Source organism: Nocardiopsis sp. NRRL B-16309 (genome assembly GCF_001279585.1).
GTDB lineage: Bacteria > Actinomycetota > Actinomycetes > Streptosporangiales > Streptosporangiaceae > Nocardiopsis.
This window is the reverse complement of record NZ_LGEC01000137.1, coordinates 56713-114383: the sequence shown is the minus strand read 5'-3', so window position 1 is coordinate 114383 and position 57671 is coordinate 56713. Positions and strand designations below refer to the sequence as shown.

Sequence of the window (57671 nt, the reverse complement as noted above, 5' to 3'; positions counted from 1 at the left end):
CCTCGCCCGCGGGGGACGCCCACCCTCCCCTGCTCGCCACCGACGCCGTGATCGAACTGGCCTCGGTCCGCGGCCGCCGGCGGGTCCCCGCCCGGGAGTTCTACCTCTCCCTGCGCACGACCGCCCGCCAGGACGACGAGCTGATCACGGCCGTCCTGCTGCCCGAGCCCAAGGGCCCGCAGCAGTTCGCCAAGATCGGCACCCGCAACGCCATGGTCATCTCCGTGGCCGCCTTCAGCCTGGCCCTGGACGCGGAGAAGCGCACCGTGGGCACGGGTCTGGGCTCGGTGGCCCCGACCCCCATCCGCGCCGAGGAGGCCGAGGAGTTCCTGGCCGCCGAGTTCGACTGGGAGGGCGCGACCCTGCCGTCGGAGAGCCTCGTGCGGCGCTTCGGCGAGCTGGTGGCCTCGGTCACCCGCCCCATCGACGACCAGCGCGGCACCGCGCAGTACCGCACCCACTCCATGGCCGTGATGGCGCGTCGCGCGCTGACCTGGTCGGCCACCGAGTACCGGAAGGGAGTCACGCGATGCGCGTGAACGTCAACGTCAACGGCGAGGACATGACCGCCGAGAACGTGTGGCCGGGCGAGAGCCTGCTGTACGTGCTGCGCGAGCGCCTGGGCCTGCCGGGCAGCAAGAACGCCTGCGAGCAGGGCGAGTGCGGCTCGTGCACCGTCTACTTCGACGGTGTGACGGCGTGTTCGTGCATGATCGCCGCCGGGCAGGCCGAGGGCCGCGCGGTACGCACGGTCGAGGGTCTGGCCGAGGAGCCCGGCAAGGGTTCGGACCGCACCCTGGGCACCGTCCAGGACGCGTTCGTCGAGGCCGGCGCCGTCCAGTGCGGCTTCTGCACGCCGGGGCTGCTCGTGCAGACCGACGACCTGCTGGAGCGCACCGTGGGCGCGGGCAAGGGCGCCCCCGACGACGCCGAGATCCGCGAGGCTCTGGCCGGGAACCTGTGCCGCTGCACCGGCTACGAGAAGATCCTGGACGCCGTGCGCCTGGCCGCCGGCCGCCGGGCCGAGAGCGGAGCCGCACATGAGTGACGTGACCGTCATCGAGGGCGCCCACGTCGTGACCGTGGACGGCGGGGAGTACCCCCAGGGCCACATCGTGGTGCGCGACGGCCGCATCGGGGCCGTCGGGCCCGGCCCGGCCCCCGAGATCCCGGGCGCCCGCAAGGTCGACGGCCGCGGCTGCCTGGCCACGCCTGGCCTGGTCAACACGCACAACCACCTCTACCAGTGGGCCACCCAGGGGCTGTTCGCCGATGGGACCCTCTTCGAGTGGCTGGTGGGTTCGTACGAGATCTGGCACCGCCTGGACGCGGAGGTCGTGGGGAACACGACGTCGGCGGGGATGAGCCACCTGGCGCTGTCGGGGTGCACCACCGCCTCCGACCACCACTACATCTTCCCCTCGGGCCGGGGCGACATCGTCGCCGCCGAGGTGGCCGCCGCCCGCGAGGTCGGCATCCGCCTGGACCTGGCCCGCGGGTCGATGGACCGGGGCCACAGCTCCGGCGGCCTGCCGCCGGACAGCGTCGTGGAGAGCCTGGACGAGGCGCTGGGGGCCACCGGCGCCGCCATCGACGCCCACCACGACGCCGCCTCCGACGCGATGACGCGCGTGTCCGTGGCGCCCTGCTCGCCGTTCTCGGTGAGCCGGGAGCTGATGGTCGGCGCGGCCGAACTGGCCCGCGCCAAGGGCGTGCGCCTGCACACCCACCTCGCCGAGACGCTCGACGAGGAGGAGAAGTGCCTGGCCGAGTTCGGGTGCACCCCGGTCGAGTACGCCGAGAAGCTCGGCTGGCTGGGCGCGGACGTGTGGTTCGCGCACGCGGTGCACCTGTCCGACGCCGCCATCGCACGGATCGCGGCCACCGGAACCGGTATCGCACACTGCCCCACCTCCAACGCCCGTCTGGGCGCGGGCATCTGCCGCACCACGGAACTGCTGGAGGCGGGCGCGCACGTGGGCCTGGGCGTGGACGGCCCGGCCTCCAGCGAGCTGACCCCGCTGGCCGGGGAGATGCACCAGGCGCTGCTGATGGCGCGCGCCCGCAGGGGCCCGCAGGCGCTCAGCGCCCGCCAGGCCCTGCACATGGCCACCCTGGGCGGCGCCCGGGTGCTGGGCCGTGACGCCGAACTCGGCTCGCTCACCGTCGGCAAGCTCGCCGACATCGCCCTGTGGCGGGTGGACGGGTTCGGCTACGACGTGATCGACGACCCGGTGGTGGCGACGGTCTTCGGCCCCACGCCGCCCCTGGAGCGCCTGCTGGTCGGCGGCCGTACCGTCGTCGACCGCGGGGAGCTTCGCACTCTGTCCGCCGACACCGCCGCCGCGCGCGGCCGGGCCGCGCACCGCGCCCTGCTCCAGGAGGTGAACCGCTGATGGCCACGACGACCGCCCCGACCGTCACGGACCTGTCCAGTACCACCAGGGACGGCCTGGGGTCGAGCCCGCGCCGCCCCGACGGCACGCTCAAGGTGACCGGGGAGTTCGCCTACTCCTCGGACATGTGGATGGAGGACATGCTGTGGGGGATGACCCTGCGCAGCCCCCACCCGCACGCGAGGATCCTGGGCATCGACATCACCGAGGCGCTCAAGGTCCCGGGCGTGGAGACCGTGCTCACGCACGAGGACGTCCCGGGCGCCAAGCGCTACGGCCTGGAGTACAAGGACCAGCCCGTGCTGGCCTTCGGCAAGGTGCGCTACAAGGGCGAGCCGGTGGCCCTGGTGGCCGCCGACCACCCCGAGACCGCGCGCCGCGCCCTGGAGCGGATCAAGGTCGACTACGAGGTCCTGCCCCCGGTCAGCGACTCGCGCCGGGCCGCCCTGGACCCCGAGTACCCGCTGGTCCACGAGGAGGGCACCCTCAAGATCCACGAGGAGTACCACCAGTCCGGCAACCGGGTGCGCTACCAGCCCATCCGCACCGGCGGGTTCCGGGACGTGGCCGGGGAGAAGGAGCGCGAGCGCGAGGTGCTGGACGCCCTGCGCGCGCGGGCCGACGCGGTCGTGGAGACCGAGTACGAGGTCGGCATGCAGGACCAGGCGTTCCTGGGTCCCGAGTCCGGCCTGGCCGTGCCCGAGGAGGACGGCGGCGTGCACCTGTACGTCGCCACCCAGTGGCTGCACAGCGACCTCTGGCAGATCGTGCCCTGCCTGGGCCTGCCCGAGGACAAGGTGCGCATGACCATGGCGGGGGTCGGCGGGGCCTTCGGCGGCCGCGAGGACCTGTCGATGCAGATCCACGGCGCCATGCTCGCGCTGCGCACCGGCAAGCCCGTCAAGATCGTGTACAACCGCGAGGAGTCCTTCTACGGCCACGTGCACCGGCACCCGGCCAAGATGCGGTTCGAGCACGGCGCCAAGGCCGACGGCACCCTGCTGTACGCCACGCTGGAGATCATCGTGGACGGCGGCGCCTACGCCTCGGCGACGCCCGCCGTGGTGGGTGTGGCCTCCTCGCTGGGCATCGGCCCCTACGAGGTGCCCCACGTGCTGGTGGACGCCTACGGGGTGTACACCACGAACCCGCCGTGCGGGGCGATGCGCGGGTTCGGCGCGGTCCAGGCGTGCTTCGGCTACGAGTCGCAGATGGACAAGCTCGCCGAGAAGCTGGGCATGCACCCGGTGGACCTGCGGATCAAGAACGCCATGTCGCAGGGTTCGCGGATCATCACGGGCCAGGAGCTGCACAGCCCGCTGCCGATGGCGGACATGCTCCAGCGCGCCCGGGACCTGCCGATGCCCGTCGACCGCTCGGAGCTGCCCGACCCCTCCGACCTGCGCACCCTGCCGGGCGGCGTGGCCGGGACCACGCACGGCGAGGGCGTCGTGCGCGGTGTGGGCTACGGCGTGGGCCTGAAGAACCTGTGCTTCTCGGAGGGCTTCGACGACTACTCCACGGCGCGGGTGCGGCTGGAGATCGTGGCCGGCGAGCCGAACGTGCTCGTGCACACCGCCGCCGCCGAGGTCGGCCAGGGCCTGGTCACCGTCAAGGGCCAGATCGCCCGCACCGAACTCGGTGTGGAGAACGTGGCCATCAACCCGTCCGACACCCGGGTGGGCTCGGCCGGGTCCTCCTCCGCCTCCCGCCAGTCGTACATGACCGGCGGCGCGGTGAAGATGGCCTGCGAGGCCGTGCGCGCGTCGGTGTTCGCGATCGCCCGTGAACGCGGTGTGGTCCCGGCCGACCGCGACGACGCGGACCTGTCCCTGGCGGGCGGCAAGCTGGTCTCGGCGGCCGACGGCGTGCTGACGTCGCTGGCCGACCTGCTGGGCGAGTCCGCGAGCGGCGGCACGGTCGTGGAGGAGACCCGCGAGCACCACCACCGCCCCACGGAGATGATCGACCCGGTCCTGGGCCAGGGGTCCTCGCACACCCAGTTCGGGATGTGCGTCCACCGCGCGGTGGTGGACGTGGACGTGGAGCTGGGCCTGGTCAAGGTCGTGGCCCTGGACGCGGTCCAGGACGTGGGCAAGGTGCTGCACCCGCAGCAGCTGGCCGGCCAGATCCAGGGCGCCTCGACCCAGGGCCTGGGCCTGGCGCTGATGGAGGAGATCCAGGTCAAGGACAGCGAGATCCGCAACCCGTCCTTCACCGACTACCTGATCCCGACGATCCTGGACACCCCGCCGATGCGCATCGAGGTGCTGGAGCACCCCGACCCGCACGCGCCCTACGGGCTGCGCGGCGCGGGTGAGCCGCCGACCCTGTCGTCGACCCCGGCGATCGTGGCGGCGGTCCGCGACGCCACCGGACGCGCGCTGACGCACGCGCCGGTGCGCCCGGAGGACATCGTCGGTATCGACCTGTAGGGCGCCTCCACCGGACGCGCCCCGGGTGGGGGCGGCGGACCGCTCCGCCGCCCCCGCCACACCTGAACCGCCCGCCCCGGCTCCGCCGGCGCCCTCGGCACCGGGGCGGGTGCCCGGCAGGACAGCGTGGTCCTGCGCCTATGCATACGTGGCTACGTTCCGTAGTCATCCCCCCACACATGGCGAGCTTCGCCATGCTCATCTCCCTCCAGGAGGGGACATGACCAGTACCAAGGACGGTGTGGCGCCCGAGGCGCCCACCGCACCGGCTCGATCCTGGCTCGACCGCTTCTTCTTCATCAGTGAGCGCGGATCCACCGTCGGCCGCGAGATCCGCGGCGGCCTCACCACCTTCATGGCGATGGCGTACATCATCGTCCTGAACCCGATCATCCTCGGCGGCGTCCCCGACGCCAACGGGGACTTCCTCTCCCCCGCACAGCTGACCACCATGACCGCGCTGGCCGCCGGGCTCGTCACGATCATGATGGGCGTGGTGGGGCGCGCGCCGATCGCCTGCGCCGCCGCCCTGGGCGTCATGGCGGTGGTCGCCTACCAGGCGGCGCCCGTGATGAGCTGGCCCGAGGTGATGGGCCTGGTGGTCTGGCAGGGCATCGCCATCATCCTGATGGTGGTGACCGGTGTGCGCACCGCGGTGATGAACGCGCTCCCCCACAACCTCAAGATGGCGATCGGCGTGGGCATCGGCCTGTTCGTGTCGCTGATCGGCCTGTCCAACGCCGGGTTCGTCAGCGCCGGCGAGGGCGGCCTGCTCCAGCTCGGCGCCGCGGGCGGCGGAGGCCACCTCGACGGCTGGCCGATCCTGGTGTTCGTGGCGGGCCTGGTACTGGCCAGCGTCCTGCTGGTCCGCCGGGTGCCGGGCGCGATCTTCTACGGGATCGTGGGCGCCACCGTGTTCGCGATCGTCGTCCACTACGCCGCGGGGCTCGACGACCAGGCGTGGGGCAGCGGCAGCCCGAGCCTGCCCGGCAACCCTGTCGCGGCCCCCGACTTCGGCCTGCTGTTCCAGGTGGACATGTTCGGGGCCTGGACCTCGGCGGGCGTGACGACGGCCGGGGTCATCCTGTTCACGCTCGTGCTGGCCGGGTTCTTCGACGCGCTGGGCACGATCCTGGCCATCGGCACCAAGGCCAACATCGCGGGCGAGAACGGGCAGATGCCGCGGGTGAACCAGATCCTGGTCACCGACGGCGCGGGCGCCGTGACGGGCGGCCTGACCAGCTCCTCGGCCACCCTGGTGTTCGTGGAGTCCACCGCGGGAGTGAGCGAGGGCGCCCGGACGGGTCTGGCGAGCGTGGTGACGGGGCTGTTCTTCCTCGCCGCGATCTTCTTCGCGCCGGTGTTCGGCATCGTGCCCGCGCAGGCGGCGTCGGTGGCGATGGTGCTGGTGGGCGCCATGATGATGATGCACATCCGCGAGATCGACTGGTCGGACATCTCCATCGCGATCCCGGCGTTCCTGACCATCGCGATGATGCCGTTCACCTATGACATCGCCAGCGGTATCGGGATCGGGATCATCGCCTACACGCTGGTCAAGTCCGCCCAGGGCCGCTTCGCCGAGGTCGGCTGGCTGATGTGGCTGCTCTCGGCCGTGTTCGCCTTCCACTTCGCGATGCACGCCCTGGGGCTCTGACCGCGCCCTCCCCCAGGGGCGCGACGGGCAGGGGACCCGGAGGCCGGTTCGCACACATGTGTGGACCGGCCTCCCCTTGTGTCCGGAAAAAGTAAGGGGACTGTTACCTCCCAGCAAGGATCTCCGGCGCCGCGGGCCACGTCACAGTGACAGAGGAAGAACCCGACCAGCGATACCCCGCAGACAGGGCGCACGCCATGACCACTCCCCTGACCCCTTCCGACCCGACCGCCATCGGCCCCTACGCCCTGGCCGCCCGCATCGACGCCGGCGGGCAGGGCACCGTGTACCTGGGGCACGCCGAGGACGGCTCACCCGCCGCGGTCAAGGTGCTGACCGGGCTGTGGGGCGAGGACGGGCGCCAGCGGGCGCGCTTCGCCCGGGAGCTGGCCGCGGCGCGCACGGTCGCCCCGTTCTGCACCGCGGCGGTGCTGGACGCCGACATGGACGCGGACGTGCCCTACATCGCGAGCGAGTACGTGCCCGGACCGACCCTGCGCTCGGCGGTGATGGACGAGGGCCCGCGCACGGGGGCGGCCCTGGACCGGCTGGCGATCGCGACCGTCACGGCGCTGGCCGCCGTGCACGAGGCGGGGGTCGTGCACCGCGACCTCAAGCCCGGCAACGTCATCCTGGGGCCGGACGGGCCCCGGGTGATCGACTTCGGCATCGCGCGCTTCACCGACGCCACGCAGCAGACCACGACGGTCGCCGGCACGCCCGCCTACATGGCGCCCGAGCAGATCCAGGGCCTGCCCGCGGCCTCGGCCGGCGACATGTTCTCGTGGGCGGCCGTCATGGTCTTCGCCGCCACCGGACGGCACGCCTTCCCGGGTGAGAACACCATGGCGGTCATCGACCGGGTGCTGACCAGCGAGCCGGACCTGGAGGGCGTGCCCGAGCGGCTGCTGCCGGTGCTGGGCCGCTGCCTGGACAAGGACCCGGCGGCGCGGCCGAGCGCTGTGGAGGTGCTGGACCGGCTGATCGGGCGCGCGTCGGCGGTGGCCGCTCCGGTGGAGCGGACGGCGGTGCTGGAGCAGGCGTCCACGGCCGTGGACCAGGGCACCGCGCGCATCCGGGTGGGGCCCTGGGTCCCGTTCGCGGACGCGGCGGGCACGAAGGGGACGATGGACTCGGCGTCCGGGGGCGGCGCGGGGGCCGGTCCGGCGGCGGGGCCCGGGATGCCGGGCGACGCGGGCGCCACGCCCCAGGGGACCTGGGGTTCGGGCGCGGCCGGGCCCGAGGGGTCGGGGGCGTCGGGCGCCGGAGCCGGGCCCGCCGGGACGGCGGAACACCCCACCGGAGGGCACGCGCACACCGCCTTCGGAAGTGAGCGCTCGGGGTCGGAAGGGCCCGCGCACACGGGGTTCGGGAGCGAGGGTTCGGGGTCGGAAGGACATGCGCACACCCCCTTCGGGAGCGAGGGTTCCGGGACAGGAGGGCCCGCGAACACGGGGTTCGGGAGTGAGGGTTCCGGCACGGCTGGACCCGCGGGACACGGTTCCGGCGGCGCCGGCTCCGGCGGGCACGGCCCGGGTTCCGGCGGCCCGGGAACCGGGGGGCACGGGTCCGACGGCCCCGGCTCCGGCGGCCCGGAGGCGCCCGGTGCGGGCTCCGGCGACCGCTGGAGCCCCGACGAGGTCCCGACCGAGCACGGCGGCTTCCCCGCCCCGGGCGGTGTGGCGCCCACGGCCCGGATCGGGGTCCCGACGACGCGGACGCTGAGGCCGCGGCCCGGGCCGCCCGCGGGGGGCCGCCGCTCGGACCGGCGGCGCACGAGGCCCGCGCTCGTGACCGCGGGCATGGTGGCCGTGCTGGGGGTCCTGGCGGCGGTGCTGCTGTGGTCCTACGAGCGGGGCACGCCCGGTTCGGTGGTGCCGACCGGTTCGACCCCCTCCGGCTCTCCCGTGGACACCGTCACCGACGAGCCCAGCGGATCGCCGGAGCCGGGGGTTCCGGTGGACACCGTGGAGGACCCGTCGGACACACCGGTCGTGGAGGAGGAGACCCACGAACCGGAGTGGACCCCGCCCGTGACGGACTGCGCCACCGATCCGCACGCCGAGGGGTGCGCCGAGACCGAACCGGACGTGTGCGAGTACGACCCCGAGTCCTGCGACGATCCCACCGGCGACCCCGGCACGGGCGACGGCACGGGTGACGGCACCGGCGATGACGGCCAGGGCACCGACGACGATGACGGCACCGGCGGCGGAGAGGACGACGGAGCGAACGGCGACGGCGCCGGGACCCAGGGCACGACCGCCCCCGAGGGCGGCGAGGTCACCACGACCCACGGCGGCGAGTTCTAGCGCGCGTTCTCGGCGGAGCGCGGCCGACGGGCGAACCGCTCCGGGTCCCCGTTGCGGGGGATGGCACGGCGGGCGCCGCGTGGCAGGGTGGTCGGCAGTCGGGGCGGTCCCTGCCCGGGGCCCGCCCGCCCCCACCGGTGGAGGACCCCCGTGCACCACTCCCCCCGCCGCCGAGCCGTGCTGGGCTCGGCGCTCACCGCCGCGTTCGCCCTCGTGAGCGCTCCCCCGCCCGCCTCGGCCTCGGCCGTCTCCGTCGATCGCGCGGCGTGGATGGCGCCGCTCCCGGACTCCACCGCGCTGACGTCGCTGTCCCTGCCCGGCACCCACGACAGCGGGGCCTGGACCGGCAGCGTGTGGTCGCGGACCCAGGACCTGACCCTGACCGGCCAGCTGGCCTCGGGCGTGCGCTTCCTGGACGTGCGCACGCGCCACTTCCAGGACGCGTTCACCATCCACCACGGCGCGGAGTACCTGCACCTGAACTTCACCGACGTGGTGCGCGACGTGGCCGCCTTCCTCGCCGGCCACCCCGGCGAGACCGTGCTGATGCGCATGAAGAAGGAGCACACCGAGGAGGGCAACACCCGCACCTACGAGCAGACCCTGGACCACTACATCGAGCACGACCCCGACACCCGCGACCTGCTCGCCGACCACCTGTGGGTGCCGCCCGAGCAGGGCGGGAACCGCGTGCCCGCCCTGGGCGAGGTCCGGGGGCGCGTGGTGGTCGTGCAGGACTTCGCGGCCGGCCGGGACTACGGCGTGCGCTGGAACGCCGGTGCGCTCGACGTCCAGGACGACTACCGGGTGCCCACGCTCTTCGACATCCCGGCCAAGTGGGAGAGCGCGCGGTCGCACTTCGGGGCCGCCGCCTCGGGGCCCGCCGACACGCTCTACGTCAACCACCTGAGCGGCAGCGGGGCGCCGTGGGCCAACCCCCGCGAGGTGGCCTGGGGCGCCCTGGGACTGCGGGGCGTCAACGACCGCGCCGTGGAGTTCCTGCGCTCGTCCGACGCCCACCGCACGGGCGTGGTGGTGATGGACTTCCCCAGCGAGGAGCTGACCGATCTCGTGCTGGACCACAATCCCGGAGCGTGAGCGCCACCTTGACGATGTAGATCTTCACCTCGCGTGGGACGAGTCCGTGCGGCGGTGCGCGCCGCCCGTGGGGGGCGGCACCGCGGCACGGATCCTCCCAAGCGTCCGCCCCCGGTACGGAGATACGCACAGAACCCCCGTGGAGCGGTGGTCCGGCGCCCGAAGATCCGGCACGCTCGTTGACAGCACCCGCGGCCGCCCATAAGTTGTCAGTGTCAACTTCGCAGCAATGGGACGGACCCACATGGACGTGGAAGTCAACGGCTCCTCCTGCCCGGCACCCGACGGACCCGGCGGCACGGCCGCCGAGCACCTGCGCGACCGGCTCGGCCTGACCGGCACGAAGGTCGCCTGCGGGACGGGCGTGTGCGGCGCCTGCACCATCCTGGTCGACGGCTCCCCCACCGTCTCCTGCCTCCTGCCCGCCGACGGCCTCGCCGGGCGCTCGGTCACCACCGTCGAAGGGCTCGGCGGCGACCACCCGGCCCAGCGGGCGTTCGCCGCCCACGACGCCATGCAGTGCGGCTACTGCACCCCCGGCTTCGTCGTGGAGGCCTCCGCCTTCGTCGACACCTGGCGCGCCGAGCACGGTGACACCCGGCCCGACCGCGACGCCATCGCCGACGCCATGGCCGGGCACCTGTGCCGGTGCGGCGCCTACGAGGGCATCTTCGCCGCCGTGGCCGACGCCTGCGCGGGCGCCTTCGACGAGCCCTCCGACGAGGACCCGCCCCGGATCGACGCCTTCGACAAGGTCACCGGCCGCGCCGAGTTCACCGCCGACCGGATCCCCGAGGGCACCTGGGAGGGCGTGGTCGTGCGCTCGGCGCACGCGCACGCACGCGTGCTCTCGGTCGACCCCGGCGGCGCACGCGCCTCCGACGCGCACACGTCCGGCACCGGCCGGTCCGCGCCCGCCGGGGACGCCGGGGAGGCCGTGCCGGTCCTGATCGACCTGCTCGGCTCCGACCGCACCGTCCGCTACGTCGGCCAGCCGATCGCCGCGGTGGCCGCGCCCACCGCGGACGGGGCCCGCGCGGCGGCGGCCGCGGTCTCGGTCGGCTACGACCCGCTGCCCGCCGTGCTGGACACCGACGCCGCCCAGGCCCCCGGCGCGCCCGTCGTCTATCCCACGCGGGCCGAGCAGCGTGCCGCCCCCAGCTACTCCGAGGGGCCCACACCGCCCGGGCGCTGGAACGGCAACACACGCGGCCCCAGCACCGTGAGCTGGCGCGGGGGCACCGCCGTCCGCCGCCTGCGCACCGCCACCGACCGCGAGGACCCGCTCCTGGTGGCCCAGGAGTACACCACCGCCACCCAGGTGCACAGCCCGCTGGAGCCGCACGTGTGCGTGGCCTCGTGGGAGGACGGCGACCTGCGCCTGCGCGTGTCCACCCAGGCGGTGGTCCAGGTGGCCGACCGCGCCGCCGCGCGGTGGGAACTGCCCCGCGAACGAGTGCACGTGGTCACCGAGTTCGTCGGCGGCGGCTTCGGCGGCAAGAACGGCCTGAGCACGGACGTGGTGGCCGCGGTGGAGCTCTCCCGTGCCGCGGGCGCCCCGGTGCGCGTATCCCTGGACCGCGCCGAGGAGCTGACCGACGCCGGGCACCGGCCCGGCACCCGCACCCGGGTGGCCCTGCTGGCCGACGGCGAGGGCCGCCTGTCCGCGATGACCGTGGACTCCTACGGCGACGGCGGCGTGTCGACCGGGTCCAACGCGGCCACGCTCGCGTTCCTGATGTACGGGCGCTCGCCCCGCCGGGTGCGCGACTTCGACGTGGTCACCCACCGGCCGCCGGGCAAGCCGATGCGCGGCCCCGGCGGGCCGCCGATGGCCTGGGCCCTGGAACAGGCCGTGGACGAGATGGCGCTGCGCCTGGGCGAGGACCCCCTGGCCCTGCGCGCCCGCTGGGACGGCAACCCCAAGCGCCGGGCCCTGTACGAGAAGGCCGCCCGGATCGACCTGTGGCGCTCCCGGCCGCGCGGCGGGCGCACCGGCCGGTTCCGCCGAGGCGTGGGGGTGGCCGCCGCCAACTGGATGTACCTGCTCGCGCCCCGGGCCAAGGTGGAGCTGTCCGTGGAGGACGGCGCGCTGGTGGCGCGCTCGGCCACGCAGGACCTGGGCACCGGCATCCGCTCCGTGCTCAGCGACGTGGTCGCCGACCGGCTCGGCGTGCCCGCCTCGGCGCTGCGCGTGGAGATCGGGCACAGCTCCTCGGTGCACGGCACGGGCTCCTACGGCAGCCGCACCACCACCTCGATGGGCCCGGCCGCCGCCGAGGCCGCCGACCGGATGCGCGCCGCCCTGCGCGAGCACGCCCCGGACGTGCCCGCCGCCGGGCCGATCCCCGAACGCGCCCTGAAGGAGGCGCTGACCGGCGCCGAGGGCGTGCGGGTGGTCGGCGAGCGCCGGGCGGACCGCTGGGGGCACCTGAGCCCGGACATGGACGACCTCGCGCTGGGCCGCGGGCTCACCGGCGCCGTCCACGTCATGGAGGTCGAGGTCGACACCCTGCTCGGACGGGTGCGGCCCACCCGCTGCTGGGCGGGGATCGCCGCCGGACGCGTCTACTCCGAGCGGCTGGCGCGCAACCAGTGCGAGGGCGCGGTGGTCCAGGGGGTCGGCTACGCCCTGTTCGAGGAACGCCGCGACGACCCGGCCACCGGTGTCGTGCTCACCGACAACATGGAGGACTACCGGATCCCCGGGATGGGCGACGTGCCCGAGACCGAGGTGTACTTCCACCAGGAGGGGTTCGAGCACGCCCGGGGCGGCGGCGTCGGCCTGGGCGAGGTGTCGGTCGTGGGCGTGGCCGCCGCACTCGGCAACGCCGTCCGCGACGCCACCGGCGTGCGCCCGCACGAGCTGCCCATCCGACCGGACCGACTGATCAGGGGCCTGCGATGACCATCACCCGACCGACGGACCTGGGGGCCGCCCTGGCCCGGCTCGACGGCACGGGCGCCCGCCCGCGCGCCGGGGGCACCGATCTGACCGCGTGCCTGGCCGCCGGGGTGGTCGGGCCCGCCCCGGTGGTGGACCTGACGGGTGTGGCCGACCTGCGGGGGGTGGCGTGGGCCGCCGACGGGTCGGCGCGCGTGGGCGCGCTGACCAGGATCGCCGAGCTCGGCGGCGACCCGCTGCTGGCCGACGCCTATCCCGCCCTGGCCATGACCGCCGCCGCGCTGGCCACACCGCAGGTGCGGGGCACCGCCACCGTGGGCGGCAACCTGCTCCAGCGCAACCGCTGCTGGTACCTGCGCAACCCGGCCTTCGACTGCTTCCAGACGGGCGGGGACTCGTGTCCGGCCCGGTCCGGGGACCACCTCTACGGGGTGGTCGTGGACCAGGGGCCGTGCGCGGCCCCGCACCCGTCCTCCCTGGCGGTGGCGCTGCTGGCGTACGGCGCCTCGGTACGGGTCGCCGGCGGGCGGGAGCGGGACGTTCCGGTGGCCTCGCTCTACGACGGCGCGGACCCGACCCGCGACCACGTCCTGGGCTCGCGGGAGGTGCTGGTGTCGGTGGCGCTGCCGGTCCCCGCCCCCGGGGAGCGCGCCGCCTACCTGCGCGCGACGGGGCGCTCCCGCGCCGAGTGGCCGCTGGTCGAGGTGGCCGTGCGGTTGGTGTGCGAGGACGAGGGCACGGGCCCGGTCTCCTCGGCCTCGGTGGCCGTGGGCGGGGTGGCCCGCACGCCGCTGCTCCTGCCGGGAGTGGCGCAGGCACTGGTCGGCGCGGTGCCCGGGACGGCGCCGGACGAGGGCGTGGACGCCGCGCTGGCGGCGCTGGCCGACCTGTGCGACCCGCTGCCCGCCACCGGCTACAAGGTGGACCTGCTCTCGGCGACCGTGCGCGCCGGGGTGGAGCGGGCCCTGGGTCTGCCCGAGGAGTGAACCGTGCCGCCCGGCGGACGGCACACCGTGCGCCTGCGCGTCGGTGACGGTCGTCGGGAACGGGAACGGGGACGACCGGTGCTCTTCCGGGGCCGTGGCACGGATCCTGCAGGAGCGGGGGCGAGGGCCCTCGCCCCGGCAGGGCGGGCCCGCGCCGACGGACCCGGGAGGCGACGATGGAGGACCTGGACCGATCGACGGCCGCGGGCGCGGCTCCGGGCGGTACGCCCCTGGGGCCGCCCTTCGACCTGCTGGAGTCGGAGGCCGCGTCCCTGCTGGACCGGGTCGCGCTCGTGCGGCCCTTCGCCCTGCACGAGACCATGGTCCCCGCCGCGGCCCCGCCGGCCGGCGCCCTGCTGGAGATCGAGCGCTTCCTGGCCCGCGGCCGGCGGCTGCTGCTGCGGCGCGTCGGGCTCTTCCTGCACCGGTTGCGGTCCGCCGCCGACGGGGCCGATCCCGCCCGTGCCCAGCGGGCCTTCGTCCTGCTGCGGCTGGAGTTCAACGACCTGCTGTCGCAGTTCGACCTGTTCGCCGACGTCGTCACCCAGCGCAGCGAGCACGGGACGGGGGTGTGGCTGGCCGGGCTCGACGCCGCCGCGGCGGACGGGCTGCGCGCCGCCGCTCCCCTGGCGGAGGGCCGGGCCGGGCGCGTGCCCGAGGTCGTGTGCTACCTGGACCGGGGGCCGGGTGCGGCGATCCGCCGGGCCCGCACCCGTCTGCCGGGAGGGCCGCCCAACCCGGTGGCGATCGTCCGCGTGCCGCGCGAGCGCATGGTCGGCACCGGGATCGCGTCGTCGCTGATGCACGAGGTCGGCCACCAGGGCGCCGCCCTGCTCGACCTGCGCGCGTCCGTGGGCGACGAGGTGGCGCGGCGGCGGGCGCGGGCCCCGGTGCGGGACCGCGCGGCCTGGGATCTGTGGCAGCGCTGGCTGGGCGAGGTCGTCCCCGACTTCTGGGCGGTGGCGAACGTGGGCGTGTGCGCCACCCTGGGCCTGATCCAGGTCGTGAGCCTGCCGCGGGCGTTCGTGTACCGGGTGTCCCCGGACGGTCCCCACCCGGCACCGTGGGTGCGGGTCCTGTTGAGCGCCTCCATCGGCGCGCGCCTGTACCCGCACCCGCAGTGGCGGCGGCTGGGCCGCGCCTGGACCGCGCTCTACCCCGCCGACCCGGGCCGGGCCGGCTTCGACCGCCTGCTGGCGACCCTGCCGGAGCTGGTGGAGCTCCTGGTCGAGCACCGCTCCCCCGCTCTGGGCGGGCGCAGCCTGGCGGAGTCCATGCCGCTGGACGAGCGCGCTCCGGCCCGGCTGCGCGGGACGGCGCTGCGGTGGCGGCGCGATCCGCGCACGGCGTCGGCTCTGACGCCCTCGGCGGCCTTCGCCGTGCTCGGCCAGGCCCGCGCCGACGGCCTGATCCGCACCTCCGACGAGTGCCGCCTGGTCCGGGGCCTGTTGGAGGCGTGGGCGCTGGACCGCGCGCTGGGCGGTGCCCCGCCCACCGCACCGCGCGAGCGCGCCGGACCGGCGGCCGGACCGGCGCCGCGCGTGAGATGCTCGATACCGGACCGGGGTTGAGACGGGGAGGCCGTCATGCACCCTGTACTGGGGCAGGTGCCCCTGCCGCGCCTGGAGCCGCGCTGCACGCCGGAGCAGGTCGCCTACGCGCGCCTGCTGTCCCTGGACGGCGCGGCGTTCGAGTCGGCCGTGGCCGCCGAGCTCGACGCCAACCCGGCGCTCGACCGCCAGGACGCCGCGTGCCCGCTGTGCGGCGGCGTCGTCCGGGGCCCGTGCTGCGCGCCGGCCCGGCGGCGCGGGGACGGCGGCGACCTCCCCGCCCGCTCCACCGGCTCGTGCGAACTCGTGCCCGCCGCCCCCACGCTCGCCGAGGCCCTGCTGCGCGACCTGGCGCCGCTGGTGCCCGGCGCGGACCTGCCGGTGGCGCGCTACGTCCTGGCCGCGCTGGACGGGCACGGCCTCCTGGACGGCACTCCCGCGCAGGCCGCCCGTGCGCTGGGGGTGGACGTGCGGCGGGTGGAGGGCGTCATCGGCGCCCTGCGCGAGGTGACCTGCCCCGGGGCGGCGGCGTCGAGCCTGCGCGAACACCTGCTGCTGGACCTGGCCGCCCTGGACGACACGCCCCCGGTCCGGCTGGCGCGGGCCCTGGTCGGGGAGGCGGCCGACGCCCTGGCGCGCGGCGGGGCGGCCGCCGCGGCACGGGCCCTGGGCCGCTCGCGCGACGAGGTCGCCGCCGCCTGCGACTTCCTGCGGTCGCACCTGCACCCCTACCCCGTGCTCGACGCCGGCCGCGACCACGCGGCGCCGGTGGTGTACACCGTGCCCGACGTGGTGCTGAGCGCGGACGGGGGCGTCCTCGCCGCCCGCGTCGTCGAGGCCGACCGCGTGCTCCTGCGGGTGGACGAGCGCTTCGACCGGCTCGCCCGTGCGTCCGAAGCGGCGAGCGGGGCCGTGCGGGCCCGCGAGGCCGTGGACCGGGCGCGGCTGTTCCTGGACCGGGTCGCCCGCCGCTGGTGGACGATGCGGGCCGTGGCCGAGGCCGTCGCCGCGCACCAGAGCGACTTCGTCCTGTCCGGCGGCCCGATGCGCCCCCTGACGCGCAGCGCGCTCGCCGAACGCCTGGGTCTGCACGAGTCCACCGTGGGACGGGCGGTGCGCGACCGCTCGGTCCGGCTGCCCTCGGGCCGGACGGTCCCCTTCGCCCTGTTCTTCGCGACCGCCCCGGGTGTGCGCGAGGAGCTGGCGGCCATCGTCGCCGGTGAGGACCGCCCGCTGACCGACGCCGAACTGGCGCTGGAGCTGGAGCGGCGCGGCCACCGGGTCGCGCGGCGCACGGTGGTCAAGTACCGGGCCCAGCTCGACATCGCCCGCGCGGCCGACCGGGGCTGAACGCCCGGGCCCGGCGGACTCCGCGAGCAGCTCCCCGCGGTCCCCCGCCCGAGGCGGTCTCCGGCTCCCGCGCAACCGGCTGCGCGCTTCGGGCCGCTCCGCGCCCGCCTCGCGCAGTGCGTTGCGCGTCGGACGCGGCTCCGCCGGGGGGACGGGCGTGGCACGCCTCCTGCTGTGTGGTGGACGAGGGCATTGGCAGCACGGACCCGAGGGGGGAGACCGATGCACGATCTCGATCTGATCCTGCAGCACGACGACGACACCTCGTACGGTGACGGGGCGACGGAGGAGACCGAACTGGCCTACGAGCTCGTGGACGCGGACGGACCGGAGGAACTCGACCGGTTCATCGGCGGGCTGGTCCGCAAGGCGGCCCGGTCGGTGGGGCGGACCCTGCGCTCGGACGTGGGCCGGGCGGTCGGCACGGTGGTGCGGGACGCGGTCTCCGGCGCCGCCGACACCGGCGTCTCCGCGCTGGCCGGTTCCGTGGGCGGAGCGGTGGGCCGGCGGGTCGGCTCCCGTGAGGCCGGCGAGCGCATCGGCCGCCGGATCGCCGCGGGCGCCCTGAAGCGCTTCGGCCAGGGCGAGCTGGAGTCCGACTCCGGCGAGGCCGACCTGGAGGTGGCCCGCGACCTGGTCCGCTTCGCCGAGGAGACCGCGCGCAGGGCCGCCCGCTCCCGTGTGGGCGCCAACCCGTGGCGGGCGGCGGTGGACGCGGCGCTGGCGGCCGCGAACGAGGTGGGCGTCGACATCGGCGGCCGCGGACGGGCCGACGGCGACCGGGACGGCGCGTCGCGGGACGAGGGCGACGGGGACACCGACGAGTTCGGCTTCCCCCAGGAGTCGGAGGACGACCCCGGGGACGGGTTCGCGGACACCGGGGACGCGGACGAGGGCGAGGAGATGGAGCTGGCGGCCGAACTGCTGTCGGTGACCGACGACGCGGAGCTCGACGAGTTCCTCGGCAAGGTGTTCCGCCGCGCCCGCAAGTCGGTCAAGCGCGCGGTGCGCGGTCCGGTGGGCCGCAGGCTCGGCCGCGCGCTGAAGGGCGTCGCGAAGAAGGCGCTGCCGATCGCGGGAGGCGCCGCGGGCACGGCTCTGGGCGGCCCCATGGGCGGCACGGTCGGCGCGGCGCTCGGCTCGGCCGCTGGGCGCATGTTCGAGCTGGAACTGGAGGGGCTCTCACCCGAGGACCAGGAGTTCGAGGTCGCCCGCCGGTTCGTGCGGTTGGCCGACGAGGCCGCCCGACAGGCAGCCCTGGCTCCGCCGGACCTGGAGCCGCAGGTCGCGGCCAGGCAGGCGCTGGCCGGCGCCGCCCAGCGCTACGCCCCGGGCCTGGTGCGCACGGAGTCGGAGGTCGGCGCGCCGCGCTCGGGCCGCTGGGTGCGCCGGGGCCGGAGCATCGTCATCACCGGCGTCTGAGACCCGGACGCGGAAGGAGGACACACGATGTCCGACACGACCGAGGGCCTGCTCCGGCTCATCCGTGATGAGCCCGGGCTGGCCGAGAAGCTGACGGCGGACATGCTGGTCGAGATCGCGAGGGAGCACGCCGACCAGCCCCCCGCCGACACCAAGGCGGAGCTGGTCCCGCAGGTGCGGGCCCTGGCCGAGCGCTCCGAGCCGGTCCGGGGGGCTGATGAGCTGGGGGAGCCCGTGCGGGTGCGCGTCGAGGGGCCCGTGACGACGCAGCGGGACGCGCGGGCGGAGACGTCCAACGAGCTGCTGTTCGCCAAGATCCGCGAGCGCAGCGCGGCGATCTCCTACGGCGCCTACGCCGACTTCCTGTCCAAGGCGTTCTGCTCCGAGTACGGCGGTGAGGAGGCCGACCACTCGCCCTACTTCGGCGCGGACGCCTATGCCCACCTGCGCGAGGCGACCGAGAAGTTCCTCATGTGCGAGGTGGGGACGGACGACCGGGGCGAGCACACCCGCGAGCGCAACGAGGAGAGCCTGGCGCGCCTGGCGCACCACGGCTTCGAGGACTACGCGCAGCTGAGCAGGGAGTTCCGGCGCCAGTACCTGATCGACCTGGCCAAGGAGGGCGAGCGCGAGGCGCGCGTGCTGCCCTACACCAGGCGGATCATCGAGGCCCTGGGCGATCTCCCGCTCAAGACGACGCTGGGATCGGAGTGCTACGGCATCGTCCGCTCCAGGGTCTCGCCGCCGTGCCTGCTGGAACTGATCTGGTCGTACTGGCAGGAGCAGGGCATGCTCGTGCAGACGATGCAGTCGGTGAGCCTGCGCTTCCAGAACCGGGAGGTGGGTCCCGGCCACCCGCTCGCGCACCTGGAGATCGACCCGCTCCGGCCGCTGAACAACCTGATCTGGGGCTACATCCAGGACGAGCCGCGGCGGCTGAGCGTGCTGCGCCGGACCTACGAGTACGACCACCAGTACGGGCTCCGGCTGCGCGGCAAGGCCGTGCCCGCGCTGAACCCGGCCGACAGCCGCCGCCGGTTCCTGGAGGCCTTCCACGACCTCCTGCACCTGGCGACGATCTTCTTCAAGGAGGACGACGACACCAACTACCGGGCGGACGGCTTCCCGATCCTGAACGCGCTCAAGGAGCTGCACCTGATCCTGGCGCAGGGCGCCCACAACCAGTTCGGCGACCTGCCCTGGCAGGCCCGCCAGGAGATGCTGATCATGCAGTGGCTGCTGGCCCGCCCGGAGATGCGCGACTTCCTGGGCGGACGCGCCATGGTGCCCTACGCCGAGCCCTGGATGGGCCGGGTGGAGACGATGGCGGCCCTGCGCGGCTGGCACCCCGCGGCCGGGGTGACCCACTTCCGCGACCTGGCGGTGTTCGGCGAGCAGATCCTGCTCTCGGCGCGCCAGGACGACTGGGTGGGCGCCTCCGACGTCGAGCGGGCCTCGAACTGGGCGCGCTTCTGGCGGCCGGAGATCCAGGGCTACATCCACGCCTACCGCGCCGCCACGGGGGTCGACCTGTCGGCCGACGCCATCGACTCGGCGCAGACGCGCATGCGCTACACCGAGCCGTCCAGGCTGCTCGCCCAGCGCGGGAACCGCTCCAAGCAGGCCCTGACCTGACAGGGTCCCGGACAGCTCCGCCGCGGCCGGTGACACGGCCGGGGCGGAGCGGGGAGGCCATGATGACGCACAGCACCGATCGGCCGCTGCCGCTCGACGCACTGTGGAACGACCCGGACGACGGCGCGGAGGAGGCGTTCCTGCCCTGGTGGCCGTTCCCCTCCGAGGTCGTGGTCGAGGACCGGACCGACACGCCGTTCCCGCACTCCGAGCACAAGCGGGACAGGCCGCGGCCCGCCGACTCGGTCTACGCGCTGGTCCTGCACCAGATGGCGTTCAGACGGAGCAGGAGCCGCGGCCCCGGCCGCTACGACGGGGTGACCGCCCACTACATCATCACCGAGAGCGGGAGGCTCGCCCAGCTCCATCCGGTCACCACCTACCTCTTCGCCTCCAACGGGTTCAACTCCGGGAGCGTGGCGGTCGAGTTCTCCGGCAACCTGCCCAGCGTGCGCGGCAGGTGCTGGAGCCCGGACACGCACGGCTGCCATGAGCTGACCAGGGCCCAGGTCGACGCGGGCCGGGGCCTGCTGCGCCACCTCGTCCGGGAGATCGGGCTGACGCACGTGCTGGCCCACCGGCAGGCCAGCGGTTCCAGGACCAACTGCCCGGGACCGGACATCTGGTACAACGTCGGCCAGTGGGGGGTGGACGAGCTGGGCCTGAAGGACGGCGGACCCGGCTTCCACCTCAAGGGGGCGAACCCGATCCCGGACCAGTGGCGCACCTGGGGCCGCTCGCCCGCCCGGTGAGCGGTTCACCCGGCGTGCGGGGAGGCGTCGTCGGAGGCCGCGACGTGGTCGTGCTGCCACATCTGGAGGGTGCGCACGCTGACCCCGAGGCGTTCGGCCGCCCGGCGCAGCGCCCCGGTGCGGCCCCGGCGGGCCTCCTCGGCCAGGACCAGGCCGATCAGCTCGTCGCGGACCGCGTCCTTGACCTGGGGCAGCGTCGCACCGCGCGCCAGGGCCGCGCGCAGGGGGCCGGACAGGGAGCGGGCCAGCGGCTCGGGCCCGCGGTCCGGGCGTTCGTCGGGCGGCACGTCGCCCACGGTGACCAGGCCCGGGCCGGCGTGCCGTGCGGCCATCCGGTACACGAGCTGGCGCAGTTCGCGGACGTTGCCGGGGTAGTCGAGGGCGACGAGCATGTCCTGGACCGCCCGGTCGAAGCACGGCCGCTCGTGCTCGGGCATGGCGTGGCGCAGGAAGTGCTCGGCCAGCGGCAGGATGTCGTCGGGGCGCTCCCGCAGGGGCGGCAGGTGGAAGCGGGACACGGCGATGCGGTAGTAGAGGTCGCCGCGGAAGCTCCCCTGGCGGATGTGCTCGCGCAGGTCGCGGTTGGTGGCGCAGACCAGCCGGAAGCGCGTGGTGCGCCAGGCGTTGCCGCCGACCCGCTTGTAGGTGCCCTCCTGGATGACCCGCAGTAGTTCCGCCTGCAGTTCCAGGGGGAGTTCACCCACCTCGTCCAGGAACAGGGTGCCCTGGTCGGCCAGGGCGAAGGCACCGTCGCGCGCGCCGACCGCGCCGGTGAAGCTGCCCTTCTCGTGCCCGAAGAACTCGCTGCCGGCCAGGGTCGGGGTGATGGTGGTGCAGTCCACCAGGACGAGGGACGAGCGCCCCGACCGCCGGTCGAGGGCGTTGACGAGTCGGGCGACGAGTTCCTTGCCGGTCCCGGTCTCGCCGGTGACGAGCACGGGGTTGTCGGTGAAGGCGGCGGTCTCGGCCAGGTCGGACAGGACCGAGCGCCAGACGGCGCTGCGGCCGACGAGGTGGTCGCGGACCACGGCCGAGTCCAGGATCTCCTCCAGTCGGCGCCACCGCCGCAGCCGGGCGGCCACGGCGCGCACCGCGCGGTCCCCTCCCCCGGCCCAGGGCAGGACGTCGGCGGCCCCGTGGCGCAGCAGCGGCCAGGCGTCGAGCGGCGGCGTCTCCTCGTGTCCGAGGCAGAGCACGAGGACGCGGCCGGCCCGGCCCATCTCGTGGACGAGGTCGTGGACCCGGCCGTCGGGCGCCGCGCAGGCGAGCACCCCGTCGCCGTGCGCGCCCGGCCGCCACGGGACGAGGTGGAGCCCGGTCGCGGCCAGGCGCTCGCGCGCCTGGTCCGCCGCGGTGTGGGCGCCGTCGCCCACGGCGTGGAACCAGCACGGGCCGATCGCGGGATCCTCGGACACGGTACTTCCCATCCATGGCACCGCCGGAGCGGTGCCAGGGCGCGTTCGCGGACGGGTCGGCGCGGAGCGGGAGCGCGACAGGGCGCCCCGGCGGGCGCGGCTCCACCGGCCGACACCACGGGTTCGCCACGGCGCGACCACCCTACGGCCGTGCCGAGCGGCCGTTCCAGGAGACACGCGGGGCGCTCCGGCGCGGGTCGGCGCGGACCCGGCCCGGTCTGCCCCGATGCGAGGGCCCGACGGGAGGGTCAGTCCCGGGGCAGCACCGCGACGGGGACGCCGTTGAGGACCGCGGTGCCCGAGAGCGGGTCCACCACCGAGGGGTCGGTGACGGCGTTGACGTTGACACCCGGGTTGCGCGCGGCCACCGCCATACGGGTGCCGGGCAGGCCGTGCCCCCAGCCGTGCGGCAGGCTCACCACCCCGGGAGCGACGGTGTCGGTGCGCTCCACGGGAGCGCTGACCTCGCCGGAGGCGCTGCGCACGGTGGCCTCGGCTCCCTCGGCCAGGCCCAGTCGGTCGGCGTCGTCGGGGTGGACGTGCAGGGTGCAGGTGTTGCTGCCGCCGGTGAGCCGGGGGACGTTGTGCGACCAGCTGTTGTTGGAGCGCAGGTGGCGGCGGCCCACGAGCACCAGGGAGTCGCGGCGCGCGGCCAGGCCCTCGCTCAGGCGGGCCACGTCCGCGGCCACGGGCGCGGGGCAGGCCTCGATCCGGCCGGAGGCGGTGGACAGGATCTCGGGGACGCGGGAGTCCAGTGGCCCCAGGTCCACGCCGTGCGGGGCGTCCAGCAGGCTCTGGAGCGTGAGGCCGTCGGGGCGGGCGCCGAAGGCGTCGCCGTAGGAGCCCAGGCGCAGGAGCAGGTCGACCCGGCGCTCGAACCAGGTGCCCGGGTACAGGGCGGCGGCCAGTTCGGCGGGGTCGCGTCCGTGCACGGAGGAGTCGGGATCGGCGACGGCGCGGCCGAGGATCCGGACGGTCTCGGCCTCGTCCACCGCGTCGGGGTCGGCGTCGGGACCCTGGCCCGCGGCGATCTGCACGAGGCGGCGCAGGATCAGCGACTCGTCGGCCCCGCCCTCCTCCACGGGCAGGGGCGCGGGCGAGTAGCGGACGGTGTTGCGCACCGCCAGCTCGCTGAAGGCGAGGTCGAAGTGGGCGGTGCGGCTCGGCGGCGCGGGCGGGAGGATCACGTGCGCGTGCCGTGTGGTCTCGTTGAGGTAGGGGTCCACGCTCACCATGAACTCCAGGCCCGCCAGCTCCCGGTCCAGGCGGTCGCCGCCGGGGGTGGACAGCACCGGGTTCCCGGCCACGGTGACCAGGGCCCGCACCTGCCCGGCGCCGGGGGTGGCGATCTCGTCGACCAGGGTGGCCACGGGCAGTTCGCCCTTGGCCTCGGGCAGGCCGCGCACGCGGCTGCGCCAGCGTCCGAGCTGGAAGGGGCGGCTGCGGCCGGCCCCGGCCGGGCGGTGGGCGGGGCGGGGGAAGAGGGCGCCGCCGGGGCGGTCGAGGTTGCCGGTGATCAGGTTGAGCACGTCCACCAGCCAGCTGGTGAGGGTGCCGAACTCGGCGGTCGTGGTGCCCACGCGGGCGTAGACGGCGGCGGTGGGCGCGGCGGCCAGGTCGCGGGCCATCGCGCGGATGCGGTCGGCGTCGATCCCGCAGACGGGCGCGACGGCCTCGGGGGTGAACTCCTTGGCCAGGGCGCGGACCTCCGCCAGGCCCTCGACGTGTTCGGCCAGCGCTCCGGGGTCGGCCAGGCCCTCGGCGAAGAGGGTCTGTGCCATGGCGAAGAGCAGGTAGGCGTCGGTTCCGGGCCGGACGGGGACGTGTTCGTCGGCGAGGTCGGCGGTGCGGGTGCGCCGGGGGTCGACCACGACCAGGCGTCCCCCGCGGGCGCGCAGCGCCTTGAGCCGTCCGGGGAAGTCGGGGGCGGTGCACAGGCTGCCGTTGGACTCGACCGGGTTGGCGCCGAGCATGAGCAGGTGGTCGGTGCGGTCCAGGTCGGGGACGGGGATGGCCAGGGGGTCGCCGAACATCAGGCCGCAGGAGACGTGCTTGGGCATCTGGTCGACGGTGCTGGCGCTGTAGATGTTGGGGGTGCCCAGGGTGCGCGCGAGCAGGCTCGTGTAGAGCTGTCCGGCCAGGGTGTGCACGTTGGGGTTGCCGAGGTAGGCGGCGACCGCCTCGCGGCCGTGGCGGCGCACGACCCCGGAGAGCCCGGCGTCGACGGCGGCGAAGGCCTCGGGCCAGCCGACCTCGCGCCAGTGCCCGCCCTCGCGCACCATGGGGCGGCGCAGGCGGTCGGGGTCGTTGTCGAGGGCGGGCAGGGTGGCGCCCTTGGGGCAGACGAATCCCGCGCTGAAGACGTCCTGGCGGTCGCCGCGGGCGGCGGTGACCCGCCCGGTGTCGATGGTGAGGGTGAGGCCGCAGGTGGCTTCGCACAGCGGGCAGATCCGAAGTGCCGTTTCCATGGGGGCTCCCGTTGACATACCGGACGGTCGGTTTGGAACGACACTACCGCCGCCCGCACCAGGTGTACAGGTCGGGGGCGCTCTCGCGGGGCCCGTGACGTGGGCGGCGCGCCCGACCGTGCGGACAGCGGACGCACGAGCGGGCCCGCGGACGAACGGGGCCGGACGGGACCGGGCCGAACGACCCGCGGGCCCCTGCGTACGTCGGCGCGCGGACGCGGCGCCCGGCACGTACCGGGCGCCGCGTTCGACGGCTCAGCCGCGCAGGTAGGCCTGGTGGGCCAGCTCCCGGCAGACCACCGCGAAGTCGAGTCCGGCCGCGCCCGCCGCCATGGGGAACGTGGAGGTCTCCGTCAGCCCGGGGGCGACGTTGGTCTCCAGGAAGGTGACCTGGCCGTCCCGGCCCACGATGACGTCGGTGCGCGACAGGTCGCGCAGGCCCAGCGTCTCGTGGGCGGTGAGCGCGACCCGCGTGGCCGCCTCCAGGGCGTCGTCGTCCAGGCGCGCCGGGCAGAAGAACTCGGTACGCCCGGCGGTGTAGCGCGCCGCGTAGTCGTAGACGCCGCCGTCGGGGACGATCTCCACCGGCGGCAGGGCCATCGGGCCGTCCCCGGTGTCCACCACGCCCACGGCCAGCTCCGTGCCCTGGACCTGCTCCTCGATCAGCGCGGAGTCGCTGTAGGCGAAGCAGGACACCAGCGCCGCGGACAGGTCGTGCAGCGAGGTGACCGGCGCGGCACCGAAGGCGGAGCCGCCGCGGTCGGGCTTGACGAACAGCGGCAGGCCCAGGCGGTCGGCCAGCCGCTCCAGCAGCGCCGGGGCGCCCAGGTCGTGGAAGGCCGACTTGGGCAGGGCGGCGCCGCGCGCCACCCGGACCCCGCGCGCCGCCAGCAGCGCCTTGGCCGCGGGCTTGGAGTAGGCCAGGCGGCAGGCCTCGGGCCGGGCGCCCACGTAGGGCGCGCCGACCAGTTCCAGGACCTCGCGGATCGCTCCGTCCTCGCCCGCCGATCCGTGCAGCACGGGGAAGACCACCTGGGGCGGGTCGTCGGCGAGCCGCCGCAGCAGGGTGGAGTCCACGTCGGCGACCTGCACCTCCACGTCCAGGCGCCGCAGCGCCTCGGCGACGCTGCGCCCGGAGTGGACGCTCACCTCGTGTTCGGGGGACAGTCCCCCGGCGAGAACGAGAACGCGATCAAGGTCGGCCACGGCGCGGACCTCCTTCTGTGCTGCTGTCATGGTGCGGGGTGCCCTCACGGCTGTCTCAGGGCAGGTCGGGGGCGGGTGCCTGGCTGCCTTCGGTGGGCGGGGTCAAAGTGGTGCCGAACGTATCACGCAGGTCGACCTCGCCCTCGATCGCGCCGACCAGGCGCCGCACTCCCTCGCGGATCTCCTCCGGCGTGGGGTAGCAGAAGCTCAACCGCATGTTCGCACGGCCGCGCTCGTCGGCGTAGAAACCGGTGCCCGGCACGTAGGCGACGCGCTCGGCGACCGCCCGGGGCAGCATCGCCTTGGCGTCGATGCCCTCGGGCAGGGTGGCCCACACGAAGAAGCCGCCCTCGGGCCTGGTCCACGTGCACCCGGCGGGCATCATCGCGGTCAGCGCGTTGAGCATGGCGTCGCGGCGCTCGCTGTACATCGTGTTGAACACCTTGATCTGTTCCTGCCAGGGGAAGGTGTTCAGGTAGCGGCGCACCACGAGCTGGTTGAACGTGGAGTGGCTGAGCATCGCCGACTCGGCGGCCAGGACGAGCTTGGCGCGGACCGCGGCCGGGGCCAGCGCCCAGCCGATGCGCAGGCCCGGCGAGAGCGTCTTGGACAGCGACCCGAGGTAGATGACGTTGCCGTCGCCCTGGGAGAACAGCGTGGGTTCGGGGTCGCCCTCGTACCGCAGCAGCCCGTAGGGGTTGTCCTCCACCACCAGGACGTCGTGGCGCTCGCAGATCTCCATCACGCGGGCGCGGCGCTCGGCGCTCATGGTGATGCCGGCCGGGTTCTGGAAGTTGGGGATCGTGTAGAAGAACTTGACCGTGCGGCCGGCGCGGGCGGCCTCGGTGAGCGAGCGCTCCAGCTCCTCGGGGATCACTCCGCGCTCGTCCATGCCCACGTGCCGGATGTCGGCCTGGAAGGCGGCGAAGGTGTTGATGGCGGTGACGTAGGTGGGGGCCTCGCACAGCACGATGTCGTCCGGGTCGACGAAGACCCGGGTGATGAGGTCCAGGGCCTGCTGGGAGCCGACGGTGACGATGACGTCGTCGGGGCTGGCGGTGATGCCCTCCAGCGTCATGTAGTCGCAGATCTGCTCGCGCAGGACGGGGTCGCCCTGGGCGGAGCCGTACTGCAGGGCCGCGGCGCCCTCCTCGGAGACGACGTCCTTGACCAGTTCGCCGATCTGGTCGAGCGGCAGCGCGGCCACGTTGGGCATGCCTCCGGCCAGGGAGACGACCTCCGGGCGGGACGCGACGGCGAAGAGTGCCCGGACCTCCGATGCGACCATGCCCTGTGCTCGGCGTGCGTAGCGGCCGACGTGCGGGTCGATACGCGAGCCCTGAGGGTTGGGCTGCTGCTCTCGGTGGTCAGCGGACACGATCCACCTCCGAAGAAGGACGGAAATAGCGGGGCCGCCCGGGAGCCGGCCCCGACCATCGTTGGTCTGGAGTTCGACGCCTGCCGCGGCCCGGTGGTTCACAGGGTGCCGGTGACGCGGTGGAGCCGCGTGGTGGCCCTGTGGGGTTCGGGTTGTGCGAGCCGTGGATGAACACGGTTCGGTAAATGTCCAGAGTGTAGCCCACGAGCGGTGTCGGCCCCGGGGCCAGGCCCGATCCGGGCCCGCACCGCACCGGCGATCCGCTTCCGGTGGACCCGCCCGGTGGCGGGCCCTGCCGCCTGGATCCCCGCTCCGGTGGGGGTCTCACACCCCGGATTGCCAGAACATGGCGGACTCTTCACTCTTTCCACCCGAGTCGGACATAGACCGCAAGCAGCCCATCAGCGACATTGGTCACTTCGGGTGCGCACGCAGTGACACCCGACACCGGATCCCGCACCTGGAGGGGGAACCATGGGAGTCCGCTCGACCACCGTCCTCGCGCCGCTCTCGGGCCTGCTGCTGGCCTGCGTGCTCACGACCTCCTGCGCGCTCGACGACGGCGACGGGGAGGCCGACCCCGAACGACTGGAACTGGAGGCGGCCGCCGACGCCCTGTCGGTGTCGGTCCTGCGACCGGGCGCCGAACGCGCCTTCGCGCGCGGCGGCCACGCCCTGGACGGCGGCCTGTCCTGCACCAACGAGGCACCGGCCGAGCCCTCGGCCGACCCCGAGGGCTCGGGTCCGGCGGGCGACGGCACCGAGGAGGCCGACGGCTCCGGGGAGACCGCGGGCTCAGACGGGGCCGACGGCTCCGAGGGGGCCGGGGCCACCGGGCAGGCCAGCCCGCCGGACCGCGGCGGGCTGGCGGTCTACTGCACGGGGGTCACCGGTGAGGGCGAGGAGGTGGCCTTCGAGGGCCGGCTGGCCCGCGCCGCCCTGGCCGCGCGCGGGGCCGGTGACGACAGCCTGCCCGGGGAGTTCACCGGCAGCGTGGCCGGTGAGCGGGTCTTCGCGCTGGACTGCTTCCAGTGCGCGCCCGAGGCGGCCGACGGCGGCGCGCGGGACGCGGAAGCCGCCGAAGACGGCGACGGCGGGGGCGCGGGCGGTGGGCCCGGCGCCGCGACGCCCGAGGTGTCGGAGTAGCACCGGTACCGGGCGCGTCCCCTCTCGCGCGCCCGGCACCGGCTGGGCGGCGGTGCGCCCGGAGGCGACCTCACTCCAGGGCGCACCGCCGACACGGTGACCCGGGGACTCCCCCGACCCCTCCGGATCACCTGCGGCCCGTGGGCTCGTCCGCCCCTCCCTCGAAGGCCCCCCTCAAGGCTCGAAGGCTGTGGACGTGCTTCCGACACCGGGTCGCGACCGTCGTTCCCCCTGCTCAACCCGACGACCGCCCCAACTCCGGGCCGCGTGGGTACAGACAACACCAGTCCCTGCCGTCACAGCAATGGTTGCACTAGGTTGCGACTCCGTCGCCAAGAGCGACCGCCGTGGTCCCCTCCGGCACCGCGTTCCGCAGTCGGCGGACCCCGGGGGCCTCGGACCCCGGCAACAGGTCGGCGCGGCTGTCCGGATAGCTCACCCGCACCCGGACGTCCTCCACGAACCGGTAGGGGCGGCTCTCGATGATCCCGCCCAGGTGCCGGCGCACCCGCGAGAGCTCGGCGCGCACGGTCACCACGTGGCCGCCGTCCCCGAACACGTCCTGCGACAGCTGCACGCCCGTGCGCCCCTCCCGGTGCACGGCTAACAGCAGCAGGAGTTCGGCGTGGCGGGGCGTCAGGCGGTGGGACCACTGCCCGCTCGGCCCGGCCACCGAGACCGACGGGCTGCCGCCCGCCAGGTCCAGGGTGATCGTGGAGGGCGTGTCGCCCTCCACGTGCAGCGGCCGTACCAGCCACCCGCCGGGCAACGGCTCCAGGGAGCACTCCCCCAGCGCGGGGAGCCAGGCAGTCCCAGTGTCGCGCGGCGTGGGCAGGAGCACCCGGCGCACCGGCTCCATGTTCACCACGGCGGCCGTCCACCCGGCCTCGTCCACCACCATCGCGCGCCCGCCCAGTCCGGCCAGCAGGGGCGCGGCCACCGCCCGCAGCCGCTCCAGGTGGGTGTGGTGGATGCTCTGCAGGTGCGCCTCGGCCAACTGGGCCACGGCGTGCACCAGCGCGAGCGTCGAGGGATGGATGGTGTTCACCGGGCCCGTGACGTCGATGGCCCCGAGCAGGCGGCCGTCCCGGGGGTCGTGGATGGGGGCGCAGGCGCAGGTCAGGGTGTGCAGCTGGCGGACGAAGTGCTCGGCCGAGTAGACCTGGACCGGGCGCCCCACCACCAGAGCGGTACCGATGGCGTTGGTCCCGGTGCTGCCCTCGTTCCAGAACGCCCCCTCCACGAGCCCGACCCGGTCGCCGGCCGACCTCATGCGGTGCGAGCCGTCGCGCCACAGGATCTGGCCGGCGGCGTCGGTGACCAGCATGATGTGGTCGGCCTCGTCGGCCACCGAGACCAGGGACCGGCGGATCAGCGGCAGCACCTCGGCGATGGGTGAGCTGGACCGGTACGCCTGGAGCTCGTCCAGGCGGGTGACGCGCGGCGGCGGAGCGCCGTCCGGATCGATCCCGAACCGGCGCATGCGCTGCCAGGAGTCCTCGATGACCGGGCGCAGCCGGACCGGCGCCGGACGCCCGCAGAGCGAGGCTTCGTGCACCTTGCGCAACAGGCGCGCGTGTTCACGCGCGTCGACCCCCGCGGGAAGGGCCGTGTCCAACGGAGGAAACGACATGTGGCCCCCTGACATCGACGTGGCTACGGCGATCCCCAGTTTCGTCCTTCGGCCTCGCCCGAGACGGTGGAATCGACAGAAACGTGTGCGGCGCACGTGCCGAGTGACGCCTTTGCGTCCTGGTGCGAGGTTCTGCCCGAGGGCTGGGGGCCTCCGGCCGGATCCACCAGGATCGGGCATCGGGCACACGCGCCCCAGTCCGTGGCCGGATCCGGCCACGGACTGGGCACGGACGGGGCACGGACACCCTCACGGACGTCGCCGGGAGAGGGCGAACCACAGGCGCATGCGCTGTTCGGCGTCGGACAGGTCCACGCCCAGGTCGCGTTCGATCCGGCTGATCCGGTAGCGGACGCTGTTGCGGTGCGTGCCCAGGTCGGCGGCGGCCCGGTCCCAGTTGCCGTGACGGGTGAGCCACACGTACAGGGTGTGGCGCAGGGTGCGCGCGGAGTCCGTGTCTGCCGCCAGCGGCCCGAGCACGCGGCGCGTCAGGTCGTCGACGCCCTCCGGGTCCAGGAGGGTGTCGAAGGGGTCGGTCCCGGTGTCCCACAGCAGCGGCGCGCCGCAGGCGCGGGCGCGGACCAGGAGGGCGGCCGCCTGGCGGTCGGCCCCGGCCAGGCCGCACGGCTGGACCGGCGCACTGAGCGCACCGGTCCAGCCGTGCAGGCGCAGCTCGTCCAACTGGTCCCGGTGGGCGTCCTCCCCCCGGTCGGCGAGCACCGCCCGCAGGCGCCCCTCCCCCGCGGCCCCGCTGTACTCCAGGACCGACGTGTCCAGGGGCAGGGCCGCGGGTGCGGTGTGCCGCCCCGCCCGCGCACTGGCGTGCAGCACCCGGTAGGCCACGCTCCCGGAGGCATCCGCCGTCCCCGAGGCACCCGGAAGACCGGAGGTCCCAGCGGACCCACGGGCTGCGGAGGCACCAGGCGTCCCCGAGGCACCCGAGGCACCGGGGAGGTCGCCCGGGGATCGAGTCGCATGGCCAGGGGTCCCAGGGCCCTGCGGACCGACCGTGCCAGTGGCCCGGGAGGCACCCGAGGCACCCGGAAGGCCGGGGGTCCCAACGGACCCACGGGCTGCGGAGACACCAGCCGTCCCCGAGGCACCCGAGGCACCGGGGGAACCGCTCGGAGTGCCGGAGGGCGTCGGCCTCCCGGCGGGAACCGGTGAGCCCTCGGACGCGGAAGACCCCCGGGGGTCCGTGGTCGCGGCCGGGTGGGCGTTGGCCAGCTCGGCCAGCAGGGGTTCGGTGGCGCTGGTGACGCCGCCGTCGAGGAGCAGGCCGGTGAGCAGGCGGCCCGGGACGGGCGGGGCCTCGTTCGAGGTGCGGGCCAGCAGGTCGAGCAGGGCGGTGGCGGTGCGCAGGACCGCCCGGTCGGTGATGCCGAGCGGCTCGGGGCGGCCCACCAGGACCACGCCGTGGTCCTCGGGCGGCGTACCCACCGTGTGCAGGAAGACCTCGTCGTCCCTGGAGCGGGCCTTGGCGCTGCGCGGGCCGCGCACGGAGGAGAGCTTGCCGAGCAGGTCGGACAGGTCGGACAGGGCCGCGGGGGCAGTCGGGGTGCGGCGGAGGGCCTCGGGAGCGGCGAGGGCGGCCCAGCCGTTGAGCGACTCGGCCAGGACGCGCAGCACGCGCCCCACCGGGTCGGGGTCGGAGACCGCGCGGGCGAGCACCTGGTGGGCCTCGCCCAAGCGGCGCAGGTCGCGCAGGCGGCGCTCCTCCAGCTCCTCGCCGACGGCCTGGCTGACGGCCGTGAACGGCGTGGGCCTGGGGACCTCCACCAGGGGCAGGCCCTGCTGGTGGCACTGCTCGATCAGACCCGCGGGGACGGTGTCGTGCACGGGGGTGACGCCGAAACCGACGGCGCTCACGCCCGCGCCGACCAGCGAGGCGACGTAGGCGCGCAGCCCGGCCGTCGTGGCGGGGAGGTTGACGCCGGCGGTGAGCAGGAGTTCGCCGCCGCGCAGGTAGACGGCCGGGTCGTCGAGCTCGCTGACCACCGCCCAGCCGATGCCGGGGTCGCCCGCCGCCACGACGGTGCCCAGGCCGAGGTCGCGGCGGCCGACCACGGTGCTCAGGGGCACGGAGTGGGCGTCGTCGCGGGGCGCGGTGTCGGCCATGCGCGGTCCTTCCCCGCGCCGGGGGCGCGGACGTGTGTCGCCGGTGTTGCGTCCACGGGTGCGCGGACCGCACGTTGTGGATGGTTCGTCCAAAGCCGCTTCGGATCTGGTGCGGTTCGTCCACTGGAGAGGAGTGTAATCGGTACCTAACCTGACGGCAGCCCGCGTGACCTGCGCCGACCGCACCGCCGTCCACGCCCCGGGGACCGTCCCCGCACGACCGCCTCCCACCGGCCGCATCCGCACACGACGACGACGTCCACCGACGCACCGACAGGAAGCACACCGATGAACGCACCGATCGGACCCACCGACTCCAGCCTCGTGCCGCGCTTCGCCGGACCGGCGACCTACGCGCGGCTGCCGCGCATCGACCAGGTCGACAGGGCCGACATCGCCGTGGTCGGCGTGCCCTTCGACACCGGTGTGTCCTACCGGCCCGGGGCGCGGTTCGGCCCCTCGGCCATCCGTGAGGCGAGCCGCCTGCTGCGGCCCTACCACCCGGGCCTGGACGTGTCCCCGTTCGCCTCCGCGCAGGTGGTCGACGGCGGCGACATCGCGGTCAACCCGTTCTCCATCGGCGACGCGGTCGAGACCGTCGACCAGGCGGCCTCGGAGTTCGTGCGGGCCGGGACCAAGCTCGTCACCCTGGGCGGCGACCACACGATCGCGCTGCCCCTGCTGCGCTCGCTCCACCGTCAGCACGGCCCCATCGCCATGGTCCACTTCGACGCCCACCTGGACACCTGGGACACCTACTTCGGTGAGCCCTACACGCACGGCACCCCGTTCCGACGGGCCGTCGAGGAGGGCATCCTCGACACCGAGGCGATCGCGCACGTGGGCACCCGCGGCCCGCTCTACGGCAAGCGCGACCTGGAGGACGACCGGCGCTTCGGCTTCGGCATCGTCACCGCCGCCGACGTGATGCGCAAGGGCGTGGACGAGATCTCCGACGCGCTGCGCCAGCGCGTGGGCCGCCGCCCGCTGTACGTGTCCGTGGACATCGACGTCCTGGACCCCGCCCACGCCCCCGGCACCGGCACCCCGGAGGCGGGCGGCCTGACCAGCCGCGAGCTGTTGGAGATCCTGCGCGGCCTCTCGACCTGCAACCTCGTGGGCGCGGACGTGGTGGAGGTCGCCCCGGCCTACGACCACGCGCAGATCACCGCCACCGCGGCCTCGCACGTGGCCTACGACCTCGTGAGCGTGCTGGCGCTCAACCACGGCCTGGGGGACTGAGTCCGTGGCACCGCGCACCGGTGGTGACCTGGTCACCGAGACCCTGACGGCGCTGGGCGCCCGGGTGGCCTTCGGCATCCCGGGCCAGCACGCGCTGGGGCTCTTCGACGCCCTGCGGCGCTCGGAGCTGGAGTTCGTCTCCGCCCGGGTGGAGAACAACGCCGCCTTCGCCGCCGACGGCCACGCCCGCCGGACCGGGCGCGTGGCCCCGCTGCTGGTCTCCACCGGGCCCGGCGCGCTCCTCACCCTGGCCTCCCTGCAGGAGTCCCGGGCCTCCAGCGCCCCGGTGCTGGTGATCAGCAGCCAGGTCCCGCGCGCCGGGCTGGGCGGGGCCCGCCGCGGCTTCCTGCACGAGCTGCCCGAGCAGTCGGCGAGCTTCGCGGGCGTCACCAAGTCGGTGTGCACGGTGCGGCACGCCTCGCAGATCCCCTCGGCGCTGGCCGCGGCCTGGCGGACCGCCGCCGCGGCCCCGGCCGGTCCGGTGCTGGTGGAGATCCCGCAGGACGTGCTGCTGGAGCCGACCGCCGTGCCGCCCGTGGCGGACGTGGACGGCAGCCCCGCGCCCCTGGAGCCGCGCGCCGAACTCGTGGCCGAGGCCGCCCGGCTGCTGGACGGGGCGCGGCGCCCGGTCGTGCTCGCCGGCGGCGGTGTGAGCCGCGCGGGCGGCCACGGCGCGCTGCTGGAGCTGGCCGAGGCCCTCCAGGCGCCGGTGGCGACCACTTTCGGCGGCAAGGACGCCTTCCCGTGGACGCACCCGCTGTCACTGGGGTCGTGGCTGGAGGACCGGCACACCACGGACTACCTCGCCGACGCCGACGTGCTCCTGGTGGCCGGTTCGGGGCTGGGCGAGCTGTCCAGCAACTACCACACCCTCGCCCCGCGCGGCCGCGTGGTGCAGGTCGAGGCCGACCTGGGCAAGCTGGAGTCCAACCTCCCGGCGCTGGGCGTGCACGGCGACGCCGCCCTGACGCTGGCCGCGCTGGCCGAGCGGGTCACGCGCCGACCGGCCGACCCGGCCGTGGCGGCGGAGGTGGCCGGGGTCAGGTCCGCGGTCGCCGCCCGTCTGGACGCCCAGGACCTGTCCGCCGAACGGGAGGTGCTGGCGGCCGTGCGCGCGGCGCTGCCCGACGACGCGCCCAGCTTCTGGGACATGACGGTGCTCGCCTACTGGGCGTGGTCGGCGTGGGATCCGCGCGGGGGCCGGATGTTCTCCGCGCAGGGCGCGGGCGGGCTCGGCTACGGGCTGCCCGCCGCCTTGGGCGCGGCGGCCGCCGGCGGGGGTCCGGTACTGGCCGTGTCCGGCGACGGCGGCGCCATGTACTCGATCGCGGAGCTGGCGACCGCCCGCCAGCACGACCTGGACGTGACGTGGCTGGTCGTCGACGACGGCGGCTACGGCATCCTGCGCGCGTACATGGAGGACGCGTTCGGCGAGGCCGCCCACACGGAGCTGGCGCGCCCGGACTTCCCCGCGCTGGCCGCGGCGTTCGGTGTCCCCTCCACGCTCACCACACCCGAGCGGCTGCGCGGGGACCTGGCGGCGGCTCTGGCCTCGCCCGGCCCGCACGTGGTCGTCCTGCCCATGGTGCTGGGGCTGTTCGCGCCCAGCCACCTTTTCTAGGCCCCGCACGGCGGGCACCCACCCGCCCGCCGCGCGTCAGCCCTGCGGCACTCCCGCCGCGCTCCCATCCCCATCCCCCGACCAGGGGCACGCCCTTCAGGAGGACCCCGTGTCCACACCCGACCACACGCCGGCCACCGGCGCGCCGCAGCGCGTGACCGAGGTGGAGGCCTTCGGTGTCGCGCCGATCCCGGTCCGGGCGCAGACCTCGCGCCCCTTCGACCTGTTCCGCCTCACCTTCGGCGGCGCCAACACCTTCGCCACCATCATCCTGGGCACCCTGCCGATCGCCTACGGGCTCGGCTTCGCCGCCGCGGCCGCGGCCACGCTGGTGGGCGTGGTCCTGGGCGCCCTGATCCTGTCGCCCATGGCGCTGTTCGGCCCGCGCACGCGCACCAACAACGCGGTCTCCTCCGGGGCGCACTTCGGCGTGGTGGGGCGCTCGCTGGGCTCCCTGCTGTCGCTGCTGACCGCCGTCACCTTCTTCTCCATCTCGGTGTGGGTCAGCGGTGACGCGATCGTGGGCGCGGCGACGCGCTTCGGCTTCGAGGGCGGCCAGGGGCTGCGCGCGACCGCCTACGGCGTGATCGCGCTGGCGGTGTTCGCCGTGTGCGTGTACGGCTACCAGTTCATGCTGCTGATCAACAAGGTCGCCGTCGTGGCCGGCAGCGCGCTGATGCTGCTGGGCGCGGTGGCCTACGGCGGTTCCTTCGACCCCTCCTTCGCCGGGACCGGGGACTACCTGCTGGGCGGCTTCTGGCCGACGTGGGTGCTCGCGGTGCTCACGATCATGTCCAACCCGGTGTCCTTCGGCGGGTTCCTGGGCGACTGGGCCCGCTACATCCCGGCCACGTGGTCGACCCGGTCGCTGCTGGCCGCCCCGTTCCTGGCCCAGGTCGCCACCCTGCTCCCGTTCGGCTTCGGCCTCACCACGGCCACGCTGGTGGCCGACCCGGGCGACTACGTCGCGGGCCTGGCCGTGGCCTCACCGCTGTGGTACGCCCTGCCGCTGCTGCTCGTGGCGCTGATCGGTGGCCTGTCCACGGGCACGACCGCGCTGTACGGAACAGGGCTGGACTTCTCCTCCCTGGTGCCGCGGCTGAACCGCGTGCAGGGCACCGTGGTGGTGGGATCGCTCGCGCTGGTGCTGATCTTCGTGGGCACCTTCCTGTTCGACATCGTCGAGACCATCAACGCCTTCGCCATCCTCATCGTGCTGCTCACCTCGCCGTGGATGGTCGTGATGATGCTCGGATACGTGTTCCGGCGCGGCCACTACCTGGTCGATGACCTGCAGGTGTTCAACGAGGGCCGCCGCGGCGGCGCCTACTGGTTCACCCGCGGCGTGAACTGGCGGGGCACGGCCGCCTGGGCGCTGGCCGCCGCGGCCGGACTGCTGTTCGCCAACACCCCGATGCTCGTCGGCCCGCTGGGCGACCTGGCCGGCGGCATCGACCTGAGCCTGCCCGCGGCGCTGCTGACCGCCGCGGTCGTCTACCCCGTCGCCGTCACCGTCTTCCCGGAGCCCCGGGAGGTCTTCGGTCCGCAGGGTCCGCGCTGGGTCCCCTGTGCCGAGAGCGGCGACGAACCCGACCGCGTCCCCGTGGCGCGCTGACCCGCACGTCCCACACCGACCGACGAGACGAGAGACCATGCGTACGCACGCGTTCGACATCCTGCCGAGCTTCATCGACGGCGCCCCCGTCCTGCCCGGGGGCGACCGGGTCCTGGACCTGGTGGACCCGGTCACCGGCGAGGTGGCCGGCCGGGCGGGGATCTGCGGGGCCCCGGAGGTGGAGGCGGCCATGACCGCCGCCGCCCGCGCCTTCCGGAGCTGGCGCCGGGAGGCCACCCCGGCGCGGCGCCAGGAGGTGCTGCTGGGCCTGGCCGACGCCCTGGCCGCGCGGGCCGAGGAGTTCGCCGACGCCGAGTGCCGCGAGACCGGCAAGCCGCGCGCCTCCATGCTGGAGGAGGAGATCCCCTTCTGCGTGGACACCCTGCGCTTCTTCGCCGGGGCCGCGCGCCACCTGGAGGGCCGGGCCGCCGCCGAGTACATGGGCGGGCACACCTCCTGGATCCGCCGCGAGCCGGTGGGCGTGTGCGTGGGCGTGACGCCGTGGAACTACCCGCTGATGATGGCGGTGTGGAAGATCGGTCCGGCGCTGGCCGCCGGGAACACGGTGGTGCTCAAGCCCGCCGAGACCACACCGACCACCACGGTCATGCTCGCCGAGATCGCCGCGGACGTGCTGCCGTCGGGTGTGCTGTCCACGGTGGTGGGCGACCGCGACACCGGCCGCCTGGTGGTGGAGCACCCGGCCGCGCGCCTGGTGTCGATCACCGGCTCCACCCGGGCGGGCGTGCAGGTGGCGCGGGCGGCGTCGGCCGACCTCAAGCGGCTGCACCTGGAGCTGGGCGGCAACGCGCCGGTGCTGGTCTTCGACGACGCCGACGTGGCGGCGACCGCCGCGGGCGTGGTGGCCGGCGGCTTCCTCAACGCCGGGCAGGACTGCACCGCAGCGACGCGGGTGCTGGTGCAGGAGGGCGTGCACGACGCGTTCGTGGCGGAGCTGGCGCGCCTGGCCGCCGAGCAGACCACGGGGCTGCCGAGCGGGGAGAACGGCGACTTCGGACCCCTCAACAACGCCGACCAGTTCGCGCGGGTGACGGGGCTGCTGGAGCGGCTGCCCGCGCACGCGGTCGTGGAGACCGGCGGGCAGCGCGTGGGCGAGCGCGGCTTCTTCCTGGCGCCGACGGTGGTGTCGGGGCTGCGCGCGGACGACGAGATCGTGCGCGAGGAGGTCTTCGGCCCGGTCGTGACGGTGCAGCGCTTCGCCGACGAGGCCGAGGCCGTCGAGCTGGCCAACGGGGTCGACCAGGGCCTGGCGTCCTCGGTGTGGACCGCCGACCACGCGCGGGCGATGCGCGTGAGCGCCGAGCTGGACTTCGGCGCGGTCTGGGTGAACTCCCACGGTGAGCTGACCTCGGAGATGCCGCACGGCGGGTTCAAGCACTCGGGATACGGCAAGGACCTGTCCGCCTACAGCCTGGAGGACTACACCCGCGTCAAGCACGTGATGAGCTCGCTGGGCTGACCGGGGTGCGTGCGGCCGGGGCCCGTTCTGCGACGGGCCCCGGCCGCAGCGCCGGGAGGCGCGTCGCCGGGGCCGAGCGGCATGTGCCGGGCCGCGGGTGGGGGGCCAGGGGCCCGGCCGCAGGACCGGGGGGCGGATCGCCGATGGCGGGCCCGCCTCCCGGCCTCCCCCGTCCGGCTACTCCTCCCGCATGTCCCGCAGCGCCTCCTCCACCCGGTCGAGGGTGTAGTGCGCGTCGGTGTAGCCCGCGACGGTGTTCTTGCCCGCGGGGTAGGCGCGGCCGTCGCGCACGGCGGGAAGCTCCTCGTAGAGCGCGGTCGCCTGCAGGTCCTCCATGAAGGGGTTGATCTCGCCGCGCAGGTTGGAGTCGAGGAAGAGGACGTCGGCGTCGCCCACGGCCGAGGTGAGCTTCTCGTTGGACAGCACGGCCTCCGGCTCGTCCTCGTCCGCGACGATCTCGTTCTCCTGCTCGGACCAGGTGAAGCCGAGCGGCAGCAGCAGCGTGCCGGTCATGTTGTCCTCACCCCACACGTAGACGCTGTTCTCCTCGTAGGACCCGATGACGCCGACCGTGGTGCCCTCGATCTCGTCGGCGTACTCTTCCGCGATCTCCTGCTGGCGCGCCTCGAACTCCTCCGCGAGCCCCTCCACGCGGTCGGGCACCCCGAGCGCGTCGGCGATCTCCTCCGTGCGCTGCTCCCACCGCGCGCGGTCGCCGCCGCGCAGGGTGAAGGTGTACACGGGGGCGACGGCCCGGAGCTGCTCGGCGACCTCCTCCTCGTAGATGTTCGGGGCCAGGATGAGGTCCGGCTCCAGCTCCGCGATCGCCTCCAGGTCGGGCTCGACCATGTCGGTGACGACCGGGACCTGCTCGACCTCGTCGGCGATCTCCTCGGGGATGATCCCCTCCTCGAAGACGCCCTGGCCGACGGGGGTGAAGCCCAGGTCGAGCACGGGCTGGGTGGCGGCGTAGTGCAGCGTGACCACGCGCTCGGGGACGGCGGGGACCTCGACCTCGGTGTCCGTGGCGTCGGTGACCGTGCGGGTCTCCTCCTGCTCCTGGGCGCCGGTGCCCTCGCCGTCGGAGGAGGACGCGCAGCCGCCCAGGGCCAGGGCGAGGGCCGTGACTCCCGCGGCCAGGAGGGTGGGGGACGACGACTTCATGGGGTGACCTTTCGGATGGGACCGTCCGCGGCCGCCTCGCGGCCGCGGTGCCGGGTGATGACGTGAGGGCCGCCGTTGACGGGGTCCTCGATGATGGTGGCGTCGATGTCGAAGACCTCGTCGAGGAGCTCTGCGGTGAGGACCTCGTCCGGACTCCCCTCGGCCACGATGCGTCCGCCCGACATCACGATGAGGTGCCCGGCGTAGCGGGCCGCGTGGTTGATGTCGTGCAGCACGGCGACGATCGTCCGCCCGCCCGTCCGGTTGAGGTCGGCGAACAGATCGAGCAGTGAGATCTGGTGTGAGACGTCCAGGAACGTGGTCGGCTCGTCGAGCAGCAGCAGCGGGCTCTCCTGCGCGAGCGCCATGGCGACCCAGGCTCGCTGGCGCTGGCCGCCGGACAGTTCGTCGATCGGGCGGTCGGCGAGCGCGGCCATGTCGGTCTGGTCCAGGGCGCGCCGCACGCTCCGCTCGTCCTGCTCCGACCAGCGGGAGAGGATCGACTGGTGCGGATAGCGGCCGCGGCGCACGAGATCGAACACCGAGATGCCCGCGGGTGCCACGGCCGACTGCGGCAGCAGGCCGAGCCGCACGGCCACGTCCTTGGCGCGGGTGCGGTGGATGTCCTTGCCGTCGAGGTAGACGGTTCCGGCGTGCGGTCTGAGCAGGCGCGACAGGGAGCGGAGCAGGGTGGACTTGCCGCACGCGTTCGGGCCGAGGACGACCGTGAACCCGCCGTCGGGGATGTCCACGCTCAGGTGTTCACCGATGACGCGCCGCTCGTAGGCCATGGTGATGTCGTGGGCCCGCAGGGGCGGCGCCGGGGCGGACCCGCGGCCGTCGGAGGTACTCACAGGGTCCCCTTACGGTTCTCGTGGATGAGCAGGGTGACGAGGTACACGCCGCCGACGGCGACCGTGGCGACGCCGACGGGGAACGAGTGCTCGGGCACGGCGTGCTGGGCCGCGAGGTCGGCGCTCGCGAGCATGAGGGCTCCGGCGCAGGCCGCCGGGCCGAGCGAGACACCGGTCGATCCGGCGAGCCGCCGTCCGATGTGCGGGGCGGCGAGCGCGACGAACGCGATCGGACCGGCCGCGGCCGTCACCACGGCCACCAGGACCACACCCGCCACGACCGCGCCCAGGCGCGTGTGCGACGGGCTCGCTCCGAGGGAGGCGGAGACGTCCTCGCCGAGGTCGAGCAGGCCCAGGCGTCGGCCGAGGGCCGCGCCGGTGGCCAGGAGCGCGACCAGTCCGGCGACCATGGCCGTGCCCGTGTACTCGAAGCTCGTGGCGTTGAGCGACCCGACGCCCCACAGCGCCGCGACCTGCGCGAGATCGAGGTCGGCGGTCAGCACGAACCAGGTCTCCAGGCTCGCGAGCATGGCGCTCAGGCCGATGCCCACGATGACCAGGCGGAATCCCGCCACGCCGCCGCCGCGCGAGAGCAGCAGCACGATCGCCGCGACAGCGAGGCCGCCCATGAGCGCGCCACCGGCCACGAGCAGGTAGCCCGAACCGACGAAGGCCACCACGGCGACGCCCCCGGCCGAGGAGCCCGCCGTGAAGCCGATGATGTCGGGGCTTCCCAACGGGTTGCGGGTGACGCACTGGAAGAGCGCCCCGGCCACGCCGAGCATCGCCCCGAACACCACGGCGGCCAGCGCGCGCGGCAGGCGCCACTCGACGACGAACAGTTCCGCCGAGCCCGGCGCGTCCCCGAACAGCGCCAGGGCGACCTCGGCGGGCGTGTAGACGACGGCGCCGAGCATGAGGGAGGCGAAGACCACGGCCCCGGTCGCCGCGACGAGTCCCGCGCAGACCAGGACCGCGCGCACGCCGACCCGCCCCGACGCGGGGACGGGGCCGGTCGCCCGCAGCACCACGGAGCCCTGTTCGGCCCTGAGTCGGACGCTCACTGCGTGTGCACCTTCCGGTCGGTGATCAGCCAGATGAGCACGGGTGCGCCCACGAAGGCCGTGACGACGCCGACCGGCATCTCGCGCAGCGGGATGAGCACGCGCGCCACGGTGTCGGCGACGAGCAGGACCACGGGGGCGACGAGCATCGACATCGGGATGATCCGGGTGTGGTCGTTGCCGACGAGCAGTCGGCACACGTGCGGTGCCATGAGGCCGAGGAAGCCGATCGGACCGGCCACGGCCGTGGCGGCGCCGACGAGCAGGGCGACCGCGCCGATGGTGAGCACGCGTGTGCGCGCGGTGTCGACACCGAGGGAGGCGGCGAGGTCCTGCCCGAGAGAGAGGGCGTTGAGCGGCCGCAGCAGGAGCAGCGCGACGACCAGGCCGAGGACCAGGTAGGGCGCCACGCCCGCCAGGTCGGTGAGCGAGCGTCCCGCGACCGATCCCGCCACCCACGCGCGGTACCGCTCGAACGTGCTGGGATCGAAGAGCCGGATGCCCGTCGCGACGCCGCCGAGGACGGCGGTGAGCGCCACGCCCGCCAGGGTCATCCGCACGGGCGTGGCCGGTCCGCGTCCCGTCGAGGCGAGGAGTAGGACGGCGATCGTGGCCGTGCACGCCCCCGCCAGGGCGGGCCAGACGAGGGTGCCGACCGTGGCCGAGGCCCCCGTCGAGATGGCCAGGGCCACGCCGAGCGAGGCCCCCGCGTTGACGCCCAGGATGCCGGGGTCGGCCAGGGGGTTGCGGGTGTAGGCCTGGATCAGGGCGCCCGCGGCGCCCAGGGCCGCGCCCACGGCGATCGCGACGAGCGTGCGCGGCAGGCGGTACTCCAGCACCAGGACCCGCACCTCGCGCTCCCCGTCGCCGAAGAGGGCGGCGAGCACGCGCGGCGGCGCGGTGCCCTCCGTACCGACGAACAGGCTCACCAGGGCGGCCAGGGCCAGGGCGGTCAGCAGGCCCAGCAGGATCAGCGGCGTCCGCGCGCGGCTCGGGGCCCCGGCCGCCTCCGTGACGGCGGCGCGGTCGTCCCGCGCCGGGACGGTGGTCTCAGCCATGCGCCACGGTCACGGTTCCGTACGGGCCGAAACCCCACCCCAGCAGGGTGGTCTCGGTCCTGGACGCCCCGGCGGCGCGCAGGAGTTCCCCGATCCGGGCGCTGGTGCGCAGGACCGAGCCGGTGACCGCCAGGCTCGTCAGGGCGTGCTCGGCGGCGTGGTCGTCGGTGGCGGCCTTGTCGGAGGTGCGCTCGGCCAGCACCAGGGCGGGGCCCGCGGAGAGCGCGGCCCGCAGCAGTGCGAGCGCCTCCTGGTCGCCGCGGCCCTCCAGGGCGCCGACGAGGACGGCGCAGTCGTGGGGCGCCCACGCGGCGTCGGCCGGGCCGGGCAGGTGGACGGTGCGCCCGCGCGCGACGCGGGAGGCCACGAAGGGCGCCGCGTCGCCGACGACGGCCAGGGTGCGCGCGGAGGCGACCGGCGCCAGGCGGGTGAGGGGTTCGAGGACGAACTGGAGCTGGTCCGCGGCACGGTCCTGGTGGACGGAGTCCAGGGCCGGGTCGGCCGCCCGGCGCCCCCGCCAGGAGGGGTCGCCCAGGCGCGGGGAGGTGCGGCCCGAGCGCAGTACGTCGACGAGGTCGACCAGGGCGAGCGCCTCGCGGTTGGCCGGGTTGTCGAGGGAGAGCTCCTCGATCGCGGAGTCCTCCATGAGGACGCCGCCGCGGGCGGTGTTGCGGTAGCGGTCGCCGTCGCGCTCGACCAGGCCCAGCGCGGCCATCGCGTCGAGCAGGACCGCCAGGCGCGCGGGTTCCACGCCGGTCTCGCGACCGAGTTCGGCCAGGGTGGAGACACCGTAGGCGATGAGGGGGCCGATGCCGAGCGTGACGGCGGCGCGCGTGACGATCGGCGGCGCCAGCTCGGTCAGCTCGTGCACCTCCTCCAGCAGTTCCCGGGGCGACTTCTCGTCGTCGGCCGCCACGGGTTCGAGGCGCTCCGCGTCGTCGCGCGGTGCGGCGTCGCTCGCCCCGTCGGTCTTCGGGCGGCGCCAGTAGCCGACGACCTCGACGTCCTCCTTCGGGAGCCCGAGGTCGGTGCGCAGGTAGCGGCGGATGGGGGCGATGGTCATGGCCTCGCCGCCGACCCAGGCGTAGACGCGCACGTCCGGTACCGCCACCCGCCGCACGGCGTCGAAGAGCCCGGTGCCGGTGCCCGCGGGTGCGTCGCCGCGCACGAGCCACTCGATCCGGACGTCGGCCGCGGTCGGGACGTCCTGGCGGTCGGCCTCGGTGGGGACCTCGACGATCACGTGGCCCCGGGTGCCCTCGGGCGCCTCCTCCAGCCAGCGGCCGATCGCGGGCAGGGCGGTCTCGTCACCGGCGAGCAGGTGCCACTCGGCCTCGTCGTTGCGCAGCGCGCACGACTTGGGGCCCGCGAAGTGGATCTCGTCGCCCGGCCGCGCGCGAAACGCCCACGCCGCGGCCAGGCCGTGGTCGTGGCGGACGACGTCGATGTCGAAGGTGTTGGCCTCGGGGTCCCACGAGCGCACCGTGTAGTCGCGGGTCTGGGAGACGACCTCGGGGTTCCAGGCGAACCGCTTCTCCTCCTGGGTCCCGATCCGCGGCAGCGCGCCCTCCTGGGACGGGACGACGAGCTTGACGTGGTCGTCGAACCCGTCGGACCGGAACGGGGGGCGCTCGAAGCCCTCGCCCATCGTCCCCGCCGCCAGGTCCTCCCCCGTGAGCGTGAGCCGGCGCATGTTGGGCGTGACGTCGACCACCCTGGTCACTTCGGCACGGCGCAGCACGATGGGGTGGACCCGCAAGGGGCGGGAGGTACGGGGCATGGAAACTCCTGAGGGCAGCCTTACCAAAGCAAGGGGAGGCTAACCTAAAGCCCATAGCTGGTCAAACCACCCGCGAAGGCAGGAAACGACCACTCCACGTCAGCAAACGGGCACCGAAGGAACGCGAGCGAGGCGGGGGGCGCCGGGCGCCACGGACCCACGCGGCACCGGACAGAGGCGCCGCACGCGGCAGGAACGCAGGCGAGGCAGAGAGCGCCGGTCACCGGGCCACGAAAGGCGGGCGGAAGGTGAGATCGCCACGGGCGGCAGGCTCTCGCGAAGCGCGAGCGGACCGTGGACGAGACGGAGTGCCGGGCGCCGCGGTCGGCGGACGCGCACGAGTGCGCGGGGCGCAACGGGCGACGGAAGCGCATGAGTGCGGGTGCCGTGGACGGGCCGACCGGTGGTCCCCGGCGAACCGGATCGTCCTGGGCGCGGGTCACCGGGTGGGCGCGCCGGAGTCCTCACGGCGCCGTTCCGGCGGGCGTGCGCGTGTGACGGGTCGTCAGGTCGGACGAGTCGTCCCCGTGCCGGACGGCACGGGGACAGCGGGGACCCTCGTCTTCCTCACAGTGCGGCGCCGGCCCGGTTCTCGCCCAGGTGGGAGCGGGCGAGCTCGGTGACGTGCCCGGCCATGGCGTCGGGCGACTCCTCGGGGTGCTCCACGAGCCAGTCGGCGAAGGCGTCGGCGGTACTGACGGCGATGCGCGCCATCAGCTGGGCGTCCTTGGCGTCAGGGCAGCGGCGGTCGTGGGGGGCCGTCGCGCCGGGCGCGCCTCGGGTGCAGGTGGTGACGAGGTCGACGATCTCGGCCATCACGCGCTCGCGCACGCGGGTGGCCTCGGCCGCGAAGGGCTCGCCCTGGACGGCGGCGCGGCGGTACAGGACCGTCCAGCTCTCGCGGTTCTCGGTGACGTAGGTGAAGAAGGCCTGGATCCCACGGCGCAGGGGGTCGTCCCCGGCGTCGGCCGGGGGCTCGTGGACGGCCCTGCGGATGGCCTGGATGAGCCGTTCGGCCTCCCGGCGCACACAGGCGGTGAACAGACCTTCCTTGGAGCCGAGGTAGTGGTAGACGGTGGGCTTGGACGTACCGGCCGCCTCCGCGATCTCCTCCACGCGTACCGTGTGGTAGTCGCCCTTGGAGAAAGCGGTGACGGCGGCGTCGATCATCTGCTGTTCCCGGACCCGACGCGGTAGTCGGCGCTGTTTGGTCTTCACATCTCCAAACCCTAGGGGCCGGGGCGTTTTTGACCAGGGGCCATCGTCCCGAGGTCCGGCGGCCCCCGACGGCCCGAGAGCGGTCCCACGCGCGTGACCAGTAGCTATCAGTAAGTCCAGCCTGACCCAGAGTGGTATTTCCCACATCCGGCCACGTTTAGTGACCGGGATGCGCACATGGGTGCGTTTTCGCCGCCCCCGACTTGTCAGTCGCGTGCGTCGCGGATCTCCAGGGTGCAGCACTTGGCGCCGCCACCGGCCTTGCGCAGCTCGTCCAGCTCCACCGGGTGCACGCGGTAGCCCAGGCCGCGCAGCCGCTCGGCCAGGGCCACGGCCTCGGCCGCGATGACGACGTCGGTCCCGTCGCAGACCGCGTTGAGCCCCAGGACGGCCGCGTCCTCCTCCGTGGCCAGCAGGGCGTCGGGGAACAGCGACGCCAGGACGCGCCTGCTGCCGTCGGAGAAGGCGCCCGGGTAGTAGGCGACCTGGTCGCCGGAGAGCGCGAACAGGGCGGTGTCCAGGTGGTAGAAGCGCGGGTCGACCAGTTGCAGGGTGATGACGGGGCGGCCGAGGAAGCGCTCGGCCTCCTGGTGGGCGGCGGCCTCGGTCCGAAAGCCCGTGGCCGCGAGGACGACCTCGTCCAGGGTGATGAAGTCGCCCTCGCCCTCGTTGACGTGCTTGGGCTCGCGGGTCTCGGTGAACCCGGCCTGGCGGAACCAGTCCAGGTAGGCGGGCCCCTCGGGGGTGCGCTCGGCACTGGCGAAGCGGGCGCCGTAGACCCGGCCGTCGACGACCAGGGCGCCGTTGGCGGCGAAGACCATGTCGGGCAGGCCGTCGATCGGGGTGATCTCGCTGACCCGGTGGCCCAGCGACCGGTACAGGTCGCGCAGGCCCTCCCACTGCCGGATCGCCCGCGCGCGGTCCACACCTGCCGCCGGGTCCATCCAGGGATTGATCGCGTACTCGACGGCGAAGTAGGTGGGCGGGCACATCAGGTAGTGCCGCCGGGTCCGTACCGCATCCCCGGATCGAGCCATGGAACCTCCCAGACGCGCGCCGGGCGGCCGTGCCCCCGGCGGTGAGCAGGTGTGGACGGCGTCACACCGTCCGCACGGACGCGACGAAGATACCCGCGGGACAGGGCGGCCACGATGGCGATTTCCCCAAAGTCCCCGCCAGGAGTTCGGCGATTTCGTCAAAACGCCGCTCCCGTCTCCCCCGTCAGGGGAGCACGATGGCAGGAGCCCAGCACGCCCCACCCGAAAGATGTACCAACCGGTCGGTATTGCTAGGGTCACGGCAGTCCGCGATTGGAGCGCCCCCATGAGTACGACCGTCAAGGCCGCCGTCTTCCACGAGATCGACGCGCCCCCGGAGATCCGCGACGTGGTCCTTCCCGACCCCGGCCCCGGCCAGGTGCGGGTCCGCATCGCCGCCGCCGGCGTCTGCCACTCCGACCTGTCCCTGTCCAACGGCACCCTGGCACAGAAGATGCCCGCCGTCCTGGGACACGAGGGCACCGGGACCGTCGAGGCCGTCGGCGAGGGCGTGACCAGTGTGATGCCGGGCCAGCAGGTGATCCTCAACTGGGCGCCGCCGTGCCGCGAGTGCTGGTTCTGCCGCCAGGACGAGCCCCACCTGTGCGAGCACGCCCTGGACGGCATGCTGACGCCCTACGCGGCGCTCACCGACGGCACCCCCGTCTACCCGGGGCTGGGCACCGGCGCCTTCGCCGAGGCCACGGTCGTGCCCGCGCACGCCGTCGTCCCCCTGCCCGACGGCATCGACCCGTCGGTCGCGGCCGTGCTGGGCTGCGCGGTCATCACCGGCTGGGGAGCGGTCAACAACTCCGCGCGGGTGCGCCCGGGCCAGTCCGCCGTGGTGATGGGCCTGGGCGGCGTGGGCCTGTCGCTGCTGCAGGCGGCCCGCCTGGCCGGGGCCGACCCCCTCATCGCGGTGGACGTCTCCCCCGCCAAGGAGGACCTGGCCCGGTCGCTGGGCGCCACCGACTTCCTGGTGGCCGACACGACACTGACCAAGCAGGTGCGCGGGCTGACCGAGGGCCGGGGCGCCGACCACGTCTTCGAGGTCGTCGGGTCGGCCAAGGTCGTGCGCGCGGCGTGGAAGGCGACCCGGCGCGGGGGCACCGTCACCGTCGTCGGACTCGGCAGGGTCGACGACGAGGTGAGCTTCAACGCCCTGGAGCTGTTCCACCAGGCACGCACGCTGCGCGGATGCGTGTTCGGGTCCAGCGACCCGGCCCGCGACATCCCCGTGCTGGCCGAGCAGGTGCGCTCGGGCGATCTGAAGCTGTCCGCGATGATCACCGACGAGATCTCCCTGGAAGGGGTGCCCGAGGCCTTCGAGCGCATGCGCCGGGGCCAGGGCGGCCGGTCGCTGGTCCGCTTCGGCGCCTGAGGGCTCAGACTTCCTTGGCCGAGCCGTCGGTCTCCGGCTTCGTTGGAACCGACGGCGGCCGGTCACGGCTCAGGTGCATGATGCCCAGGATGTTCACGGCGGTGAACAGCCCCCAGAAGAGCAGCGGGAACAGCAGGGATCCCGCGATCACGAACAGGTAGGCGCCAGTGGTCAGGGCCGTGAACAGCGCCATGGTGAGCGCGCTGCGCCAGCCCCCGTGGGACAGGGCCCAACCGGAGAGTAGGGCGACGCCCAGGACCACGTCCCCAGGGTGGAGCCCGAACCGGACCAGGAGCAGCGGGACGAGCACCGCGTGGACGACGGCGAACGTGCCCAGCGCGCCCACGCTGGACGCCGTCACCATCCAGGCCCGCTCACCCGCGTTCCGCGGCAGGAGCGCGGCCGTTCCGGGCGGCAGCCTCGGCGGTTCGGCCTCGCCCCGCGCGATCTTGGCACGCTGGCGCGCCCCGGCCCGGATCTGGACGGCGACGCCCACGATCAGGAGCGGCCACCCCCAGTAGGCGAGAAGGGCGACCATCGTCGCGGCCGGGTTGTCGCCGAACCAGTAGACGGTCGGCGCGGCCAGCCCGACGTCGGCCACGCTCACGACGGTGGCGGTGCCGACGAAGGCCATGGCCGCCAGCACCTCGCCCAGGCTCGCCCAGCACGTGAACCGGTAGACGCGGGACGCCGGGGTCCCCGGCCGCGTGGACGGCGACTTCAGGCGCCGCAGGACCAACGGCAGGACGAGGAGGTAGGCGATCACGCCCAGGCCGATCGCGGTGGCCACGGGACCGGCCTCGAAGGTCGGGGGATGGAAGTACACGGGGGATTCCTTTGACGGGTGCCCGGCCCGCGCGGCACGGTCTGCTCCGGGTCCGGAGCACCGTGTGCGGGCCACGGCCGGACCATGGTGCCATCGACCCCGGGTCTTGTCACCCGGTGACAAAGGATATGGCGCGGAACACACACCGGCCTTGTCCGGAGGGGGCTCCGGGGCCAGAGTCGTCATCATCGCGCACGCTGTGCCCCGCGCGGCACGACGAAGGGACGGGTCCATGAGCATCGAGCAGGCCGACGCGATCGTCGTCGGAGCCGGACTGGCCGGACTGGCCGCCACGGCGGAACTGGCCGAGGCGGGCAAGCGGGTCCTGCTGCTGGACCAGGAACCCGAGCACTCCCTGGGCGGCCAGGCGCACTGGTCGTTCGGCGGCCTGATGTTCGTGGACACGCCCGAGCAGCGCCGGATGGGGGTCAGGGACTCGGCGGAACTGGCCCTGCAGGACTGGATGGGCACCGCCGCCTTCGACCGCCCCGAGGACGCCTGGCCGCGCAAGTGGGCGGAGGCCTACGTCGACTTCGCCGCCGGGGAGAAGCGCGCCTGGCTGCACGCGATGGGCATGCGGTGGTTCCCCATCGTCATGTGGGCCGAGCGCGGCGGCTACCTGGCGGGCGGGCACGGCAACTCGGTGCCCCGATTCCACATCACGTGGGGCACCGGTCCGGGCGTCGTGGCGCCGTTCGAGCGGCGGGTGCGCGCCGCGGTCGAGCGGGGGCTGGTCCAGCTGCGCTTCCGGCACCGGGTCGACGACCTCGTGGTCAGCGACGGAACGGTCACCGGGGTGCGGGGCACCGTGCTGGCGCCCAGCGGCACCGAGCGCGGCCAGGCCAGCAACCGGGACTCGGTCGGCGAGTTCGAGATGGGCGCGCAGGCCGTCGTGGTCACCTCCGGCGGGATCGGCGCCAACCACGACCTGGTGCGCCGGAACTGGCCCGCGCGGCTCGGGACGCCGCCCAAGCACATGCTCTCCGGCGTCCCCGAGCACGTCGACGGCCGGATGCTGGGCATCACCGAGAAGGCCGGCGGCCAGGTCATCAACCCCGACCGCATGTGGCACTACACCGAGGGCATCCAGAACTGGAACCCCATCTGGGCACGGCACGGCATCCGCATCCTGCCCGGCCCCTCGTCGCTGTGGCTGGACGCGACCGGCAAGCGGCTGCCCGCGCCCTATCTGCCCGGGTTCGACACCCTAGGCACCCTGGACCACATCATGCACACCGGGCACGAGTACACGTGGTTCGTGCTCTCCCAGAAGATCATCGAGAAGGAGTTCGGGCTCTCGGGCTCGGAGCAGAACCCGGACCTGACCGGCAAGGACCTCAAGCTGGTGCTCAAGCGGGTGCTGCCGGGGGCGCCCGGGCCGGTGGAGGCCTTCAAGGAGCACGGGGCGGACTTCGTGGTCGCCGACCGGCTGCCCGCGCTCATCGACAAGATGAAGGCCGTGGCGGGCGACGGCGTGCTCGACGCCGACACCGTCACCCGCGAGGTGGTGGCCCGCGACCGCGAACTGGTCAACCCCTTCTCCAAGGACGTGCAGGTCATGAGCATCCACGCGGCCCGCAGGTACCGGGGCGACCGGCTCGCGCGGGTGGCGTCGCCGCACCAGATCCTGGACCCCGCGGCGGGCCCGCTGATCGCCGTGCGCCTGCACATCCTCACCCGCAAGACCCTGGGCGGCCTGCACACCGACCTCGACGCCCGGGTGCTGCGCGCCGACGGCACCCCGCTGCCGGGGGTGTACGCCGCGGGTGAAGTCGCCGGGTTCGGCGGCGGAGGCGTGCACGGCTACCGCGCCCTGGAGGGCACGTTCCTGGGCGGCTGCCTGTTCTCGGGCCGCACCGCGGGCCGGGCCGCGGCCGCCGCACTGGGGTAGGCGCCGGGGCCCGGGCCCGGGCCGAAGTGCCCCGGTCCCGAGGTCGGTCCCGAGGTCGGTGTCGCGGTCGCGGAGTCAGAGCCGGAACCGCGGGGCTACAGTCGCCACACCGGGCTCCTGGTGCCAGAGCCACAGGGCCCCGGCCCGGGACCGCTCGGCCGCACTCCACAAGCCCTTCGGTCACGGTCCCGGACGGCCGCCCGAGCCGACCTCGGCCACCGCCTGCTCGATGCGTTCGGCCAGTTCGATGTCGCGCGTGGTCACCGCCCTGATCGAGGCCGTCCGCACGGTGAAGGCGACACCGTCGTCGGTGACCTCGTGGTACGCCCCGTGGTTCATGTCCCGGCCGATCCGCTCGACCGCGTCCACGAGCGGGCGCACCCGGTCGGACGGCAGCCGGACGGTCCTGGTCAGCCCGTGGGTGTCGCCCTCCCAGTCGGGCAGCCTGCCCAGGGCGGCGCGCAGGGTCTCCTCGTCGAGTCGGCTCGGCGCATCCGACTCACCCGTGTCGGACCGGCCGGCCGCGCCCACGGGATCGGTGACCCAGGCCGCGAGTTCCTCCGGCAGCGACGCGGCCAGCCCCTCACGCAGGTCCGGACTGGACTCGGCGATCTCCGAGAGGACGACACCGGCCAGGTACAGGCCCCGCTCCGGTCGGCGGCCGAGTTCGCGCGCCACGCGCCGGGCGACGTCTCCGGAGTCGGTCAGTCCCGTCTCGGCCGCCCCCTCCTGCTCCGCGGGTCCCTGGAGCGCCGGGGGCAGGGCCGCGTGCAGCCTCTCCCGGGTGTCGGGCGCGACCCGTGGAGCCACGACGGAGACGACGGCGCCGATCGCGCGCCGGGCCTCCTCCGCGTCGCCGACTCCCTCGTGCGCGCCGACGTGGTCGACCAATGACTGGTAGGCGATCATGTCGTACCTCCTCCTGACTCCCGGGGTGCGGCGAGAGCGACGGGGCCGAGCGGCCTCGGGTTCCCCGCGGGCCACGGCCCGCGGGAGCGGCCCCGCGGCCGTGTCACAGGCGAACGCCCTCGCTCCACCGGCCCCGCCGGGCTCCCGCTCACCGGCCTCACCGGCGCGCCTACCCAGGACGCCGCCCGGTATGCGCGGCCAGGGGGTCGCGCGGATCGGGGCCCTTCGCCCACACCCGCGCCGCCTCCTCGATGAGCGCCGTTCCCCGGACGGCCTCCGCCCCGGCCAGGGCGCCGAGGCTCACCAGGGCCGCGTCCCGGTCCTCGTCCGCCGCGACCAGGGTGTGCGCGTGCTCCTCCAGGTAGGCGCGCAGCGCCACGCCGTCCTGGTGTTCGCCCAGGACCTCCTGCAGACGGCTCGCCCACGAGCGCACGCGCTTGGCCGGGCGGCCCAGGGCGGGGGCGGCCAGGGTGGCCGCGTAGCGGGTGCGTTTGGCGGCCTTGCGGACCTCGTGCCAGGCGGTGACGCGTGTGTCGGCGTCCCGGGCGGCCGTCGCGTGGTCATGGGCGTCGGCCATCCGGAGGCAGGACCGCGCGAGGTCCTCGGCCAGGACCGTGCGCGCCTGCCCACCGGCCCTCTCGGCCAGCGGCGGGTCGGTGCGCAGACCGTCCAGGGCGTCGAGGAGAGCGAGGTAGCGCGCACCCGCCAGCTCCTCGTCGATGCGGCGCCGCTCGACCGCGCGGTGGTCGTCGACCGCCCGGAGCCAGGCCCCGGTGAGCCGGTGTCCGGCGGTGCGTTGCGGAAGCTCGGTGAGCCAGGACTCGCAGCGCTCGCGCAGCACCTCCAGGTCGCGGGCGAGGCCGAGCACGCCCGACAGGCGGCGCAGCTCGTCGGCGACCGGCCGGGTGGCGTCCCGGCGCAGGGCCCCGGGGAAGACCTGGAGCACGGCGCGGACGCGGCGGGTGGCCACGCGCATCTGGTGGACGGCGTCGGGTTCGTCCAGGCGGACCGGGGGGTCGTGGACGAGCAGGTGCTCGACCTGGTCCCAGAGGTAGGTCCGCACGACGTCGCCCGCGGTGCCGCCCGAGGACCGGGGCGCGGGGCGGAGCACGGGCCGGGGGACGCGGTCGCCGAGCACGGTCAGCAGTTTGCTCCCGGTGGCGGAGGGGACCGCGCCCGCCGCGGCCAGGCGCTCGCCGACGCGTTCCTGGAGCGCGCGGTCCCCGTCGGCGAGTTCCACCTCGACCTCCCGCCAGGTGGTGGAGTCGGCGCCGGTGGCCTCGCCGGTGACCGTGTCGTCGGCGACCAGGACGAGCGGTGTCCCGTCGGCGTCACGCAGCGCGTACTCGGTGCGCCGGGTGGCGATCCGCGCGACCGGACGGAGCTCCGCGCCGCGGGCGGTGGCGCGGACGAGGCCGGCCAGCTCGTCGGGAGCGGTGTCGGTGTCGGTTCCCAGGGGGGCGTGGAACTCGCGTTTGGCGCCCTCGCCCCACGGGATCTTGAGGTGCCAGCCGGCGTCGGTACCGCCGGTGCGGCGGCGCAGGGTGACGCCTCGCGCGGCCAGGCCCAGGTCCGCGGTGTCGACGTAGGTGGCGTCCAGCTCGTGCGAGCGCCGCTCGATGCCGCCGGGCGCCAGATCGGACAGGTCGGGCAGGACGGCGTCGGTGTCGACGCTGAACGTGGTCTCGAACTCGATGTGGCCGGGCACCGGCGCTCACCTCCGGCGGGACGTCTCGGCACCGGAGGGGATTCCGGCGCGGGCGCGGCCCCGCCCTTCAGGCCTACCCGCGCCAGGGCCGAGGAAAAGGTCACCCGCTGGAGATGAAGGGGACCGTCTCATATTCACGAATATCCGGGTTCCCTCCCCGGACCACGGAGAGTGACGAAAGACCGGCCACCATGCGAGCAAGGAGGCATCACGAGTCTTATGACAACCGGCAAGACGGATACGGAAGCGGATCGCCCACTGACCGTGGACGACCTCAGGCGGATGCCGGACGACGGACGGCGCTACGAGCTGGTCGACGGACGGCTTGACGTGTCGCCCGCACCGGTCTTCCTGCACAGCCGCGTAGAGTCCCGGCTGACGTACCATCTCAACGCGCTCGCCCCGGAAGAGTTCGAGGTCGTGGCCACCCCGGGCATCAACGTCAACGGTAACCGCTCCCACCACCGTGTTCCGGACCTGGCCGTGCTCCGCGCCGCCGACGAGGAGAGCCCCTATCTGACCAAGCCGCCGCTCCTGGCGGTCGAGGTGGTCCCTCCCGAGAGCGCCATCCGCGACCACCACACCAAGCGGCGCGAGTACGAGGAGTTCGGCGTCCGCTCGTACTGGATCATCAATCCAGACCGCGCTCTGCCGAGCATCACCGAACTCTGCCTGGAGAACGGCGTGTACCGGGAAGTCGCCACCGTCTCCGGCGAGACGATCTTCAAGACCGACCTGCCCTTCCCGCTGAGCGTCGTTCCGCACTGGCTGGTCGGCGCGGGCGACTGGCGCAGGCACATCGGCGGGTCCGACGAGGCCACCGCGTAGCAGCGCCCGCCGGTGCCGGGCGACCTCGCACAAGGTCGCCCGGCACCGTCAGGCACCGTTCTCGTCCGTCTCCGGGGCCTGCTTGCGCGGCCGCCCCCGTCGCGGCATCCCCCCGGCGTCCTTCGGCATCCGTCCGGCCTCGTCCAGCGCGCGGCGCAGAAGGAACTCGATCTGGGCGTTGGTGCTGCGCAGCTCCTGCCCCGCCCAGCGCGCGAGCGCGTCGTGGACGGCGGGATCGAGCCGCAGCAGCACCTTCTTGCGATCGGACATGCCACCCCCGAGAGCTACTGGTACAGGGTCCCGGCGTTGACGACGGGGCTGGCGGGGCGGTCGGAGCACAGGACCACGAGCAGGTTGCTCACCATGGCGGCCTTGCGCTCCTCGTCCAGTTCCACGACCTCCTCCTCGGACAGGCGGGCCAGCGCGCGGTCGACCATGCCCACCGCGCCCTCCACGATCTGCTGCCGCGCGGCGATCATCGCTCCGGCCTGCTGGCGCTGGAGCATCGCGTGGGCGATCTCGGGCGCGTAGGCCAGGTGGGTGAAGCGGCACTCGACGATGGCCACACCCGCCGCCTCGACGCGGTCGGCGACCTCCTTGGCGAGCTTCTCCGTGATGACGTCGGCGCTGTCGCGCAGGGACAGCTCCGTGTCCTCGCCGTGGGCGTCGTAGGGGTACTCGCCCGCGATGCGCCGGACGGCGGCCTCGGTCTGGATGGACACGAACTCCACGAAGTCGTCGACCTCGAAGCTCGCCCGGGCGGTGTCCTGGACCTGCCAGACCACGACCGCGGCGATCTCGATGGGGCTGCCTGAGGCGTCGTTGACCTTCATGACGGAGGTCTCGTGGTTGCGGATGCGCGTGGAGACCGAGTTGCGCACGGTGAAGGGGTTGACCCAGCGCAGGCCGTCGGTGCGGATGGTGCCGACGTAGCGGCCGAAGAACTGCACGACCTGGGCCTGGTTGGGCGCGACCATCGTCAGGCCCAGGGCCGGTACCGCGCCGACGAGGGCGAGCACGACGCCCACGGCGACGAGGAGGACCGGGGCTCCCAGGGTCGGCAGGAGGGCCAGGACGACGCCGCCCAGGGTCAGCACCGCACAGGCCGCGGCCACCGGAATCCCGTCGTAGCCGAAGGCCGCGCGCTCCCGATACCGCGGAGCTGGGGTGATGGTCGCTGCGGGTTCGCTCATCGGTTCTACCGTCCTCTCGTGGTGATGACACGACAATAGCATTGTGATATCACTTTTACGAGGCGGCCCGCCCCCGGGCCCGGACGATGAAGAGAGGCGGACGCGATGAGCACCGACGCTCTGCGACTGCGCCCACCCCACCACCGCGTGGACCGGCGTGCGATCTTGTGGTGGACCACCCGCGCACTGGCCGTGACCGTGGTCCTGACCGCCGCACCCGCGATCCCCGCCGTCATCTTCGAGCCCGCGCGCCCCTGGCTCGTGCCGGCCACCGCCGTCATCGGCGTTGTCGGCCTGCTGGTCACCGTGGCGATGCCGGTGTGGCGCTACCGGGTCCACCGTTGGGAGGTCACCGACACCGCGGTCTACACCGCCAGCGGATGGCTGTGGCAGGAGTGGCGGGTGGCCCCGATGTCGCGTATCCAGACCGTGGACACCGCGCGCGGCCCGCTCCAGCGGGTGTTCGGGCTGTCGAGCGTGACCGTGACCACCGCCTCGGCGGCCGGTCCGCTGGAGATCTCCGGACTCGACCACGAACTGGCCACCCGGGTGGCCGACCAGCTCACCGAGACCACCCAGGCCACGGAGGGAGACGCCACATGAGCGGCCCCGACGACTTCCGCCCCGAGGAGCGCGCCCAGGACCCCGCTCCCCCGGCGACGCCCCCGGTCGAGTCCGACCTCGACCACGAGCGGAGAACCGATCAGGCGGCCGACGGCGGCCAGGAGACCGGGCCCTCGGGCGACACCGAGCGGGCGGCCGGGCCCGCACACGACGGTGGGCCGTCGGTCGAATCCACGACCGGTACCGGGCAGGCGGTCGAGTCCTCGACCGGCAGCGGACCGGAGGCCGGTTCCGAGCCTTCCGAGACCGGCTCCGCTCCGGAGGAGCACGCGGGTCCGGGGAGCGAACCGGCCGGGGACTGGCAGGGACTGCACCCGCTGAGCGTGTGGGCCGGGGCGGTCGCCGCCGGGATCTTCCTGGTCCCGACGGCCGTCATCGGCACCGCGGCGATCGCCCTCTTCGCCCCTCTGCCCTGGTGGGCACTGGCCCCGATCCCCGGCACGATCGCGCTCCTGGCGTTCTTCACCTCCATCGACCTCCTACGCCTGCGCGCCACCCGGTTCCGCGTCACCGCCGAACGGGTGGAGATGCGCTCGGGCGTCGTCGCCAAGGCCTACCGTTCCATCCCCCGTGAGCGCGTGCGCACCGTGGACGTGAACGCGCCGATCTTCGTGCGCGTGTTCGGCCTGTGCTCGGTCACGGTCGGCACGGGCGAACAGGGCGGCTCCGACCAGTTCCAGCTGCTCTACGTGACCGCCGGGCAGGGCGAGCGGCTGCGGCGGGAACTGCTGCTGCGCCGACCGGCCACGGGTGCGGGCGCGGCCACCACCGGCACCGACGGGTCCGCCGACGACACCGAGGAGACCGAGGAGACCGGGGAGGTCGAGTTGGCCCGGCTCAACCGGGCGTGGTTCGCCTACGCGCCCGCGACCACCGCCACGCTCGGCATCGGTGTCGGTTTCATCGCCGCGCTGGTGGGCTTCAACGCCCAGACCGGAGGCTGGGCCTGGGAGTGGGCGTCCGAGCAGGCGAACCTGCCCACCGCCGAGGAGCTCACCTCGATGGTGATGACCCGGCTGCTGGTCGTGGTGCCCGCGTCCCTCCTGGTCCTGCTGCTGTCGGGGGTGGTCGTGCTGACCGCCGTCGCCGTGGAGACCTGGTGGAACTACCGGCTCACCCGGGAGGCCGACGGCTCGGTCCGGCTGCGCCGCGGCCTGCTGACGAGTGTGTCGCTGTCGGTGGAGGGGCGCCGCCTCAACGGCGTCACCCTGCACCAGCCGTTCGTGCTGCGCTCGGTGGGCGGCGCGGACGTGCGGGCGGTGGCGACCGGTCTGGCCGCGGCCGACGACGAGAAGACCAGCGCCAAGAGCCGCCTGTCCCCGCCCATGCCGGTCGGTCGCGCCCGCGCGCTGGCCGCGGCGCTGCTGCGGGAGGACGACTCGCCCCTGGACGTGCCCCTGGCCCGGCACCCGCGCGCCGCGCTGCGCCGCCGGTTCACCCGTGCGGGAGTCGTGGCCCTGCTGGGAGTGGCGGTCTCGATCGCCCTCGCCTGGCTGCACACGCTCGCGACGCAGGCGTGGTGGGAGGCGGTCCACGAGATCGAGGAGGAGATCATCCCGGTGCCGCTGGCGTCGCGGGCGGTGGAGACGACGCCGAGCTGGGGCTGGGCGTTCCTGGCCGTGCTGGTCGCCGTGGTGGCGTTCTGGTACGCCGTGGGTTCCTACCGCGGGCTCGGCCACGGGACGCACCCGCGCTTCCTGGTGGTGCGCAGCGGCATGGCGACGCGCGACACCGTGGCGTTGGAGCGGTCGGCGGTGATCGGCTGGCGGATCACGCGCTCGCCCTTCCAGCGCCGGGTGGATCTGGCCGACGTGGCGGCCACGACCGCCGCGGGCCAGAGGATGTACGCGGCCAAGGACGTGGGCCTGGAGCAGGGGCTGGTCTGGGCGGACGCGGCGGTGCCCGACCTGTTGGCGCCCTTCCTGGTCCGCGAGGACGGAGCCGAGGGCGAAAGCGGCGGGAGCGGCGGGCAAGGCTCCCGCGAGACGCCCTCCCAGGCGTGAGCGACGTCCTCTCCCCCGGGGAAGACCTGGTGGCCGGCACCGGAGCCGACCGCCGGGTGCGTCCTCTCCCCCTCGCCGGAGGAGACCACCGTGGCGCCGTCCCAGGCGTGAGCGGCGTCCTCTCCCCCTCACCGCAGGAGGCCGCCGCCGTCCCGATATGAGCGGCGGCCCTTCCTCCACGTCCGTGGGAGGGGGTGGCCATGGCTCCGCACCGGTACGGGCGGTGGACCCTCCCGCTCACGCCAGGTGGGACGGCCGCGGCCTCGGTCCAGCGAGAGCGGCTGCCCCGCCGCGCGGCGCCCCCGGAGGGAGG

At 74.5% G+C, this 57671-nt stretch carries 42 protein-coding genes (1 of these 42 running past the window's edge); 24 read left to right on the top strand and 18 right to left on the bottom strand.

The annotated features are described in order from the left end of the window. From ADL05_RS28100 to ADL05_RS28035, 14 genes are all read left to right on the top strand, one after another. Positions 1-539: the 3' portion of a xanthine dehydrogenase family protein subunit M gene (locus ADL05_RS28100; protein ID WP_053620035.1), read on the top strand. 331 nt of this gene lie to the left of the window's left edge; only the last 539 of its 870 coding nucleotides appear in the window; its start codon lies beyond the left edge, outside the window; the stop codon is at positions 537-539. Next, the gene (locus ADL05_RS28095) at positions 530-1048 is read left to right on the top strand and encodes a (2Fe-2S)-binding protein (RefSeq protein WP_053620034.1); all 519 of its coding nucleotides are present in this window, start codon (positions 530-532) and stop codon (positions 1046-1048) included. Before ADL05_RS28100 ends, ADL05_RS28095 begins: the two co-directional genes overlap by 10 nt. Beyond that, positions 1041-2396 (top strand): 8-oxoguanine deaminase, encoded by a 1356-nt coding sequence (locus ADL05_RS28090; protein WP_053620033.1) that lies wholly within the window; start codon positions 1041-1043, stop codon positions 2394-2396. Before ADL05_RS28095 ends, ADL05_RS28090 begins: the two co-directional genes overlap by 8 nt. Further along, complete coding sequence (locus ADL05_RS28085) at positions 2396-4831, top strand: xanthine dehydrogenase family protein molybdopterin-binding subunit (RefSeq protein ID WP_053620032.1); 2436 nt, start codon at positions 2396-2398, stop codon at positions 4829-4831. Before ADL05_RS28090 ends, ADL05_RS28085 begins: the two co-directional genes overlap by 1 nt. A gap of 220 nt (positions 4832-5051) precedes the next feature. After that, positions 5052-6488: an NCS2 family permease gene (locus tag ADL05_RS28080; RefSeq protein ID WP_053620031.1), complete on the top strand. Its 1437-nt coding sequence runs from the start codon at positions 5052-5054 to the stop codon at positions 6486-6488. Between the two features lie 197 nt (positions 6489-6685). Then, positions 6686-8800 (top strand): serine/threonine-protein kinase, encoded by a 2115-nt coding sequence (locus tag ADL05_RS32060; protein WP_053620030.1) that lies wholly within the window; start codon positions 6686-6688, stop codon positions 8798-8800. Positions 8801-8950: 150 nt separating this feature from the next. Beyond that, positions 8951-9898, top strand: a complete 948-nt coding sequence (locus ADL05_RS28070; protein WP_053620029.1) for a phosphatidylinositol-specific phospholipase C — start codon at positions 8951-8953, stop codon at positions 9896-9898. Between the two features lie 244 nt (positions 9899-10142). Next, a complete protein-coding gene (locus ADL05_RS28065) occupies positions 10143-12806 on the top strand; it encodes a molybdopterin-dependent oxidoreductase (protein WP_053620028.1) in 2664 nt (887 codons plus the stop codon). Continuing rightward, positions 12803-13789 (top strand): xanthine dehydrogenase family protein subunit M, encoded by a 987-nt coding sequence (locus ADL05_RS28060; RefSeq protein ID WP_053620027.1) that lies wholly within the window; start codon positions 12803-12805, stop codon positions 13787-13789. Before ADL05_RS28065 ends, ADL05_RS28060 begins: the two co-directional genes overlap by 4 nt. A gap of 176 nt (positions 13790-13965) precedes the next feature. Further along, a complete protein-coding gene (locus tag ADL05_RS28055) occupies positions 13966-15360 on the top strand; it encodes a hypothetical protein (RefSeq protein WP_156366088.1) in 1395 nt (464 codons plus the stop codon). A gap of 15 nt (positions 15361-15375) precedes the next feature. Further along, positions 15376-16689, top strand: a complete 1314-nt coding sequence (locus ADL05_RS28050) for a hypothetical protein (protein ID WP_053620026.1) — start codon at positions 15376-15378, stop codon at positions 16687-16689. A gap of 222 nt (positions 16690-16911) precedes the next feature. Continuing rightward, positions 16912-18111: a hypothetical protein gene (locus ADL05_RS31405; protein ID WP_053620025.1), complete on the top strand. Its 1200-nt coding sequence runs from the start codon at positions 16912-16914 to the stop codon at positions 18109-18111. A 27-nt stretch (positions 18112-18138) separates the two neighbouring features. Next, on the top strand, positions 18139-19746 hold the full coding sequence (locus ADL05_RS28040; protein ID WP_053620024.1) for a hypothetical protein: 1608 nt from the start codon (positions 18139-18141) through the stop codon (positions 19744-19746). Between the two features lie 62 nt (positions 19747-19808). Next, complete coding sequence (locus tag ADL05_RS28035) at positions 19809-20498, top strand: peptidoglycan recognition family protein (protein ID WP_197285961.1); 690 nt, start codon at positions 19809-19811, stop codon at positions 20496-20498. A gap of 5 nt (positions 20499-20503) precedes the next feature. On the opposite strand, the gene ADL05_RS28030 is transcribed toward ADL05_RS28035, so the two are convergent. From ADL05_RS28030 to ADL05_RS28015, 4 genes are all read right to left on the bottom strand, one after another. Beyond that, positions 20504-21913, bottom strand: coding sequence for a sigma 54-interacting transcriptional regulator (locus tag ADL05_RS28030; protein ID WP_053620022.1), 1410 nt, complete (start codon positions 21911-21913; stop codon positions 20504-20506). A gap of 248 nt (positions 21914-22161) precedes the next feature. Beyond that, a complete protein-coding gene (locus ADL05_RS28025; protein WP_053620021.1) occupies positions 22162-24381 on the bottom strand; it encodes a molybdopterin-dependent oxidoreductase in 2220 nt (739 codons plus the stop codon). 255 nt (positions 24382-24636) lie between these two features. Then, positions 24637-25617, bottom strand: a complete 981-nt coding sequence (locus ADL05_RS28020; protein WP_231640933.1) for a D-alanine--D-alanine ligase — start codon at positions 25615-25617, stop codon at positions 24637-24639. Positions 25618-25642: 25 nt separating this feature from the next. Beyond that, positions 25643-26875 (bottom strand): PLP-dependent aminotransferase family protein, encoded by a 1233-nt coding sequence (locus ADL05_RS28015; protein ID WP_053620019.1) that lies wholly within the window; start codon positions 26873-26875, stop codon positions 25643-25645. Between the two features lie 564 nt (positions 26876-27439). Between ADL05_RS28015 and ADL05_RS28010 the strand changes: the two genes are divergently transcribed. Continuing rightward, complete coding sequence (locus ADL05_RS28010) at positions 27440-28111, top strand: hypothetical protein (protein ID WP_197285960.1); 672 nt, start codon at positions 27440-27442, stop codon at positions 28109-28111. 313 nt (positions 28112-28424) lie between these two features. On the opposite strand, the gene ADL05_RS28005 is transcribed toward ADL05_RS28010, so the two are convergent. Together ADL05_RS28005 and ADL05_RS28000 are read right to left on the bottom strand one after the other, a co-directional pair. After that, entirely contained in the window at positions 28425-29744 is a 1320-nt protein-coding gene (locus tag ADL05_RS28005; protein WP_053620018.1) for a GAF domain-containing protein, read from the bottom strand. Positions 29745-29993: 249 nt separating this feature from the next. Beyond that, positions 29994-31862 (bottom strand): PucR family transcriptional regulator ligand-binding domain-containing protein, encoded by a 1869-nt coding sequence (locus ADL05_RS28000; RefSeq protein ID WP_053620017.1) that lies wholly within the window; start codon positions 31860-31862, stop codon positions 29994-29996. 288 nt (positions 31863-32150) lie between these two features. Here ADL05_RS28000 and speB point away from each other — a divergent pair, with 288 nt between their 5' ends. The 4 genes from speB to ADL05_RS27980 all read left to right on the top strand — a co-directional run bounded on the left by speB (position 32151) and on the right by ADL05_RS27980 (position 37820). Next, complete coding sequence (speB, locus tag ADL05_RS27995; RefSeq protein WP_053620016.1) at positions 32151-33104, top strand: agmatinase; 954 nt, start codon at positions 32151-32153, stop codon at positions 33102-33104. 4 nt (positions 33105-33108) lie between these two features. Beyond that, positions 33109-34725: a thiamine pyrophosphate-binding protein gene (locus ADL05_RS27990; protein WP_053620015.1), complete on the top strand. Its 1617-nt coding sequence runs from the start codon at positions 33109-33111 to the stop codon at positions 34723-34725. Positions 34726-34834: 109 nt separating this feature from the next. Further along, positions 34835-36340, top strand: coding sequence for a cytosine permease (locus ADL05_RS27985; RefSeq protein WP_053620014.1), 1506 nt, complete (start codon positions 34835-34837; stop codon positions 36338-36340). 37 nt (positions 36341-36377) lie between these two features. Continuing rightward, positions 36378-37820 carry an aminobutyraldehyde dehydrogenase gene (locus tag ADL05_RS27980; protein WP_053620013.1) on the top strand — a complete coding sequence of 481 codons (1443 nt, stop codon included), beginning with the start codon at positions 36378-36380 and terminating at the stop codon, positions 37818-37820. Between the two features lie 177 nt (positions 37821-37997). On the opposite strand, the gene ADL05_RS27975 is transcribed toward ADL05_RS27980, so the two are convergent. The 7 genes from ADL05_RS27975 to ddaH form a co-directional block, all read right to left on the bottom strand. Further along, positions 37998-38984: an ABC transporter substrate-binding protein gene (locus ADL05_RS27975; RefSeq protein WP_053620012.1), complete on the bottom strand. Its 987-nt coding sequence runs from the start codon at positions 38982-38984 to the stop codon at positions 37998-38000. Further along, on the bottom strand, positions 38981-39775 hold the full coding sequence (locus ADL05_RS27970) for an ABC transporter ATP-binding protein (RefSeq protein WP_053620088.1): 795 nt from the start codon (positions 39773-39775) through the stop codon (positions 38981-38983). Before ADL05_RS27970 ends, ADL05_RS27975 begins: the two co-directional genes overlap by 4 nt. 59 nt (positions 39776-39834) lie before the next feature. After that, positions 39835-40902: an iron chelate uptake ABC transporter family permease subunit gene (locus tag ADL05_RS27965; protein WP_053620011.1), complete on the bottom strand. Its 1068-nt coding sequence runs from the start codon at positions 40900-40902 to the stop codon at positions 39835-39837. Beyond that, a complete protein-coding gene (locus ADL05_RS27960; protein ID WP_082376948.1) occupies positions 40899-41960 on the bottom strand; it encodes an iron ABC transporter permease in 1062 nt (353 codons plus the stop codon). The genes ADL05_RS27965 and ADL05_RS27960 overlap by 4 nt, the downstream gene beginning before the upstream one ends. Further along, positions 41953-43740 (bottom strand): siderophore-interacting protein, encoded by a 1788-nt coding sequence (locus ADL05_RS27955; protein ID WP_053620010.1) that lies wholly within the window; start codon positions 43738-43740, stop codon positions 41953-41955. Before ADL05_RS27955 ends, ADL05_RS27960 begins: the two co-directional genes overlap by 8 nt. A gap of 567 nt (positions 43741-44307) precedes the next feature. Further along, positions 44308-44958 (bottom strand): TetR/AcrR family transcriptional regulator, encoded by a 651-nt coding sequence (locus tag ADL05_RS27950; RefSeq protein WP_197285959.1) that lies wholly within the window; start codon positions 44956-44958, stop codon positions 44308-44310. A gap of 206 nt (positions 44959-45164) precedes the next feature. Continuing rightward, positions 45165-45995, bottom strand: a complete 831-nt coding sequence (gene ddaH / locus ADL05_RS27945) for a dimethylargininase (RefSeq protein WP_053620008.1) — start codon at positions 45993-45995, stop codon at positions 45165-45167. Between the two features lie 286 nt (positions 45996-46281). Between ddaH and ADL05_RS27940 the strand changes: the two genes are divergently transcribed. Further along, entirely contained in the window at positions 46282-47376 is a 1095-nt protein-coding gene (locus tag ADL05_RS27940; protein ID WP_053620007.1) for a Zn-dependent alcohol dehydrogenase, read from the top strand. 4 nt (positions 47377-47380) lie between these two features. On the opposite strand, the gene ADL05_RS27935 is transcribed toward ADL05_RS27940, so the two are convergent. Then, positions 47381-48202 carry a hypothetical protein gene (locus tag ADL05_RS27935; RefSeq protein WP_053620006.1) on the bottom strand — a complete coding sequence of 274 codons (822 nt, stop codon included), beginning with the start codon at positions 48200-48202 and terminating at the stop codon, positions 47381-47383. Between the two features lie 232 nt (positions 48203-48434). Here ADL05_RS27935 and ADL05_RS27930 point away from each other — a divergent pair, with 232 nt between their 5' ends. Beyond that, a complete protein-coding gene (locus ADL05_RS27930) occupies positions 48435-50093 on the top strand; it encodes an FAD-binding dehydrogenase (protein WP_053620005.1) in 1659 nt (552 codons plus the stop codon). Between the two features lie 180 nt (positions 50094-50273). Here ADL05_RS27930 and ADL05_RS27925 read toward each other — a convergent pair whose 3' ends face one another. Next, entirely contained in the window at positions 50274-51002 is a 729-nt protein-coding gene (locus ADL05_RS27925) for a DUF2267 domain-containing protein (protein WP_053620004.1), read from the bottom strand. A 169-nt stretch (positions 51003-51171) separates the two neighbouring features. Further along, positions 51172-52710, bottom strand: a complete 1539-nt coding sequence (locus ADL05_RS27920; RefSeq protein WP_053620003.1) for a CYTH and CHAD domain-containing protein — start codon at positions 52708-52710, stop codon at positions 51172-51174. A 219-nt stretch (positions 52711-52929) separates the two neighbouring features. On the opposite strand from ADL05_RS27920, the gene ADL05_RS27915 reads away from it, so the two are divergent. Next, positions 52930-53538 carry a Uma2 family endonuclease gene (locus tag ADL05_RS27915; RefSeq protein WP_053620002.1) on the top strand — a complete coding sequence of 203 codons (609 nt, stop codon included), beginning with the start codon at positions 52930-52932 and terminating at the stop codon, positions 53536-53538. 48 nt (positions 53539-53586) lie between these two features. On the opposite strand, the gene ADL05_RS27910 is transcribed toward ADL05_RS27915, so the two are convergent. Together ADL05_RS27910 and ADL05_RS27905 are read right to left on the bottom strand one after the other, a co-directional pair. Beyond that, the gene (locus tag ADL05_RS27910) at positions 53587-53808 is read right to left on the bottom strand and encodes a hypothetical protein (RefSeq protein ID WP_053620001.1); all 222 of its coding nucleotides are present in this window, start codon (positions 53806-53808) and stop codon (positions 53587-53589) included. A 14-nt stretch (positions 53809-53822) separates the two neighbouring features. Beyond that, positions 53823-54731 (bottom strand): SPFH domain-containing protein, encoded by a 909-nt coding sequence (locus ADL05_RS27905; RefSeq protein WP_053620000.1) that lies wholly within the window; start codon positions 54729-54731, stop codon positions 53823-53825. Between the two features lie 105 nt (positions 54732-54836). Between ADL05_RS27905 and ADL05_RS27900 the strand changes: the two genes are divergently transcribed. Further along, positions 54837-55334: a PH domain-containing protein gene (locus tag ADL05_RS27900; protein WP_053619999.1), complete on the top strand. Its 498-nt coding sequence runs from the start codon at positions 54837-54839 to the stop codon at positions 55332-55334. Next, the gene (locus ADL05_RS27895; protein WP_053619998.1) at positions 55331-57358 is read left to right on the top strand and encodes a PH domain-containing protein; all 2028 of its coding nucleotides are present in this window, start codon (positions 55331-55333) and stop codon (positions 57356-57358) included. Before ADL05_RS27900 ends, ADL05_RS27895 begins: the two co-directional genes overlap by 4 nt. Positions 57359-57671 lie beyond the last annotated feature (313 nt).

What these genes read in the sequence shown, in the direction of transcription:
- ADL05_RS27940 (WP_053620007.1), top strand. Translation starts at nt 46,282, where the DNA reads ATGAGTACGACCGTCAAGGCCGCCGTCTTCCACGAGATCGACGCGCCC.
- ADL05_RS28055 (WP_156366088.1), top strand. Translation starts at nt 13,966, where the DNA reads ATGGAGGACCTGGACCGATCGACGGCCGCGGGCGCGGCTCCGGGCGGT.
- ADL05_RS28095 (WP_053620034.1), top strand. Translation starts at nt 530, where the DNA reads ATGCGCGTGAACGTCAACGTCAACGGCGAGGACATGACCGCCGAGAAC.
- ADL05_RS28000 (WP_053620017.1), bottom strand. Translation starts at nt 31,862, where the DNA reads ATGGCCGACACCGCGCCCCGCGACGACGCCCACTCCGTGCCCCTGAGC.
- ADL05_RS28025 (WP_053620021.1), bottom strand. Translation starts at nt 24,381, where the DNA reads ATGGAAACGGCACTTCGGATCTGCCCGCTGTGCGAAGCCACCTGCGGC.
- ADL05_RS28065 (WP_053620028.1), top strand. Translation starts at nt 10,143, where the DNA reads ATGGACGTGGAAGTCAACGGCTCCTCCTGCCCGGCACCCGACGGACCC.
- ADL05_RS27915 (WP_053620002.1), top strand. Translation starts at nt 52,930, where the DNA reads ATGACAACCGGCAAGACGGATACGGAAGCGGATCGCCCACTGACCGTG.
- ADL05_RS27975 (WP_053620012.1), bottom strand. Translation starts at nt 38,984, where the DNA reads ATGAAGTCGTCGTCCCCCACCCTCCTGGCCGCGGGAGTCACGGCCCTC.
- ADL05_RS28090 (WP_053620033.1), top strand. Translation starts at nt 1,041, where the DNA reads ATGAGTGACGTGACCGTCATCGAGGGCGCCCACGTCGTGACCGTGGAC.
- ADL05_RS28035 (WP_197285961.1), top strand. Translation starts at nt 19,809, where the DNA reads ATGACGCACAGCACCGATCGGCCGCTGCCGCTCGACGCACTGTGGAAC.
- ADL05_RS27930 (WP_053620005.1), top strand. Translation starts at nt 48,435, where the DNA reads ATGAGCATCGAGCAGGCCGACGCGATCGTCGTCGGAGCCGGACTGGCC.
- ADL05_RS27980 (WP_053620013.1), top strand. Translation starts at nt 36,378, where the DNA reads ATGCGTACGCACGCGTTCGACATCCTGCCGAGCTTCATCGACGGCGCC.
- ddaH (WP_053620008.1), bottom strand. Translation starts at nt 45,995, where the DNA reads ATGGCTCGATCCGGGGATGCGGTACGGACCCGGCGGCACTACCTGATG.
- ADL05_RS32060 (WP_053620030.1), top strand. Translation starts at nt 6,686, where the DNA reads ATGACCACTCCCCTGACCCCTTCCGACCCGACCGCCATCGGCCCCTAC.
- ADL05_RS27925 (WP_053620004.1), bottom strand. Translation starts at nt 51,002, where the DNA reads ATGATCGCCTACCAGTCATTGGTCGACCACGTCGGCGCGCACGAGGGA.
- ADL05_RS27960 (WP_082376948.1), bottom strand. Translation starts at nt 41,960, where the DNA reads ATGGCTGAGACCACCGTCCCGGCGCGGGACGACCGCGCCGCCGTCACG.
- ADL05_RS27895 (WP_053619998.1), top strand. Translation starts at nt 55,331, where the DNA reads ATGAGCGGCCCCGACGACTTCCGCCCCGAGGAGCGCGCCCAGGACCCC.
- ADL05_RS28005 (WP_053620018.1), bottom strand. Translation starts at nt 29,744, where the DNA reads ATGTCGTTTCCTCCGTTGGACACGGCCCTTCCCGCGGGGGTCGACGCG.
- ADL05_RS27970 (WP_053620088.1), bottom strand. Translation starts at nt 39,775, where the DNA reads ATGGCCTACGAGCGGCGCGTCATCGGTGAACACCTGAGCGTGGACATC.
- ADL05_RS27910 (WP_053620001.1), bottom strand. Translation starts at nt 53,808, where the DNA reads ATGTCCGATCGCAAGAAGGTGCTGCTGCGGCTCGATCCCGCCGTCCAC.
- ADL05_RS28080 (WP_053620031.1), top strand. Translation starts at nt 5,052, where the DNA reads ATGACCAGTACCAAGGACGGTGTGGCGCCCGAGGCGCCCACCGCACCG.
- ADL05_RS28020 (WP_231640933.1), bottom strand. Translation starts at nt 25,617, where the DNA reads ATGACAGCAGCACAGAAGGAGGTCCGCGCCGTGGCCGACCTTGATCGC.
- ADL05_RS28060 (WP_053620027.1), top strand. Translation starts at nt 12,803, where the DNA reads ATGACCATCACCCGACCGACGGACCTGGGGGCCGCCCTGGCCCGGCTC.
- ADL05_RS28085 (WP_053620032.1), top strand. Translation starts at nt 2,396, where the DNA reads ATGGCCACGACGACCGCCCCGACCGTCACGGACCTGTCCAGTACCACC.
- ADL05_RS27900 (WP_053619999.1), top strand. Translation starts at nt 54,837, where the DNA reads ATGAGCACCGACGCTCTGCGACTGCGCCCACCCCACCACCGCGTGGAC.
- ADL05_RS27905 (WP_053620000.1), bottom strand. Translation starts at nt 54,731, where the DNA reads ATGAGCGAACCCGCAGCGACCATCACCCCAGCTCCGCGGTATCGGGAG.
- ADL05_RS31405 (WP_053620025.1), top strand. Translation starts at nt 16,912, where the DNA reads ATGCACGATCTCGATCTGATCCTGCAGCACGACGACGACACCTCGTAC.
- speB (WP_053620016.1), top strand. Translation starts at nt 32,151, where the DNA reads ATGAACGCACCGATCGGACCCACCGACTCCAGCCTCGTGCCGCGCTTC.
- ADL05_RS28015 (WP_053620019.1), bottom strand. Translation starts at nt 26,875, where the DNA reads ATGGTCGCATCGGAGGTCCGGGCACTCTTCGCCGTCGCGTCCCGCCCG.
- ADL05_RS28010 (WP_197285960.1), top strand. Translation starts at nt 27,440, where the DNA reads ATGGGAGTCCGCTCGACCACCGTCCTCGCGCCGCTCTCGGGCCTGCTG.
- ADL05_RS28050 (WP_053620026.1), top strand. Translation starts at nt 15,376, where the DNA reads ATGCACCCTGTACTGGGGCAGGTGCCCCTGCCGCGCCTGGAGCCGCGC.
- ADL05_RS28040 (WP_053620024.1), top strand. Translation starts at nt 18,139, where the DNA reads ATGTCCGACACGACCGAGGGCCTGCTCCGGCTCATCCGTGATGAGCCC.
- ADL05_RS27955 (WP_053620010.1), bottom strand. Translation starts at nt 43,740, where the DNA reads ATGCCCCGTACCTCCCGCCCCTTGCGGGTCCACCCCATCGTGCTGCGC.